41 protein-coding genes, 1 tRNA gene and 1 other RNA gene are annotated in these 44121 nt (G+C 67.9%); 18 read left to right on the top strand and 25 right to left on the bottom strand.

Annotation, left to right across the window (positions count from 1 at the left end; all coding sequences use genetic code 11):
* Positions 1-156: 156 nt before the first annotated feature.
* From V1Y59_RS22955 to ffs, 5 genes are all read right to left on the bottom strand, one after another.
* The gene (locus V1Y59_RS22955) at positions 157-2475 is read right to left on the bottom strand and encodes a DNA polymerase III subunit gamma and tau (RefSeq protein ID WP_330507346.1); all 2319 of its coding nucleotides are present in this window, start codon (positions 2473-2475) and stop codon (positions 157-159) included.
* Positions 2476-2526: 51 nt separating this feature from the next.
* Positions 2527-2976 carry a hypothetical protein gene (locus V1Y59_RS22950; protein ID WP_330507345.1) on the bottom strand — a complete coding sequence of 150 codons (450 nt, stop codon included), beginning with the start codon at positions 2974-2976 and terminating at the stop codon, positions 2527-2529.
* Positions 2977-3011: 35 nt separating this feature from the next.
* The gene (locus V1Y59_RS22945; RefSeq protein ID WP_330507344.1) at positions 3012-4310 is read right to left on the bottom strand and encodes a glycosyltransferase 87 family protein; all 1299 of its coding nucleotides are present in this window, start codon (positions 4308-4310) and stop codon (positions 3012-3014) included.
* A gap of 48 nt (positions 4311-4358) precedes the next feature.
* Positions 4359-5636 (bottom strand): aspartate aminotransferase type Ic, encoded by a 1278-nt coding sequence (locus V1Y59_RS22940; RefSeq protein WP_330507343.1) that lies wholly within the window; start codon positions 5634-5636, stop codon positions 4359-4361.
* 62 nt (positions 5637-5698) lie between these two features.
* Positions 5699-5793, bottom strand: an RNA gene (gene ffs / locus V1Y59_RS22935) — signal recognition particle sRNA small type.
* Positions 5794-5988: 195 nt separating this feature from the next.
* On the opposite strand from ffs, the gene V1Y59_RS22930 reads away from it, so the two are divergent.
* From V1Y59_RS22930 to V1Y59_RS22920, 3 genes are all read left to right on the top strand, one after another.
* A tRNA-Ser gene (locus tag V1Y59_RS22930) sits at positions 5989-6077 on the top strand.
* 69 nt (positions 6078-6146) lie between these two features.
* Positions 6147-6983 carry an NmrA/HSCARG family protein gene (locus tag V1Y59_RS22925; protein ID WP_330507342.1) on the top strand — a complete coding sequence of 279 codons (837 nt, stop codon included), beginning with the start codon at positions 6147-6149 and terminating at the stop codon, positions 6981-6983.
* A gap of 34 nt (positions 6984-7017) precedes the next feature.
* Positions 7018-7851, top strand: a complete 834-nt coding sequence (locus V1Y59_RS22920) for an alpha/beta fold hydrolase (RefSeq protein WP_330507341.1) — start codon at positions 7018-7020, stop codon at positions 7849-7851.
* Positions 7852-7869: 18 nt separating this feature from the next.
* Here V1Y59_RS22920 and V1Y59_RS22915 read toward each other — a convergent pair whose 3' ends face one another.
* The gene (locus tag V1Y59_RS22915; RefSeq protein WP_330507340.1) at positions 7870-8955 is read right to left on the bottom strand and encodes an HtaA domain-containing protein; all 1086 of its coding nucleotides are present in this window, start codon (positions 8953-8955) and stop codon (positions 7870-7872) included.
* A gap of 194 nt (positions 8956-9149) precedes the next feature.
* Between V1Y59_RS22915 and V1Y59_RS22910 the strand changes: the two genes are divergently transcribed.
* Positions 9150-10541 carry an acyl-CoA synthetase gene (locus V1Y59_RS22910; protein ID WP_330507339.1) on the top strand — a complete coding sequence of 464 codons (1392 nt, stop codon included), beginning with the start codon at positions 9150-9152 and terminating at the stop codon, positions 10539-10541.
* A 111-nt stretch (positions 10542-10652) separates the two neighbouring features.
* Here the strand turns inward: V1Y59_RS22910 and V1Y59_RS22905 are convergent, their stop codons facing one another.
* Positions 10653-11585, bottom strand: coding sequence for a hydroxymethylglutaryl-CoA lyase (locus V1Y59_RS22905; protein ID WP_330507338.1), 933 nt, complete (start codon positions 11583-11585; stop codon positions 10653-10655).
* 63 nt (positions 11586-11648) lie between these two features.
* Here V1Y59_RS22905 and V1Y59_RS22900 point away from each other — a divergent pair, with 63 nt between their 5' ends.
* The 3 genes from V1Y59_RS22900 (at position 11649) to V1Y59_RS22890 (ending at position 14153) form a co-directional block, all read left to right on the top strand.
* Positions 11649-12629 (top strand): GlxA family transcriptional regulator, encoded by a 981-nt coding sequence (locus V1Y59_RS22900; protein ID WP_330507337.1) that lies wholly within the window; start codon positions 11649-11651, stop codon positions 12627-12629.
* Between the two features lie 127 nt (positions 12630-12756).
* Positions 12757-13581 carry an alpha/beta fold hydrolase gene (locus V1Y59_RS22895; protein ID WP_330507336.1) on the top strand — a complete coding sequence of 275 codons (825 nt, stop codon included), beginning with the start codon at positions 12757-12759 and terminating at the stop codon, positions 13579-13581.
* A complete protein-coding gene (locus V1Y59_RS22890; RefSeq protein WP_330433385.1) occupies positions 13581-14153 on the top strand; it encodes a GNAT family N-acetyltransferase in 573 nt (190 codons plus the stop codon). Before V1Y59_RS22895 ends, V1Y59_RS22890 begins: the two co-directional genes overlap by 1 nt.
* Here the strand turns inward: V1Y59_RS22890 and V1Y59_RS22885 are convergent.
* A complete protein-coding gene (locus V1Y59_RS22885; RefSeq protein ID WP_330507335.1) occupies positions 14150-15073 on the bottom strand; it encodes an NAD(P)-dependent oxidoreductase in 924 nt (307 codons plus the stop codon). The genes V1Y59_RS22890 and V1Y59_RS22885 overlap by 4 nt on opposite strands.
* A 121-nt stretch (positions 15074-15194) precedes the next feature.
* On the opposite strand from V1Y59_RS22885, the gene V1Y59_RS22880 reads away from it, so the two are divergent.
* Entirely contained in the window at positions 15195-15524 is a 330-nt protein-coding gene (locus tag V1Y59_RS22880; RefSeq protein WP_330433387.1) for a winged helix-turn-helix transcriptional regulator, read from the top strand.
* 16 nt (positions 15525-15540) lie between these two features.
* Here V1Y59_RS22880 and V1Y59_RS22875 read toward each other — a convergent pair whose 3' ends face one another.
* The 8 genes from V1Y59_RS22875 to dinB form a co-directional block, all read right to left on the bottom strand.
* Entirely contained in the window at positions 15541-16269 is a 729-nt protein-coding gene (locus tag V1Y59_RS22875; protein ID WP_330507334.1) for a DUF429 domain-containing protein, read from the bottom strand.
* Between the two features lie 95 nt (positions 16270-16364).
* Positions 16365-17663 carry a TrpB-like pyridoxal phosphate-dependent enzyme gene (locus tag V1Y59_RS22870; protein ID WP_330507333.1) on the bottom strand — a complete coding sequence of 433 codons (1299 nt, stop codon included), beginning with the start codon at positions 17661-17663 and terminating at the stop codon, positions 16365-16367.
* A gap of 23 nt (positions 17664-17686) precedes the next feature.
* Positions 17687-19519 (bottom strand): Na+/H+ antiporter NhaA, encoded by a 1833-nt coding sequence (gene nhaA, locus V1Y59_RS22865; protein ID WP_330507332.1) that lies wholly within the window; start codon positions 19517-19519, stop codon positions 17687-17689.
* An 82-nt stretch (positions 19520-19601) separates the two neighbouring features.
* Positions 19602-21992, bottom strand: coding sequence for a phosphoketolase family protein (locus tag V1Y59_RS22860; protein WP_330507331.1), 2391 nt, complete (start codon positions 21990-21992; stop codon positions 19602-19604).
* A gap of 58 nt (positions 21993-22050) precedes the next feature.
* On the bottom strand, positions 22051-22734 hold the full coding sequence (locus tag V1Y59_RS22855; RefSeq protein WP_330507330.1) for a response regulator: 684 nt from the start codon (positions 22732-22734) through the stop codon (positions 22051-22053).
* Positions 22731-24383 carry a sensor histidine kinase gene (locus tag V1Y59_RS22850; protein ID WP_330507329.1) on the bottom strand — a complete coding sequence of 551 codons (1653 nt, stop codon included), beginning with the start codon at positions 24381-24383 and terminating at the stop codon, positions 22731-22733. The genes V1Y59_RS22855 and V1Y59_RS22850 overlap by 4 nt, the downstream gene beginning before the upstream one ends.
* A gap of 34 nt (positions 24384-24417) precedes the next feature.
* The gene (locus V1Y59_RS22845) at positions 24418-25896 is read right to left on the bottom strand and encodes a CitMHS family transporter (RefSeq protein ID WP_330507328.1); all 1479 of its coding nucleotides are present in this window, start codon (positions 25894-25896) and stop codon (positions 24418-24420) included.
* 418 nt (positions 25897-26314) lie between these two features.
* Positions 26315-27523, bottom strand: a complete 1209-nt coding sequence (gene dinB, locus V1Y59_RS22840; protein WP_330507327.1) for a DNA polymerase IV — start codon at positions 27521-27523, stop codon at positions 26315-26317.
* A 44-nt stretch (positions 27524-27567) separates the two neighbouring features.
* Here dinB and V1Y59_RS22835 point away from each other — a divergent pair, with 44 nt between their 5' ends.
* Positions 27568-28170, top strand: coding sequence for a class I SAM-dependent methyltransferase (locus tag V1Y59_RS22835; protein WP_330507326.1), 603 nt, complete (start codon positions 27568-27570; stop codon positions 28168-28170).
* A gap of 3 nt (positions 28171-28173) precedes the next feature.
* Here V1Y59_RS22835 and V1Y59_RS22830 read toward each other — a convergent pair whose 3' ends face one another.
* Complete coding sequence (locus V1Y59_RS22830) at positions 28174-29439, bottom strand: GAF domain-containing protein (protein ID WP_330507325.1); 1266 nt, start codon at positions 29437-29439, stop codon at positions 28174-28176.
* A gap of 108 nt (positions 29440-29547) precedes the next feature.
* The gene (locus V1Y59_RS22825) at positions 29548-30393 is read right to left on the bottom strand and encodes a helix-turn-helix domain-containing protein (RefSeq protein WP_330507324.1); all 846 of its coding nucleotides are present in this window, start codon (positions 30391-30393) and stop codon (positions 29548-29550) included.
* A 37-nt stretch (positions 30394-30430) separates the two neighbouring features.
* Here V1Y59_RS22825 and V1Y59_RS22820 point away from each other — a divergent pair, with 37 nt between their 5' ends.
* Complete coding sequence (locus V1Y59_RS22820; protein ID WP_330507323.1) at positions 30431-31009, top strand: TIGR03086 family metal-binding protein; 579 nt, start codon at positions 30431-30433, stop codon at positions 31007-31009.
* 21 nt (positions 31010-31030) lie between these two features.
* Here V1Y59_RS22820 and V1Y59_RS22815 read toward each other — a convergent pair whose 3' ends face one another.
* Positions 31031-31276 carry a hypothetical protein gene (locus V1Y59_RS22815; protein WP_330507322.1) on the bottom strand — a complete coding sequence of 82 codons (246 nt, stop codon included), beginning with the start codon at positions 31274-31276 and terminating at the stop codon, positions 31031-31033.
* Positions 31277-31338: 62 nt separating this feature from the next.
* Here V1Y59_RS22815 and V1Y59_RS22810 point away from each other — a divergent pair, with 62 nt between their 5' ends.
* From V1Y59_RS22810 to V1Y59_RS22780, 7 genes are all read left to right on the top strand, one after another.
* Complete coding sequence (locus tag V1Y59_RS22810) at positions 31339-31758, top strand: YccF domain-containing protein (protein WP_330433400.1); 420 nt, start codon at positions 31339-31341, stop codon at positions 31756-31758.
* A gap of 86 nt (positions 31759-31844) precedes the next feature.
* A complete protein-coding gene (locus V1Y59_RS22805; RefSeq protein WP_330507321.1) occupies positions 31845-33158 on the top strand; it encodes an NAD(P)/FAD-dependent oxidoreductase in 1314 nt (437 codons plus the stop codon).
* A gap of 29 nt (positions 33159-33187) precedes the next feature.
* Positions 33188-34015, top strand: a complete 828-nt coding sequence (locus tag V1Y59_RS22800; RefSeq protein ID WP_330507320.1) for a DUF1365 domain-containing protein — start codon at positions 33188-33190, stop codon at positions 34013-34015.
* The gene (locus tag V1Y59_RS22795; RefSeq protein ID WP_330507319.1) at positions 33996-35336 is read left to right on the top strand and encodes a class I SAM-dependent methyltransferase; all 1341 of its coding nucleotides are present in this window, start codon (positions 33996-33998) and stop codon (positions 35334-35336) included. The genes V1Y59_RS22800 and V1Y59_RS22795 overlap by 20 nt, the downstream gene beginning before the upstream one ends.
* A complete protein-coding gene (locus V1Y59_RS22790; RefSeq protein WP_330507350.1) occupies positions 35336-36157 on the top strand; it encodes a DUF1295 domain-containing protein in 822 nt (273 codons plus the stop codon). Before V1Y59_RS22795 ends, V1Y59_RS22790 begins: the two co-directional genes overlap by 1 nt.
* Entirely contained in the window at positions 36154-36825 is a 672-nt protein-coding gene (gene sigK, locus V1Y59_RS22785) for an ECF RNA polymerase sigma factor SigK (protein WP_431309279.1), read from the top strand. The genes V1Y59_RS22790 and sigK overlap by 4 nt, the downstream gene beginning before the upstream one ends.
* On the top strand, positions 36818-37588 hold the full coding sequence (locus V1Y59_RS22780) for an anti-sigma factor (protein ID WP_330507318.1): 771 nt from the start codon (positions 36818-36820) through the stop codon (positions 37586-37588). The genes sigK and V1Y59_RS22780 overlap by 8 nt, the downstream gene beginning before the upstream one ends.
* A gap of 128 nt (positions 37589-37716) precedes the next feature.
* On the opposite strand, the gene V1Y59_RS22775 is transcribed toward V1Y59_RS22780, so the two are convergent.
* From V1Y59_RS22775 to V1Y59_RS22750, 6 genes are all read right to left on the bottom strand, one after another.
* Positions 37717-39237, bottom strand: coding sequence for an ATP-dependent DNA ligase (locus tag V1Y59_RS22775; protein ID WP_330507317.1), 1521 nt, complete (start codon positions 39235-39237; stop codon positions 37717-37719).
* Positions 39238-39261: 24 nt separating this feature from the next.
* Complete coding sequence (locus V1Y59_RS22770; RefSeq protein WP_330507316.1) at positions 39262-39714, bottom strand: DoxX family protein; 453 nt, start codon at positions 39712-39714, stop codon at positions 39262-39264.
* Positions 39715-39782: 68 nt separating this feature from the next.
* Positions 39783-40409: an MBL fold metallo-hydrolase gene (locus V1Y59_RS22765; RefSeq protein WP_431309278.1), complete on the bottom strand. Its 627-nt coding sequence runs from the start codon at positions 40407-40409 to the stop codon at positions 39783-39785.
* Positions 40410-40411: 2 nt separating this feature from the next.
* The gene (locus V1Y59_RS22760; protein WP_330507315.1) at positions 40412-41500 is read right to left on the bottom strand and encodes an S-(hydroxymethyl)mycothiol dehydrogenase; all 1089 of its coding nucleotides are present in this window, start codon (positions 41498-41500) and stop codon (positions 40412-40414) included.
* Positions 41501-41671: 171 nt separating this feature from the next.
* Positions 41672-42910 (bottom strand): helix-turn-helix transcriptional regulator, encoded by a 1239-nt coding sequence (locus V1Y59_RS22755; protein WP_330507347.1) that lies wholly within the window; start codon positions 42908-42910, stop codon positions 41672-41674.
* 144 nt (positions 42911-43054) lie between these two features.
* A complete protein-coding gene (locus V1Y59_RS22750) occupies positions 43055-43507 on the bottom strand; it encodes a Rho termination factor N-terminal domain-containing protein (RefSeq protein ID WP_330507314.1) in 453 nt (150 codons plus the stop codon).
* A gap of 164 nt (positions 43508-43671) precedes the next feature.
* On the opposite strand from V1Y59_RS22750, the gene V1Y59_RS22745 reads away from it, so the two are divergent.
* Positions 43672-43941 carry a DUF7218 family protein gene (locus tag V1Y59_RS22745; RefSeq protein ID WP_330507313.1) on the top strand — a complete coding sequence of 90 codons (270 nt, stop codon included), beginning with the start codon at positions 43672-43674 and terminating at the stop codon, positions 43939-43941.
* Positions 43942-44121: the final 180 nt, after the last annotated feature.

The raw sequence follows: 44121 nt of genomic DNA, 5'->3' as shown, positions 1-44121 counted from the left end.
GACATCAAGAACTGGATCGCCGGATGGAACGCCAACCCCAAACCATTCATCTGGACCAAAACCGCCGAAGACATCCTCGGCTCCATCGGCAGACTTATTCAACGAATTAACGGCGCAGGACACTAGGCGAGGGCGTATCGAAACCACCCCGCGCCCTCACTCCAGCGGACGCGCCCCCAACTCCGACTTGAGCAATTCCAAAGCCACCTGGTCGGGGTCGAGGCGTCGTTCCGGCGGCCCGGACCGCGCGTCCTCGACCATCTCGTCCCGCTCGGCGTCGGTCAGTTCCTCATCCGCCCGCGGCGGCTCGGGCTCCTCGGGCTCCGGGACGGACTCCGGTGTCGGTGCGGGGGCGGCCGACTGATCTCGGCCTCGGCTCGGCCGCGCGTAGGTGGGGCGCTTCGGCGCCGGCTGCGACGTCGGTCGATCTGCTCGTTCCCGCGCCGCAGCAGGTTGTCCACCACCGGCAGGACCGGTGGAGTGCACGCACCGGGCGTCGGCCGATGGTCCGAACACCTCCTGCACGGCGGCGCGGAGGTTGCCGGCGTGCTCGTTGCTCAGTCGGCCCACCAGCATTTCGGTCGCGTGCCCGAAGACGATGGTGGTGCCGTCAACACCCGCGATCGACGCTCCGGAGAGCATCACCTCCAGCACCGGGGTGATGCCACGGGCCGCCGCTCGGATGTCCGACCATCGCGCCTCGACGTCCGCCACGGTCAGTCCGGAATCCTGTTGCGGAGCAGCATCTTTTGCGTCCGCGACGACCGGTTCGACGACGTCCGGAGGCGGCGGCATCTCCTCGTCGGCAGGTTCGTCGGGCAATGGGATATCGTCGTCCACCGGCGACGACGATGGCCGAGCGGGAGGCCGGGGGCTGGTGGGATTGGGCGGAATCGGTTGGGATGCAGCCGGTTGCGGCGCCGCGGGCGGTGGGGACACGGGCGCCGACGACGCAGGCTGCGGCGTGGCCGGCGGTCCTGCTGGTTCGACGGGCTGCGGCTCGTCGTTCTCCGTCGTTTCCGGAGGCGCGACAGGTGGTGGTGGTTCAACGGATTCGACCGGTGCGGGCGGTTCCGGAGTCGCGACGGGCGCGGCGACGGGTTCCGGTTCTGGCCGCCGGGTTTCGGTGGCGGACGTTTCGGTGGCAGACTTTTCGGTGGCGGCCGCATCAGGAGCGGCCGGCGCCGCCTGTTCAGCCCGCGCCGCCGCTTCTTCGGCCGCCTTGCGTTGCGACGGACGCACATACTTCGGGGCCGGCTCCGGTTCGGAGCCCCCGCCTGCCGGACCACCCGCGGTGGCCGGGCCGGAAGCCCCACCGGGGCCGGCGATTCCGGATTCGAGTCGCTCCACCCGCTGCAGCAGGGCGATGTCCTCGCCGGAGGCCGCGGGCAGCAACATCCGGGCACACATCACCTCGAGCAGCAACCGCGGCGACGTGGTGCCCCGCATCTCCCCCAGCGCAGCGTGCACCGTCTCGGCGAAGCGGGTCAGCGACGCCGGGCCGAGCATCTCGATCTGCCGCTGCATCCGGCCGAGCTGATCCCCCGGCGCCTCCACCAGGCCGCGGTCGGCAGCGTCCGGAACAGCTTGCAACAGAATGAGATCCCGGAGCCGTTCGAGCAGGTCCACGGCGAATCGGCGGGGATCGTGGCCGGCGTCGACGACCTTCTCCACCGTGCCGAACAGCTGCGAGCCGTCGGCCTCGGCGAGCGCGTCGATCGCCTCGTCGATCAGCGCGATGTCGGTGACACCGAGCAGGGCGAGGGCACGATCGTAGGTGACGCCGTCGGAGCCGGCACCGGCGAGCAGCTGGTCGAGGATACTCAGCGAGTCGCGGGGCGATCCGCCGCCTGCCCGGATCACCAGCGGGTAGACATCCTGCGCGACAACCACATTCTCGCGGGCGCAGATCCGCTCCAGCAGGCCACGCATCACCGGCGGTGCGAGCAGCCGGAACGGATAGTGGTGAGTCCGCGAACGGATCGTCGGCAGCACTTTCTCGGGTTCGGTGGTCGCGAACACGAAGATCAGGTGCTCGGGCGGTTCTTCGACGATCTTCAGCAGCGCGTTGAAGCCCGCATTGGTGACCATGTGCGCCTCGTCGACGATGAACACGCGATAGCGCGACTCGGACGGGGCGTAGAAGGCGCGGTCACGGAGTTCGCGGGTGTCGTCGACGCCGCCGTGGCTGGCCGCGTCGAGCTCGATCACGTCGAGGTTGCCCGGTCCGCCGGGAGCCAGCGCCACACAGGAGTCGCATTCGCCGCAGGGCGTCGACGTCGGGCCGTGCACACAGTTGAGCGACCGGGCCAGGATCCGCGCCGACGACGTCTTGCCGCACCCGCGCGGCCCGGAGAAGAGGTACGCGTGGTTGATGCGCCCGGCGTCGAGCGCCCGGCTCAACGGTTCGGTGACGTGCTCCTGACCCACGACTTCGGCGAAGGAGGCCGGGCGATAGGTGCGATACAGAGCCACGCGTCGAGAGTACCGGCGGTCGCCGACACCCGGGCGTGCTCCCCCACAGGCTCAGGCGACCGCAGTTCCGCTGCAGATCAGCGGTGGACGCGGGACCGGACCACGGGTCACCGAGCGCATCGTGACGCGGATCGGGCCGCTGGCACGAAGGTCGTCGATGCGGTAGCCGGGGAGATCGTCGAGGCTCGGCTGCCAGCGCCGATGGAAGGTCTCGGTGTGGCCGGTCGGGAAATGCAGCACGGTCACCCACGTGTCGGTGGTGTACGAGAAGAAGCTTTTGCCCACACCCCAGATACTGAACGATCCGGGTCGTCGCGGGTCGGTACGGACCGTCGCGCCCCCGTTGAGTGGGATGTCCACGAAGTGCGGACTGAGCCCCCAGCAGTTCTGGCCGACGGGCTGCGTCCGCACCGCGGCCTGGGCAGGCGCGGCCGCGCCGGTCGACACACCCACCGCGACAGCCGCCGTCGTCAGGGCCACCGCCACGCTGCGACGTCCCATGTGCGGTGCTCCTCACTCCCCCGCACGCCGTCCCCTCACCGAGTGTGCCGCGCCGATCCCGCTTCGGGCGACCCGCTCGATCCGCTTGTTTCTCGTTCGTGATCGCCTCGCAGCACAACGATCGTCGCGATCGACGTCCCCAGGAAGATCACGTTGTACGGGTAATAGGTGAACCATTGCAGCCACTCGATGCCGTGTTTGAAGAACAGCCCGACCAGATAGCCCTCGGTCACCGTCCGGTTCACGAACCAGAACGGATACGCCAGGTACGTGCGCCACGACAGCGCGATCAGGAACAACGCGATCAGACCGGCGGCGATGAGTCCGTATCGGAGGACGCCGCGGCCCGGCGTGCTCAGCAGATGGAGTCCGATCACGGCGAGGGGCACGAACCACACCCAGTGGTGTCCCCACGACATCGGCGAGACGGCGCACGCGGTCATCCCCACGATGGTGACCGCGAGGAGTTCCTGGCCGTGCCGGTGCGCCAGCACGGCGGCGTACATGCCGATGGCCACCGATCCGAGTGCGAGCGCCAGCCAGAGCAGTGTGTTCGGGTCGTCGGAGTTCAACAGGTTGGCGAGCAGCCCGCGTACCGACTGGTTACCGGGCGTCTGTGGGGCGCCGACCCGGTCGGAATCGAACAACGTGCCCGTCCAGTACGCCCACGACTCCCTCGGCAGCACCGCAAAGCCGATGATCATCGTCGCCAGGAACCCGCCGAGGACTCCGACGAAGGACCGCCATTGCCGCAGCAGCGCCAGGTAGACCAGGAAGATCAGTGGCGTCAGCTTGATGCCCGCGGTGATCCCGGTGCCCACCCCGCGCAGTCGAGCACCGTCGGGCCGGGTGAGGTCGGCGACGATGATCAGCATCAGGAACACGTTGATCTGCCCGTACCAGACGGTGGTGCGTACCGGTTCGAACAGCAGGACGACGGCGACCAGCGACAGCGCGATCACCCGCAGCGGCCACGACGCAACCCGACCGAGGCTCTTGAAGCTGAGCATGATGACCAGGTAGAGGGCGACGAAGATGCCCGCCGACCAGATGATCCGTGCGGTCTCGAACGACACCCAGGTGAAGGGCGTGAACAGCAGGATCGAGATCGGCGCGTAGGTGTAGTCCATCTGACCGAGCAGCTTGGCGTCGTAGAGGCTGTCGCCGTCGAGGACGGTCTGCGCACCCGACAGGTACACGTCGAGGTCGAGTTGGTTGTCGAACAGCCCCCAGAACGGGGTGCTGTACGGGACGATCACGTCCTGCAGCCACAGCGCGAGAAGACCGATGAGCACGGAGCCGACGGCGATCAATGTCGGCCGGTGGTGCTTCACTCCTCGCTGGTCTTCACGTGCATCGCGGTGCCGTCATGATCCGCCGGGTCAGGATTCGCGGGATCCGAGCAACGTCTCCGATGCGGCCAGCAGCACGCAGGTCGCGACCCCGTCCATGGCCGTGCGGAGGTCGTCGGTGGTCGGGAAGGTGGGAGCCAGCCGGATGTTGCGATCGAGCGGATCGTTCTTGTACGGGTAGGTGGACCCTGCGGCGGTCAGTGCGATGCCCGCTTCTTTCGCCAGCTCGATGACCCGCCGCGCGGTGCCGTCGATGACGTCGAGGCTGATGAAGTAGCCGCCTTCCGGCTGCGACCACGCGGCGACCTTGGAGTCGCCGAGCCGGTCGTCGAGGATGTCGAGGACCAGGCGGAACTTGGGGGCGAGGATCTCGCGGTGCTTGGCCATGTGCGCGCGCACGCCGTCGGCGTCGCCGAAGAACTTCACGTGGCGCAGCTGGTTGATCTTGTCGGGTCCGATGGTCTTGAACGAGAGGTGCCGTTTGAACCAGTCGAGGTTCTCCGTCGACGACCCGAAGAACGAGACGCCGGCACCGGCGAAGGTGATCTTCGACGTCGAGCCGAGCACGAACACCCGGTTCGGGTTGCCCGCGGCAGCCGCCATCTCCAGGACGGGCAGCGGGGTCGGCGCCTCGTCGACCAGCGTGTGCACCGCGTAAGCGTTGTCCCAGTAGATGCGGAAATCGTCGGCGGCGGGCATCTCCAGCAGACCGCGGGTGACCTCTTCGGTGAAGGTGACGCCGGTGGGGTTGGAGTAGGTCGGCACCGCCCACATGCCCTTGATGGACGGGTCCTTCGCGGTGAGCGCGGCGCACGCGTCCACGTCGGGCCCGGTGGGCAGCATCGGCACCGGGATCATCTCGATGCCATAGGTCTCGGTGATCGAGAAGTGGCGGTCGTAGCCGGGGGCCGGGCAGAGGAACTTGATGGGATCCGCGTTCCACGGCTTGGCCGAGTCGACGGTGCCGCTGAGCAGGGCGAACACCGTGAGGTCGTGCATCAGCTCGAGGCTGGAGTTGCCGAACGCGATGAGATTGGCCGGGTCGACGGCGAGCAGCTCGCCGAAGATCTGCCGGATCTCGGGCAGTCCGACGATGCCGCCGTAGTTGCGGGTGTCGGTGCCGGCCGAGTCGCGGTAGTCGTCGCCGGGCAGCGACAGGAGCGCGTTCGACAGGTCGAGTTGCTCGGGCGCCGGCTTGCCGCGGGTGAGGTCGAGTTGCAGTCCGGCCGCGCACAGGGCGTCGTACAGCTTTCGCAGGTCGGACTGGGTTTCGCGAAGTTGGTCGGCACTCATCGAGTGGTAATTCAACGCGGGGACCTCTCCGTGACACCGGCATCGATCGGGCGGCGCCTCAGGTGTTTGGTTGAGAAATCTGGGGACCCCGCGCACCCGAGAGAGCCCGTTGACCCTTGCTGCCTTCCGGCCCTGGGGGAGTTCACAGGATGCACGCCGCGCGGGATCCGCCGACCAGTGTAACCGCAGCGTCCCGTCACCCGACAAACCGGTCGGCGGCGGGCGCCACAGCACTGCCGATCGCAGAAACCTCACCCGTCGCCGCAGACCTCTGTCGCGCGGAGGGTCGCTGGACACAGGTGGGGTCGTTGTGGTCGACACCGCCCATTTTGGGTTGAGCGGCCCTCGACCGCTACCATCTCGAGTTGGAGGATTCGCCTAGTGGCCTATGGCGCTCGCCTGGAACGCGGGTTGGGTTAACAGCCCTCAGGGGTTCGAATCCCCTATCCTCCGCCACACGATCCGTGGATGCTCTCCCTCGAGAGCTCCACGGATTCGTCGTCAGTGGCCGAGTAGTTTGGGTTCATGACCTACGTAGTGCTGGGCGCGACCGGTGGTCAGGGCGGCGCCGTCGTCGCCGAACTCCTCGAGGCGGACCTTCCCGTCCGCGCCGTGGTGCGTGATCGGAACTCCAAACGCGCGGAAGAGCTCGCGACCCGAGGTGTCGAGCTGGTCGTCGCCGACATGGCTTCCGGTGAGGGATTGGTCGACGCATTCGTGCAGGCGTCGGGACTCTTCGCGTTCACGACGCCGTTCGAGACCGGCGTCGAGGCGGAACTGACCCAGGGCGCCGCGATCCTCGACGCCGCCCGTCTCGCACACGTCCCCTACCTGGTGTTCTCATCGGTGGCCAGCGCCGACCGCGGCACCGGCGTGCCTCATTTCGAGAGCAAGTACCGCGTCGAGCAGGCCCTGGCCGACAGCGGCATCCCGCACACCGTCGTCGGGCCGACGTACTTCTACGACAACCTGCTCGGCGGCGCCGACGCCCTGTCGGCGGGCGTGATGCCGATCGCGATGCCCGCCGACAAAACGCTGCAGCAGTTGTCGCGGCGAGATCTGGGGCGCTTTGTCGTCGAGCTGTTCAAGGACCCAGCCACATTCGCGGGCGAGCGGATCGACGTCGCATCCGACGCGGTGACCCCCGATCAGATGGCCGCCACCCTGTCGTCACTCCTCGCCAAGGACGTGCACGCCGAAAGCTTTGACCCCGAACGTATCTCGTCACCGGACATGAGTGCGATGTTCGGGTTCCTCGGCCGCGAGGGCTATAGCGTCGACATCCCGGCGTTGCACAGCCGCTTCCCCGACGTCCGATGGCAGTCGTTCGCCGAGTGGGCAGCGGTGCAGTTGGCGGCGTGAGCCGTCGGCCGTGCTCGACGAAACGTGGAGGACCGTGCGCACATTCACCTCGGACGGATTGACGTTCCCGGTCACCGTCCACGGCCCGGACACCGGCGAGCCGATCGTCCTCCTGCACGGCTTCCCCCAGGATTCGACATCGTGGGCCGCGACGGCCGGCCTCCTCGCCGAGGCCGGGCACCGCGTGCTCGTGCCGGACCTCCGCGGTTACTCGCCCGGCGCGTGCCCGCCCGAGCGGTCCGCATACGGGATTCACCGTCTCGTCGGGGATGTGATCGCTCTTCTGGATTCGGCGGCACTCGACGACGCGCACGTCGTCGGCCACGACTGGGGCGGATCTCTGGTCTGGACGATGCGGAGGACTCATCCGCACCGAATGCGGTCGGCGGTGGTCGTGTCGACGCCGCATCCGGCCGCACTGGCATGGGGATGGTTGCACAGCGGACAGCTCCTGCGCAGTTGGTACATGGGCGCGATAGCGCTGCCCGTGGTGCCGGAACTCGTCATGCGGCACGGCGTCGCACGCTTTCTGGCGAAGACGGGTCTTCCGGTCGACCGGGCGCGGCACTATCAGAACTTGATGAATACCGATGGCGTCGCAACCGGCGCCCTCAACTGGTACCGACAGATGCTGGTCGAGCAGGTTCGCCGGCCGGTCCGTCCCGCTCCTCCGGCTGACGCCTCGATGCCTCCCACCATGTACATCTGGGGACGGGAGGATCCGTTCTTCAGTCCGTCCGTCACCGAGCGCACGTCGCGCGTCGTCGACGACGTCGAACTCGCGGAGTTGGACGGCGGCCATTGGCTGCCCGAGACCCACCCGACGGAGCTGGCGGAGCTGATCGGCCGGCGGGTGCGCGACACGTAAGTGTGTGCGAGCTCGCCGTCAGTTCACCGGAAACCGCAGGTCCATCGGCGCAGCCGGCCCGAGGGACAGCACCGCGAGCGCTTCGGGACCAATACCGGGCCGGAACCTGACCTGTGCGCCCAGAACGTCGCGGCCGCTGCCGATCTGCCGTAGGTCGACGTCGGCGATGTCGACACGGCGCATCGCGTCGGTGCCGTTCATGTTCGTGGTGGACGTTCGCATACTCAGCACGCCCTGCCCGTCGACGACGCGGATCACCGGGTCGGCGAGCGCGATCTCGGCGAGGTGGAAGCGGCTGAATGCGACGACGGTTCCGCGGTACCGCAACACACCGCTGCCAGCGGTGACCGACTCGTCGACGAGATCGAACGTCATCCGCCCGGCGTCGTCGATGTCGGCACCGTCGGTGCCGTAGATGCCGCCCTGCACATCGTCGGTGATCGTCCGATGGAAGCCGGGCGAGTAGCCCCAGAGCAGGTTGCGGGGCGCGGGCACGGGAGTGTTCGGGCCGGGCTCGGCCGAATAGTCGACCGGTACCGACAGTTCCTGTGCGGCGTTGGTAGCCCCGGCGGCGCCGTAGGTGTAGACGCCGTAGCGCGCACCCGCCGGGATGTCGGCAGGGGTGCCGGCCTGTAGGCGAGCGGTGAAGGCGCCGTCGCGTTCGAGCGGCACCCACTGCTGACGGATGGTGCGTCGCATGTCGAATGGCACGTCGGGCACCTGCGCCAACGCGTCCGCCGACAATGCCCACTGGACACCGAGTCGATCGGTGGCACGCGCGGATTCCGGGGCACCGGCCGACGGTTTCCAGTCCGGGGCGAACGCGCCGAAGGCGATGAACGTCCCGTGCGGCACACCGGGCGGGACCGGCAGCGGCAGTCCATCCCGATTCGCGTTCGGATCGAATCCTCGGCCCCTGACCACGAGTTCGTCACCCGGGTGGACGGTCGTGTCGCCGAGCGGCGTGACGCCGTCGGCGAGAAAGACGTCGATATGCGGCCGGAATGTCGGCGCCGCGGAAGCCGACGCCGACAGTGTCGCCGATGCCACGACTGCCGTGCAGGCAGCCATGAGCAGGACCAGGAACCGAAACGAGCGAGCCATGTAGGGCACCCTAACTGCGCACGATTCCGAGCGGGAGGGACTTTCGGCCTGAATGTTTTGGACAAGACCGGGGGGTTTCTGTAATCGCCCCGGCCTCTGGTTCAACTAGCGAGTTACAGCATCGCGTGAACGTGGCCACCAGATTATCAGCCGGGCACGCTCGGGCACGAATCGATCAATGGGAAGGTAGTGGAGTGCTGTTCCCGACGCTGACCCCCGCCGCACCCGACCTCGCCGACGCCATCACCATCGGCGACGACCGACTCTCCCGCGAAGATCTCGTCGGCGCGGCGACGGCGGTGGCCGAGCGGATCGGGGGTGCGCACACTCTCGCCGTCCTCGCGCGGCCGAGCACCGACACGGTGCTGGCACTGGTGGGATGCCTCATCGCCGGTGTTGCCGCCGTGCCCGTTCCGCCGGATTCCGGGGCCCGCGAACTCGAGCACATCCTGTCCGACTCTGGGGCACAGGCGTGGCTCGGCGCCGCGCCGGACGAGCCGACGCTGCCGGTGATCCCGGTGCGCCGCTACGCCCGCTCGTGGCATCGGCATCCGGAGCCGCCGGAGTCATCGACCGCGTTGATCCTCTACACATCCGGTACCACCGGCCTGCCCAAGGGGGTACCGATCACGCGGCGGGCCATCGCCGCCGGGCTCGACGCACTCGCCGACGCGTGGCAATGGACTGCCGACGACACTCTGGCACATGGCCTTCCGCTGTTCCATGTACACGGACTGATCCTCGGGGTGTTGGGGCCGCTGCGTCGCGGGGGTCGCCTGGTTCACACGGTGCGGCCGACTCCGGAGAACTATGCCGCCGCAATGGATCGTGGTGCGACAATGTATTTCGGTGTTCCGACGGTGTGGACGCGGATGGCCGCCGATTCCGCGTCCGCGCAACGCCTGTCATCGGCACGGCTGCTGGTGTCCGGTAGCGCGCCGCTACCGGTTCCGGTCTTCGAGAGCATCCGTTCCCTGACCGGCCACGAGATCGTCGAACGCTATGGCATGACCGAGACGATGATCACGGTCAGCACCCGCGCCGACGGTGAGCGTCGGCCGGGTTGGGTCGGCCTCCCGCTGCGCGGCGTCGAAACCCGTATCCGCGAGGGCGACACCGACCTCCCGCACGACGGCGAGACGGTCGGCGATCTGCACGTGCGTGGCCCGATGATGGCGTCGGGTTACCTGAACCAACCCGAGAAGTCGGCTGAATCATGGCTCACCGACGGATTTTTCGCCACCGGCGACGTCGCCGTCATCGATCCCGACGGGATGCACCGCATCGTCGGACGTCGCGCGACCGACCTGATCAAGTCCGGCGGCTACCGCATCGGCGCGGGCGAGATCGAGACCGTCCTCCTCGGCCATCCGGCCGTCGACGAGGTCGCGGTGATCGGCGTGCCCGACGACGACCTCGGCCAACGGATCGTCGCCTACGTCGTCGGCGGCAGCACGTCCGAGACCGAATTGATCGAACACGTCACCACCGAACTGTCACACCACAAGCGCCCCCGGGAGATCCGCTTCGTCGACGCCCTCCCCCGCAATGCGATGGGCAAGGTACAGAAGAAGCTGCTCCACTGAGCATTCTGTACCCCAACGTAGTTCGTCCCCCAGGTCTCGCTTCATCCGCCGGCTGCAGCAGGGGGAGGAAGCGAGACCCGGGGGAGGAACGGGGACGGGGCGGGTCGGGGCTCAGCCGACGACCGACGGCTCCGGAAAACCACCCGCGTGCAACACCGACGACGGCAACCGCCGGCCGAAAAGGTCCTCGAGCCAGTGGCCCGCCTCGCGGAGCCGGTCGGTGTCCAACCCGTGCCCGACACCGGTGCGATCGAGGGCATAGGCAAGGTCGTCGGTGGCGATGTTTCCGGTCGCGTTCGGGGCGAACGGGCAGCCGCCGATGCCGCCGAGGCTGGCGTCGAGCACGGTGACTCCCGACTCGACCGCGGCCAGGGCGTTGCCGATCCCACACGCACGCGTGTCGTGGAAGTGCGCGCGCAGCGCAACTCCCGACGGAATCAGCGCGGCCGCGACGGCGAAGCGTTCGCGGACGTCGGCCGGAACCGCGACACCGATGGTGTCGGCGAGGGACAGCTCGGTGGGCGGCTCCACCATGACCCCTTCGAGCACAGACCGCAGCCGGTCGACGGACACCTCGCCCTCGAACGGGCAGCCGAACGCCACCGCGATCGTCAGGTTCGCGGTCACGCCGGCGTCGCGCGCCGTCCGCGCGATCCGATGCCAGATGGCCACGCCACCGTCGACGTCGGTGCCCTGATTGCGGTTGCTGAAGGTGTCGGTGCAGTGAACCACGGCGTTGATCTCGCTGACCCCGGCCGACAGTGCGCGGTCGAGCCCACGTTCGTTGAGCACCAGGGCGCTGTAGGTGACGCCGTCGACGTCCGGCAGCCCGCGCACCACGTCCTCGGCGTCGGCCATAGCCGGCACCTTCTTGGGGTGGACGAAGCTGGTGACCTCGACGTTGCGTGCGCCGAACCCCACCGCGCGACCCACGAGTTCGAGCTTCTGGTCGGTCGACAACGACACCTTTTCGTTCTGCAGACCGTCGCGCGGCGCGACCTCGACGATCGTGACCTGCCGATCGGCCATGGTGTCGACACTCATGACCTCACCCTAGCGAGTCGGTTCTCTCCCGCACCGCCATCGGTGAGGGCATAAATTGTGGACATGCAGATCGTGCGCTCCGGCGCCCGCCGCCGGATCGGGATCGTCGTGTTCGACGGCGTGAAGATGCTCGACTTCACCGGGCCCGCGGAGGTGTTCGTCGAGGCCAACCAGTTCGGCGGCGACTACGAGGTCGTCATCATGTCTCCCTCGGGCGGTGATGTGGCGACGTCGGTGGGGGTGCGGGTCAGCACCGATCCGGTGAACGGCTCGGGCCGGTTCGACACCGTGATGATCGCCGGCAGCGAGATCGCGCCGCCGTTGTTCGTGACACCGGAGTTGATCGCCGCCGTATCCGACCTCGCCGGACGCACCCGCCGCCTCGCGTCGGTGTGCACCGGTTCGTTTGTGCTCGCCCAGGCCGGGCTACTGGACGGCCGGTCGGCGACGACGCATTGGAAGTTCACCGCCGACCTGGCGCACCGCTTCCCCGCGGTCCGGGTGGACTCCGACGCGATCTACGTTCGCGACGGTGACGTCTACAGTTCGGCCGGCGTGGTGGCCGGGATCGACCTGAGCCTGTCGCTCGTCGAAGAGGACTACGGCGCCGAGGTGGCACGGCGGACCGCTCAAGGGCTCCTCGTCTACATGCAGCGCGGCGGCGGTCAGTCGCAGTTCTCGTCGTCGCTCAGCGGGCCGCCGCCACGCACCAGCCTGGTCCGCCGGGCAACCGATCATGTTCACGCGAATCTCCATCTGCCGCACACGGTTGCGAGCATCGCGGAGCATGTGAACGTCAGTGCGAGGCAACTGACCAGACTTTTCCGAGACGAACTCGGCACCACTCCGGCCGGCTTCGTCGCCGAGGCCCGGTTCGCGATGGCCCGCGACAAACTGCACGCCGGTTTCACCGTGACCGCCGCCGCCCACGCGGCCGGCTACGGCAGCGCGGAGGTGATGCGCCGGGCGTTCGTCACCCGGATCGGCATCTCCCCCCGCAAGTACCAGCGCCGGTTCTCCTCCACCCGGGCTGCCGCCGGATGAGGTGAGCACCAGCAGAGATGTCGCAAATGGGGGTGTTTGTGGCGCATCAAGTGGGACCGCAGAGCGAGCACGGCGCGCAGACTGACAGTGCTGGTCACCTCGTCATCACTCTGCGAAGGAGCACCCCATGCCCACCATCACCACCTCCGACGGCGTCGACATCTTCTACAAGGACTGGGGTTCCGGTCAGCCGATCGTGTTCAGCCACGGATGGCCGCTGTCGTCCGACGACTGGGACGCGCAGATGATGTTCTTCCTGGAGCACGGTTATCGAGTGGTGGCCCATGACCGTCGCGGTCACGGGCGGTCCGCTCAGGTCGCCGACGGTCACGACATGGACCACTACGCCGACGACATGCGTGCGGTCGTCGAGCATCTGGATCTGACCGACGCCATCCACGTCGGCCATTCCACCGGCGGTGGCGAGATCGCCCGCTACCTCGCCCGGCACGGCGTCGACCGCGCCGCCAAGGCGGTCCTCATCAGCGCGGTGCCGCCCATCATGGTCAAGACCGACAGCAACCCCGACGGACTGCCCAAGGAGGTCTTCGACGACATCCAGACGCAGGTCGCGCAGCGTCGAGCGGACTTCTTCTGGGAGTTCGCCGCCGGACCGTTCTACGGCTACAACCGCGACGGCGCCGAGCCGTCGCAGGGTGTCATCGCCAACTGGTGGCGCCAGGGAATGATGGGCGGCGCCAAGGCGCACTACGACGGTGTGGTCGCGTTCTCGCAGACCGACTTCACCCCCGACCTGGAGAAGATCGAGATCCCGGTCCTGGTGCTGCACGGCGAGGACGATCAGGTGGTGCCCTACCAAGACGCCGGAGTCCGCTCGGCCGAGTTCTTGCCGAACGGCACACTCAAGACCTACCCCGGCTACCCTCACGGTATGCCGACCACCGAGGCCGCAACCATCAACGCGGACATCCTCGAGTTCATCAAGGGCTGATGGCCATCGAGGTTCGCCCGGCGACCCGCTTCGCCGACGTCCGCGCGGTCGTCGGGCCCAAGAGTCCCGACGCCAACGTCTGCTGGTGCCTGAGTTATCGGATTCCGAACAAGCTCAATCAGCAGCTCGCCCGCCAGGAACGCGGCGAGTATGTGCGGAAGTTGGTGCGGCGCAAGCCCGCGCCGGGCGTCCTCGCCTACGACGGTGACGAGGTGGTCGGTTGGGCGGCGGTGGCACCGCGCGCCGACACCTCGTTCGCCGGCAACCGCAAGATCCCCCACGTCGACGATCTCGATGTCTGGTCCGTGTGGTGTATCAGGGTCCGTCCCGGCCACCGCAAACAGGGCATCTCCCACGCCCTGCTGGCCGGCGCTGTCGACTTCGCCCGCGACCACGGCGCCCCCGCGATCGAGGGCTACCCGGTCGACAACAAAGGCGAGAAGGTCGACCTGACGATGGCCTACGTCGGCACGCGGAAGTTGTTCGAGGACGGCGGCTTCGAGTGGGCTGCCGACACGACGTCGGTGCTCAACCGGTTTCCGCGGGTGCTGATGCGGCGCGATCTCGGTTAGCCGGCGAGCGCGGTGGTCGTCGGAGTGCCCGCTGGCCGGCGAAGTAGGTCCACGATCCGGGACCAACTGTCGTCGCCGTGTTCGCGTGCGACTGCCGTGCTCGCCAGGTCGTACATGAGCGCGGGAAGACGTTCGTCGAGCCCGGCGTCCCGCGTGGCGGCGACGATGTGTCCGAGCGCAGCGGCCTCCATGGCGATGCTGTCCTCGATGCCCGGATGCTGTCCGGCATCGACGTCGGCGGCCAGTCCCTCGAAGGTCGCCGGGAGGATGTCCAGCATCTCCTTGGCCTTCGGCACGAAATCGGTTGCGCTGGTGCCGGTTGCGGTGACCATCGCAGCCGCGTGCAGGAAAGCCGTCATCGCGGTGAAGAAGATCTCCAGCATGGCGGTGTCGAAAGTCGATGCCAGGCCGGGATCGTCACCGACGTACTCCGAACGCGGCGCAAAGGTCTGCAGCACCGCGCGGTGACGGTCGACGAGGTGTCGGGGGCCGCTGTAGAGCACCAGCGCACCCGGCGTCCCGATCACCGGCGTGGGCACCATGATCGCGCCCGGAAGCACGTCGATCCCCTGCTGCTCGGCCCATCGGGCGGTCTCCCGAGCGTCGTCCGGCGTCGACGAGGCGAGGACGACGACCGTGGTGTCGGCGAACGCCGACGCCGGGATGGTCTGCAGGAGGTCTCGCGTGGACTGGTGATCACGAAGACACGTGATGACCAGTCGCGCTTCTCGCACAACGGTTTTCAGGTCGTCTCCGACGGCGGCACCGTCGTCGGCGAGGGGCTCCGCTTTGGCGCGGGTACGGTTCCACACCGTGAGCGGAACGGACGCGGCGAGCATGGCACCGGCGAGGGCCGTCCCCATCGGGCCGAGCCCTATCAATGCGGTCTGATCGAGCTGAGCTGGTGTCGATGTCGTCATGTTTCCATGGTCGACGCGTACCGCCGCGACGACAAGTACCCACTATATTGTGGGGTACTTACCTTGAGGTGGGTGTCACGACCAGGACGGGTCACCCGCGAAGAGGACGTAAGGAGGACACATGCCGGAGTTCATCTGTGGTCTCGATGCGGCGGTGGCGGTGATCGGCGGCAAGTGGAAGCCTCTGATCCTGTGGGCCCTGAGCGTGGAGCCGCGCCGCACCGGCGAACTGCGGCGTGAGCTCGAGGGAATCTCGGAAAAGGTTCTCACTCAGCAGCTCCGGGAACTGGAACGGGATGGCATCATCAACCGGGAGGTGCATCAGGAGGTGCCCCCGAAGGTGGTGTACAGCCTCACGCCGATGGGGGTGACCCTGGACCGGGCGATGGCGTCGCTCGGCGATTGGGGCGAACAGCACATGGCGGCGATCAGCGCGGCGCGGAGGACGTAGTCGGCGGTATGTCGACTCAGACGAGTTCCGACAGTGCACAGGCGGGCACGTGAATCCAGCCCTCACGCAACGCGATCGGCCGATCCCCGTCGTCGGGGAGAGTGGTGCGCCCCAGCGCCGCGGCGCGCGCGATGAACGCGGTGACGACGGCGTCGAATGCGTTGTCGTCGGTGACGAGCAGCTCGCGGTGTCCGGCGACGTCGAACCAGGGTGCACGCTCGGCGAGGTCCCGATACGACGCCGCGAGCACGGACCGTCGTGCCGGACCCTTGTAGCCGCGGTGGGTGAGGTCCCAGTGTCGAAGTGCCGCAGCCGGGTACGCCTCCACGGCCCGGCCGTCGACGCGATCCGACACACCGAGGTCGGCCAGCAGGCCGACACACCGGAACGCGACGTGCGCGATCTGATCTGCGGACACGCTCAGCGGGTTCCCCAGCTTCGCAGACATGACGTGGCGGTCGGTCCGGCGGTAGGCCAGTGGTCGGCGCTGCTCGATGTCGTCGAGGTGGCGTCCCGGTCGGAGCTGTCCGCGATGTTGGGCGACGACGAGGTCGACGAAGTCGTCGGGCCAGCCGAACGGTGCGTCGATCCCGATCCGGTCGGCCCCTGCGGTCAGGTCGAGGATCCGCGCGTCGTCGGCGGGCATCACGAGATCCGTCAGCCGCGCTGCACCGGTCGACCAGTCGACCACGGCAACGGCTGTCCGCGCCGGGGACGCCGCGAGATCGATTCCGACAGTGCGCATTTCACCTGCCCTTCCCCGGCCCTGAGGAGCGAGCTTGCGAGCGTCCCCCGGCCCCTGAGGAGCGAGCTTGCGAGCGTCACGAAGGGAGCAGGTGGTCAGAACTTCCCGTCGAGGAACTCGGCGTAGGCCGGCAGGTCGAGCTGACCGTGTCCGGACAACCCGATCACCACGACCTCCTCTTTGTCACTGTTCGCGACGTGTGCGGCGCACGCGGCGATCGCATGCGTCGACTCCGGGGCCGGCACGATGCCCTGGGTCCGCGCGAACTGCACACCCGCGCTGAACGCGTCGTGCTGGCTGATGGCGACTCCCTCGACCAGTCCGAGTTCGACGGTGTGGCTGAGCGCCGGCGCCATGCCGTGATAGCGCAGTCCGCCCGCGTGGATCGGGTCGGGCACGAAATCCATTCCCAGCGTGTGCATCTTGAGCAGTGGCGTCAGGCCGGCGACGTCGCCGTGATCGTAGCGGTATTCGCCCTGGGTGATCGACGGGCACGCGGCGGGTTCGGCCGCGACGATTCGCGGGTTCGACCGGCCGTGGATCTTCTCCCGCAGGAATGGGAAGGACAGCCCGGCGAGGTTGGAACCACCTCCGGCGCAACCGAACACCACGTCAGCGCCACTCTCGACCTCGTTGAGCTGGGCGACCGCCTCCTGCCCGATCACGCTCTGGTGCAACACCACGTGGTTGAGGACACTGCCGAGGGCATAGCGCGCCTCGGGGTCGGCCGCCGCCACCTCGACGGCCTCGCTGACCGCCATGCCCAGACTGCCGGTGGTGTTCGGGTCCTTGGCGAGCATCGCACGTCCCGACTCCGTCAGGTCCGACGGCGACGGATGCAGCGTGCCGCCGTAGGTGCGGATCAGGTGGCCGCGGTAGGGCTTGGAGTCGTAGGACGCCCGGACCTGCCACACCTCGATGTCGATGCCGAACTGGGCGCCGGCGAATGCCAGCGCACTGCCCCATTGGCCGGCGCCGGTCTCGGTGGTCAGCTTCCGCACGCCGTCGACGCTGTTGTAGTAGGCCTGCGCGACGGCGGAGTTGGTCTTGTGGCTGCCGACCGGGCTGACACCCTCGTACTTGACGTAGATGTGCGCCTTGGTGTTGAGCGCCTCCTCGAACCGGCGGGCGCGGATCAGCGGCGACGGCCGCCACATGCGGTAGATCTCGCGGACCGGTTCGGGGATCTCGATGTAGGGCTCGGTCGACACCTCCTGGGCGATGAGCCCGCCCGGGAACAGCGCGACCAGGTCGTCCGGACCGACCGGTTCCTTGGTTCCCGAGTGCAGATGGGGCGGGATCGGGGTCTCGAGTTCGGCCGCGAGGTTGTACCAGTGCGTGGGCACCCCCACGGTGACCAGCTCGGGGTTGGTGGCGTCCACGTTCATCGTCATGGGGCCACGATAGCGGCCGCCCCCTACGACCTCCGCCGCGCCGCCGACGTAGCTTCCTCCGCTTGTTCGAGCTCGTCGATCAGGGTTCGGGCGTCGTGGGGTCCGCGATGGCGGTGTCCGTTGAGGAAGAAGGTCGGGGTGCCGCGGGCGCCACTGGCGAACGCGCTCTGTTCGTCGGCGGCGATGACCGTCGCGATCTCCTCGCTCTCCAGGTCCGCGACGAACTGGTTCACGTCCAATTCGAGGCGTTCGGCGTAGACGATCAGGTGCTCGGCCTCGAGTTCGGCCTGGTTGGCGAACAGCACGTCGTGCATCTCCCAGAACTTGCCCTGCCGGGCCGCCGCCTCTGCCGCGGTCGCGGCGAGCATCGCGTGCGGGTGGTAGTCGAGCAGCGGTAGGTGACGCACGATGTAGCGGACGCGGTCCCCGAAGTGCGCGTGCACGTCGTTCCACATGCCGGTGGTGCGGGCGCAGAACGGGCATTCGAAATCCAGGAACTCCACCACGGTCAGCGGCGCGTCGACCGGGCCGCGGATGTGGTCGACGACGAGGTCCACCGGCGGATCCAGCGTCACCGGCAGGTCGGCCGACGTCTCACCCCATTTCACCCGGGCACGGGTGAAGATCAGCCAGCCCAACAACGTCGCGCCCACCATGGCGGTGAGCACACCGACGGTCGCCTTGGCGGCGTCGTCGCCGTCGGTGAATGCCAGCCCGACGATGAGCAGGGAGACGGTGAAGCCGATTCCGGACAGCGCCGCGCCGCCGAGGATGCTGCCCGGCCCGACGCCGTCGGGCAGCTTGCCCAGGCCGGCTCGGATCGCCAGCCACGTTCCCAAGGCGATGCCGACGAGCTTGCCGAAGACCAGCCCGATCACCACACCCCAGGTGATCGATGACGTGAACGCCTCCGCCAGCACACCGCCGCCCAGGTCGATCCCGGCGTTGGCCAGCGCGAACACGGGCACGACGAACAGCGACACCGGGGCGCGCAGCACATCGTGCAGGCGTTCGTTGACCGAGATCGACCGGGCGAGGCCGCGGCGCGCAGTCCGTGCGACGGTGGCCTCCGGCGACTGCCAGTAGGCGCGGAACAGGGTTTTGGCCCGTTCCACGTGACCGCGTTCGGTCGGTCGCGCGGGTACCAGCAGGCCCGCGGCCATGCCGGCCAGCGACGGGTGGACGCCGGAGTCGAGGGTGGCCACCCAGACGATGATGACGAGCAGCACGTACGGGGTGCTGCGCCATTCGGACGTTCTCGAGAGCAGCCACAATCCGATCAGTCCGGCGAGGGCGACGAGCAACGGAACGATCTTGAGGTCCTCGGTGTAGACGACGCCGATGATCGAGACGGCGAGGAAGTCGTCGACGACGGTGAGCGTCAGCAGGAAGATCCGCAACTGATTGGACATCCGCGGGCCGACGATCGCGAGGGCGCCGAGCAGGAAGGCGGTGTCGGTGCCGACCACCACACCCCATCCGTCGACGGCATCGCGGCCGGCGATCGCGAGGTAGACGAGCGCGGGCACGATCACCCCGGCCACGCCGGCGGCCATCGGCACCATCGCGCGACGTCGGTCGCGCAGGGACCCGACGGCGAATTCCTGCCGCACCTCGAGTCCGATGACGAAGAAGAACAGGACCATCAGGCCGTCGTTGACCCAGTGATGCAGTTCCATCTCGTAGTCGTGCTCGCCGAACACCACACCGAGGTGGGTGTGCCACAACTCTTCGTACGAGTCACCCATCGGCGAGTTCGCCCAGAGCAGCGCGACCATCGTCACGGCGACCAACAGCGCGGCGCTCCCGGATTCGGTGCGCAGCCACTCGCCCATCCGTCGGGCCTTCACCACCACCTCGGCCGCTCCTCTCGAGTGCGACCGACCGGCGGTCACATCCGAGATAGAACGTTAAACCGTCGGCGGGGGCGGTGCGCTGCTACGACCAGGTCCAGTCCTGTATCTCCGGCAGGTCCTCGAAATGCTCACGCACATACTCGCGGTGGCGCGCGAGTTGCTCACGGCAGTACGCCGTGAGGTCGTCGCTGCGCTCGGGTACCCGCCGCGCTCGACGCAACGCTTCGAGCACCAGGTGGTAGCGGCTCATCTTGTTCAGCACGACCATGTCGAACGGCGTGGTGGTGGTGCCCTGCTCGGAGAACCCGCGGACATGGAACCGGCCGGCGTCGGGCCGGCCGTGCAGCAGCTGGTGCACGGCTCGTGGGTAGCCGTGGAACGCGAACACCACGTCGCCGTCGCCAGTGAACAGGTCGGCGAAGTCGTCGTCGGTCATGCCGTGCGGGTGGTCGGTCTGCGGGAGCAACGCCATCAGGTCCATCACGTTGACGACCCGGACACGCAGGTAGGGCACCCACTCCCGCAACAACTGGGCTGCGGCGAGGATCTCCTGGGTCGGCACGTCACCGGCGCCGACGAGCACGATGTCCGGATCGTCGGCCGAGTCCCCCTCCGTACCGGCCCATTCCCAGATCGATGCCCCGGCCGCCGCCTGTTCACCCGCTTCGTCCAGCGAGAGGTACTGCAGGTGCGGCTGTTTGTCGACGACGATCAGGTTCACGTGGTCGCGGCTACGGAAGCAGTGCTCAGCGATGGACAGCAACGAATTGGAATCCGCCGGCAACCAGATCCGCACCACGTCGGACGCCAGCGGCATCACCGCATCGATCAGCCCCGGTCCCTGATGGGAGAAGCCGTTGTGGTCGTTGCGCCAGCAGGTGGAGGTCAGCAGGATGTTCAGCGACGCCACCGGTGCACGCCAGTCCAGTGGTCCGGCATGCTGCAGCCACTTCGTGTGCTGGACGACCATCGACGCGCTGATCATCGCGAACGCCTCGTAACTCGCGAAGAGGCCGTGACGCCCGGTCAGCAGGTAGCCCTCCAGCCAGCCCTGGCAGAGATGTTCGCTGAGTACCTCCATGACGCGGCCGGACGCCGAGAGGTTGTCGTCGAACTCCGTCGTCGGCAGCTGCCAGCAGCGGTCCGTGGTGTCGAACACGGCGTCCAGTTTGTTGCTGGCCGTCTCGTCGGGGCTGAACAGCCGGAAAGTACCGCCGTAGTCCGGGCTGGAATTCTCGGAGTAGATGTCGCGCATGTAGTCACCGAGCACCGTGGTGGTGGGATGCACTGTCGCGCCGGGCTTGTCGACGTCGACGGCGTACCGGGACAGCGGTGGAAGATGCAGGGGCGCGAGCAGTCGGCCGCCGTTGGCGTAGGGGGTGGCACCGAGCCGTCGATCACCCTCCGGCGCCAGTCTGGTGACGTCGTCGATGATCGCACCGGCGTCGTCGAACAGCTCCTCGGGACGGTAGGATCGCAGCCACGTCTCCAGCTGCCACAGATGCTCGGCATTGTCGCGCACCCCCGAGAGCGGAACCTGGTGCGCCCGATGGGTGCCCTCGATACGTTGACCGTCGACCTCGTGCGGGCCGGTCCATCCCTTGGGTGTGCGCAACACGATGGCGGGCCAGCGTGTCCCGGCAGTGGACTCGCCACCGCGGGCGGCTGTCTGGATCTCGCGAATCGTGCTGTGCGAGTGGTCGAGTGCCGCTTTCAGGTCCGCGAACACCTCGCGTGGATCGTCGCCTTCGACGAACACCGGCTCCCAGCCCTGTCCACCGAGGTAGTCCGTGATGTCGTCGTCGGAGCTCCGTCCGAATACGGTGGGACCTGCGATCTTGGCTTCGTTGAGATGCAGTATCGGTAGCACGGCACCGTCGCGGACGGCATTGAGGAAGGCCGGGAGCTTCCATGACCCGGCGAGCGGCCCGGTTTCGGCCTCCCCGTCCCCGATGACGCAGGCGACCACCAGGTCGGGATGGTCGAACGCGGCGCCCGCGGCGTGCGCCAGGGCGTAGCCGAGTTCGCCGCCCTCGTGGATGCTGCCCGGTGTCTGCACGCTGACGTGACTGGGAATGCCTCCCGGGGTGGAGAACTGGCGGCAGAGGCGACGCACACCGCGGGCATCTCGAGTCACGTGCGGGTAGATCTCGGTGTAGGTGCCTTCCAGGTAGACGTTGGCGACCAGAGCCGGACCGCCGTGCCCCGGGCCGGTGATGTAGAGCCAGTCCGAGTCGGTTTCGCGGATCACCCGGTTGAGCACGGTGTAGATCGCGGACAGTCCCGGACCTGTTCCCCAATGTCCGAGCAGGCGGGGTTTGATGTGGTCCGGGGTCAGTGGTTCACGCAGTAAGACGTTGTCCTGCAGATAGATCTGAGCTGCGGTGAGATAGTTGGCGGCGTCCCACCAGCGCAGATCCTCGGACACCTCGGCGTCGGTGTAGGTGGTGTCGGCGGTTCGGGCTCCGGTCATGGCGTTCCCTTCGGTGGCGTTGCGGGCGTCGTCGTCTGATCGACGCGGGCATCGGGTGTCACCCCGATAGTCGGTACTCCTGCCTCGGTCGTCCCGTGGTGCCGTACTGCAACGACATGGCGAGCCGTCCCGTCGACACGAGGTGTGCGAGGTGCCGACGCGCGGTGGCGGGTGACACCCCGACCGCCGACGACACCTGATCGGCGAACAGCGGCCCCTCGGATTCGGAGAACAGCTCCAGGATGCGCTGCTCGGTGTGCGAGCCGGTCTCCGCCCGATCCGATCCCCGCCCACCGAATCGCAACGCCGACAACGCCGAATCGACGGCATGCTGGTCGACGACGTCGGCGGCGAGCACACGCCGGTACTGCGCATATCCGGCGAGCCTGCGGGCGAGTTCGGTGTCGTCGAACGGTTTGATCATGTAGGCCAGCGCACCGGCACGCATCGCGGCCCGCACGGCACCGGCGTCGGTTTCGGCGCCGACGATGAAAGTGTCACACGGCAGTTCACCGACCAGATCGATGCCGGATCCGTCCGGCAGGTACACGTCGAGCAGGACGAGGTCGATGTCGCTGCCGTGATTGGCCAGCGCCGAACGAGCCGCCGCGATGCTGCCGGCCCGGTCGAGGACTCGAAAGCCCCGCACGGCGTCGACGATGCCGGCGTGCAGTGCGGCGACCCGGAAGTCGTCGTCGACGATCAGGACACCCAACTCGTCGGTCCCCGACTCGACGATCACGGTGCCTCACCTTCCGATACATCCATCACCCCGGGCAGGCGTGCCACCAGCACCGCGCCCGCGTCGTCGCCTCCCGGGTCGGCGACCCAGATGTCCCCACCGATGCGTCGGGCGAGTTGTCGCGACAGCGCCAGACCCATACCCCGTCCGCCGGGCACGGTGGGATCGGACTTGGTGGTGACGCCCTCATCGAAGATCTGGTCCGGATCGTCGAACGCGATTCCCGGTCCCGAGTCGGCGACGCTGATCAGCAGGTCGTCACCGTCGGTGATCACTTCGACCTCGACGGACGCGGGTCGATCGGGACCGGCGTGGTCGGTCCGGTCGGCGGCGACGGGGGCACATGCGTCGATGGCATTGTCGACGAGGTTACCCACAACGGTGGTCGCCATAACCGGGTCGCGCAGGCTGCCCTGCACCCAGGTCTGGTCCCCGAGTGTCAGTGTTGTGGCGCGTTCGCGCGCGTGTGCGGCCTTGGCGTCGAGGAACGACTGCAGATGCGGCTCACCGATGTTGTCGAGCCCGTCGAGCAGCGCACCCTTCGGCCCGCCGCCGCCCAGTTCGTCCAGGTACTCGAGGGCTTCGCCGGTGTGGCCGCGCCGCAGCAGACCTGCGAGAACGTGCATGCGGTTGGCGGTCTCGTGGCGGTGTGCGCGCAGCGCGGTACTCATCGCCCGGATCGAGTCGACCTCACGGGTCAGGCGCTCCACGTCGGTGCGGTCGACCACCGAGAGCACCATGCCGAGGTCGCGGCCGTCGGCTTCGACGGTGTGCGAGCTGACCAATACCACCCGCTCTCCGATGCCCGCGGCGATCGGATCGGCGGTCGGCCGGGCGAGGACACCGCGGATACGCGGGCTGAGATCGAGGTCGTCGACGCGGGCGCCGATCGGGTCGGAGAGGTCGAGGAGGCGGCGGGCGGTGTCGTTGGCGACCCGCACGACACCGTCGCTGTCGACCGCGAGCACACCGTCGGCGATCGAGTGCAGCACCGCGCCCTGCTCACGCACCAGTTCGGTGAGCTCGTCGGGTTCCAGACCAAGCGTCAGCCGCCGCCAGCGGCGGGCAAGCAGCACCGAGCCGAGCGCACCGACCCCCAGTGCGGCTGCCGCGATGATGCCCGTCGCGACGACGTCGCGGCGTGTCTCGGTGGCCAGACGTTCGGTGGATACCCCGACGCTGACGAATCCGACGACCTGCCCGTCGTCGACCACCGGGACCTTGGCCCGCACCGATTCCCCCAGCGTGCCGCGGTCGGTGGTGACCTCCTCCGCGCCGGCCAACGCGGCGGACGGATCGGTCGACACCGGGTCGCCTAGCTGGTCGTCTTCGGGATGCGCCAGGCGGAGTCCGGCCGTGTCGCCGATGACCACGAACAAGGCGCCGGTGCGGTCGCGGACCGCGTTCGCCTCGGCCTGGAGTGGCCCGGCCACGAGCTCGGCCGGATCGAGGCCACTGCCCTGCCGGGCCGCCACCTCGTCGACGACCGTCGCGTCCGCGGCCACGGATTGTGCGATGGCGAGCGCACGCTGCGCGTATTCGTCGCGGACGCGGTCGTCGGCGCCGGAGATCACCAGCCCGAATCCGACGGCGAGGCTGACCGCGATGACCGCGAGTTGCAGGAGGAGTACCTGCGTTCGCAAGCGCATACGGTCAGCCTATTCGCCGGTGCGGTGCGTCAGATCAGAACGGGATCGCGCCGATCAGACAGCCGACACCCAGCATCACCAGCGAGACGGCGGCCGCCCGCCACAGCACCTTCTTGTGGTGATCGGCCAGTCCGACCCCGGCCAGCGCGACGAGCAGCAGGATCGCCGGGACCAGCGGGCTCTGCATGTGGAACGGCTGTCCGGTGATGGATGCCCGGGCCATCTCGGCGGGATCGATGCCGTAGCGGGTCGCGGTCTCCGACAGCACCGGCAGCACACCGAAGTAGAAGGCGTCGTTGCTCATCAGGAAGGTCAGCGGGATCGACAGGACTCCGATGACCACGGCCATGTGCGGGCCCATCCAGTCGGGGATGCCGGAGGCCAGCCATTGGGCGATGGCGTCGACCATGCCGGTGCCGCTGAACACGCCGGTCAGGACCGCCGCCGCGAGCACCATCGCCACCACGGAGACGATGCTCGACGAGTGCCGGGTGATGGCCTCCTGCTGATCCTTGAGGTGCGGGAAGTTGACGGCCAACGCGATTCCGGCGGCGATCATGAACAGCACCGGGATGGAGACGATGTCGAGGCCGAGGACGGCCAGCAGGCCGATGGTCAGGCCGGCGTTCACCCAGAACAGTTTGGGCCGCAGTGTTTTCCGATTCGGGTCGAGGATGCCGGTGAATGCGGAGGTGGCCGGGTCGTCGTCGTTGGCGTCGCCGGCGGCCGGGAGGTCGCGCGTGGACGGACCGGAGTTATCGGGCCCGTCGGCGGAACCGCCTGTGGCCGAGGAGCTCCCGCCGAAGCGGCGGCTGCGGGGCGGGACGTCGGTGCCCGATCCGCCGGCCGCCACCAACACCTCGTCGCGGGGCATCAGCAACGATTCCTTGATCTCGATCTGTCCGATGCGGCGACGTTCCAGCACACCGAGGTGGAAGGCGAACAGCAGGACCACCACCAGGCCCGCGGCGAGCGCCGGAACCATCGGCAGGAAGACCGAGTTGGTGTCGAGGCCGAGTGCGCTGGCCGCGCGGGCGGTGGGGCCGCCCCACGGCAGGATGTTCATGGTGCCGTTGGCGAGGCCGGCGACGACGGTCAGGACAACCGGGCTCACACCGAGTTTCAGGTACAGCGGCAGCATCGCGGCGGTGGTGACGATGAACGTCGTCGAGCCGTCGCCGTCGAGGGAGATCAGCATCGCGAGCACTGCGGTACCGACGACCAGCCGGGCCGGGTCCTTGCCCACCGCGCGCACGATGACCCGGATGATCGGGTCGAAGAGGCCGACGTCGATCATGATCCCGAAGAAGATGATCGCGAAGAACAGCATCGCCGCGGTCGGGGCGAGGTCTTCGACGCCGTCGATGATCATGTCGCTGATGTCGAGACCGGCGCCCGCGAACAGACCGAACGCCACCGGCACTAGGATGAGGGCGACCACCGGTGTCGCCCGTTTCGTGATGATCAGGAACATGAAGGTGGCCACCATTCCGAGGCCGAGTGCTACCAACATTGCCGTGCTCTTTCTGCGTGGGGGACGGCCCGGGGTGCGCCGCAGTCGGGGCGTATCGGCCGTTACAGAGGCAGTCTTCGGGTAACCGGCGTCACAGTCACTGTTGTGCTCATAAGTCGCCTTTTGCGCGTTTTGCGCAGGGGGTGTCCCCCACGTGATCTCGATACGGCTCCTCGCTGCCGCTCGTCACCTACTCGATCACCGAAAAGGGAAAGCCCGCACCCATAACCGCTGATCGAGTAGCGGGCGAGCGCCAGCGAGAACGCGTATCGAGATCCCCTACACCGCACCAGATCTCGATACGGCTCCTCGCTGCCGCTCGTCACCTACTCGATCACCGAAAGAGGAAGCCCGGACCCATTTCCGCGTATCGAGATCCCCTGCACCGTGCGAGATCTCGATCAGCGGTTGGGGCGGGTCAGTCCGGCAGCATCGGCGCGTCGTCTCCATGGTGGCGGCCGACGAGGACCGCCCTGGTCACCGCGTCGCGACCGAAACGGTTGCGCAGTGCGTCCATCGCGATGTCGAGGTCGGCGGCGTGGTCGGATTCGAACGGCAGGCTCAGCTGCACGCTGTCGCGGTCGTCGAGGTTGGTGAGCGACAACCCGATGAGCGTGCACCCCTGGTCCCGGATCAGCGGCATCGCGTCGTCGAGCAGACCGCGGGCCACGGCCATGACGATGTCGGTGCGGTCGGTCGGTTCGAGGAACGACCGCGACCGGGTGGCACGGCTGAAGTCGTCGAACCTCAGCCGCAGAACCACGGTCCGGCACACGCGTTCGGCGCCACGCAAACGCTTGCCGAGACGTTCGACGATCGCGACCAGCGTCGCCTCGATGTCGGCCTCGTTCTTCGGACGACGGCCCAGGGCACGCTGCGATCCGATCGATCGACGCCGACGTCCGGTCTCCACCCGCCGCGGGTCACGGGCCATCGACAGCGCGTACAGATGGCGGCCGGAACCGCCGCCGAGCAGGCCGCACAGGGAGTGTTCACCGAACGACGCGAGGTCCCCGACCGTGCGGATGCCCGCGTCGGCGAGCTTGGCCTCCGTGACGGCGCCGACTCCCCACAGCCGCCGCACCGGCAACGGATGCAGGAAGTCGATCTCGGTACCGGGCGCCACTTCCAGCAGCCCGTCGGGCTTGGCGACCGCACTGGCGACCTTGGCGAGGAACTTGGTGCGGGCGATGCCGACCGTGATGGGCAACCCCACCTCGGTGGCGACCCGCTGCCGCAGGCGTGCGCCTATCTGGACCGGCGACCCACTGATCCGGCCGAGCCCGCCGACGTCCATGAATGCCTCGTCGACGGAGATGCCCTCGACGACGGGCGTGATGTCGTCGAAGATCTCGAACACCGCCCGGCTGGCCTCCATGTAGGCGTCGAAACGGGGCCGCACCTCGATGGCATCGGGGCACAACGCCCGAGCTTCCCGGCCGGGCATCGGAGTGCGCACGCCGCGCGCCTTCGCTTCGTAGCTGGCCGCGAGCACCACTCCGCCGCCGACGATGACCGGCCGACCGCGCAGCCGGGGATCGTCGCGCTGCTCCACCGACGCATAGAAGGAGTCCAGGTCGGCATGCAGGATCGTCGCCTCCGACCTCTCCTTACGCTCGATGCGCATAGAACATATGTTCGCATGGACCTCCGACAAGTACGGTCGAAGGCATGGGTGAGCACACAGATTTTGACGGCGCGGCCGAGTGGGACGAGCGCTACAGCAGTTCCGATCGTCTGTGGACCGCGGACGTCAACCCGGCGTTGATCGCAGAGATCTCCGACGTCGCGCCCGGCACCGCCCTCGACGTCGGCTCCGGCGAAGGCGCCGACGCCCGCTGGCTCGCCGACCGCGGATGGCAGGTGCTCGCGATCGACATCTCGCAGGTGGCCATCGACCGCGCCCGTGAGATGGACCCGCGCGAGTCGACCACCTGGCTACAGGCCGACCTCACCACCGACGCGATCCCGGGCCGCGACTTCGGGCTGGTGTCGTTGCAGTACTTCCCGGTGCCTCGGTCCGACGAGGCCACGATGCGCCGCATCCTCGACGCGGTCGGGCCGGGCGGACGGCTGCTCGTCGTGTCCCATGAGGCCGAGGGCATCCGGGCACATGGTCGCAACCCGGACGACTACTTCCAGCCCGCCGACGTCGCGGCGCTGCTCGGCGGCGGCTGGACGGTGCTCACCGACGAGACCCGCGAACGCGGTGTGGCCGCGGGCGGCGGCGCCCACACACACGACGTGGTGCTGCACGCCCAGCGCGACGCCTGAGCGCTATACCCCGTACCGCTTGTCCAGCAGGCGAATACGGCCGCCGACTACGGCCCGGTCCGGATCGCCGGACGGCAGCCGGTGTTCGAGCCGGCGCCACGCGACCAGGTCGTCTCGGCCATGCGCCGACGACGTCCACTTGCGCAGCGCCGCGACGTCACCGTCGGCGATGATGCGCGACCGGAGATCCTCCCGGATCTCCTCGAACAACTCCACCACCCCCGGCGCCGACGACTCGGCCAGCAACCCGCCGCGCCCCAGAACGTCGACAGCAGCCGTCAACTCGGACCCCGCCCCCACCTGCTTCCGCAGTTCGGACACATCGGAAGACATCTGCACGGTCAGCCGATACGGACGAGACGCAACCACGTCGGTACCCAGGTCCCTTCGCAGCCGGGAGATCTCGGCTCGCACGGTGACCGGGTCGATCCCGTCTTCGGCGAGCAGCAGGGCCAGTTGTTCGGTGTTGAGACCCTCGGGATAGGCCTCCAGGAGCAGCAGGATCTCGGCGTGACGTCGCGAGAGACCACGAGCCGAGTCGCCCGCCCGACGCCAGGTGTACGACGAGCCACCCAGCACGGACAGCTGCGCGTCCACGGACCTGGAGAACGTCAACGGATCACTCAGATCAACTGCACGAGAACGCAATTCCCGCTCCACTGCGGCCACCACCGACCGGACCGCGGCCAGCGCGAACGGAGCGGCGACCTCACGCCCACCGGTCACATCGACCACGCCGATGACGTGGCCGGTCGTCGGATCGTGCACCGGGGCCGCGGCACAACTCCACTGCTGCACCGGTCCGGCGAAATGCTCCGGCCCCACCACCTGCACGCCGCGGTCGACGGCGAGCGCCAGCCCCGGAGCGTTCGTCCCGACGACGTCCTCGCTCCACATCGAGCCCTCGACGAAGTTGATGTCGGCGGCCTTGTCGCGCGCCGCGGTGGCCCCCTCCACCCAGAGCAGCCGACCCACCTGATCGGTGAGCGCGACCACCACACCGGTGTCCGCGATGTCGTCGAGCATGAGCGACTGCACCAGCGGGCGGACGGCGGTGATGGGATGCGCGGCGCGGTACTCGGCGAACTCGGTCGCGGTCATCGACACGGCGTCGGGCACCGCGACACCGGGGTCGACGCCTCGTTCGAGCGACCGTGCCCAGGAGTCCCGCACCAGCGACCGGACGGAATCCCCCGGCGGGGTGACGCCGGACAGGAAATCCTCATAGGCCTGCCGAACACGCGAGGACGACGACACGATATCGCTCATCGGTCCTCCGTCGTGTGACTCATGTGCCCGGTACGTGTGCGTGCCGCGCCTGGTGTGATCGGAGCAACACGACCCCCGTCCAGCAACCCTAGCGCGCCGCTTCTACCGCTACGCGAATCGCGCCGCGAACTGGCCAGGGGTCATCCCGGTGACCGTCCGGAAGTCGCGCACCAGATGTGCCTCGTCGGCGTAGCCCAGTTCGGCGGCGATCAGCGCGAGCGTGGTGTCGGCCGACCGCAGACGCCCGGCGGCCTCCTGCAGCCGCCGCCGCTGGATCAGCCACTTCGGGGTGAGGCCGAGACGCCGGTGGGTGAGGCGCTGCAGGGTTCGTTCGGTGACGTGGAATCGATCGCAGATCTGCGTCACCGACGTCACCGACGGGTCGCTCTCGACGAACTCGACGATGCCGTTGACCAGCCTTCCGTCGTCATCGACGGGCAGGTATCCGCGCATCCACGTCTCCACCAGGTCGGTCGCCGCGCGCTGATTCGACTCGTCGAGCGGATCGGCCGACATGACCGCCCGGATGTGCTCGGTGAGTACGGCACCCGCGGTACCCGCCACCTCCGGCAAGGTCCCGAAACGGTCGGTCCAGTCGGCGACCGGGCCGCCGGTGATCAGACCGCCTGCCGCCGGCGCGAGCATGGTGCCGATCGCCCAGCCCCGCCCCGTCAAGATCGTCTCCGACAGCCCGGTGACCACACCGTAGAACCGCGCATAGTCGGCGGTCACCACCACGAGACACACCGGGTACTGCAGCACCCGCTGGGGAGCCTCGGCACCCGCCGGAACCGACCACACCGGCACCCAGAACCGCCGGATCAGGTCGGTCAGGTCGGGGGTCGGCGCCCACCGGCCGATGGCGAACGACGTGTCGGCCGGATCGACGAGGTGGGCCCGTTCCACGTCGTCGAGCCGGTCGCCTGCTTGCCCGGTTGATCTGTCGGATTTCATCAATCCCCGCTCCGGTCGGTCTCGCTACGTTTCCATCATGACCACTTCATCTGACACCGCACCCGCTATGAACACCGACGTGAACGATCGGTACCGCTCGTTGGCCGGCGGCTTCGGCACCGTCCTCGACGCAGCACCGGCCGACCGCTGGTCGGCGCCATCCCCGTGTGACGGCTGGACCGCACGCGACGTCGTCGCCCACGTCATCGACACCCAGCGCGAATTCTTCACGACACACGGGGTAGACCTCGGTCCCCGACCCGGTCTCGACGACCCGGCCGCCGCGTGGCGGACACACGCCGACGTCGTCACCGACCGACTCGCCGATCCCGCGGTCGTCGCCACGCCCTTCGACGGCCACTTCGGACCCACCACCGTCGGCGAGACCCTCATGCGGTTCTACGGCTTCGACATGGTGGCGCACCGGTGGGATGTGGCGACCGCCGTCGGCAACGACGTCCGGTTCACCGACGACGAACTGTCGCTGATGGAGACCGCCGCCGACGGATTCGGCCCGGCGCTCTACGGAGAAGGCGTGTGCAAGTCCGGCGTCGAGGTCCCCGCCGATGCGGACCGGCAGACGCGACTGCTGGCCAAGCTCGGCCGGTCGGCGTGACCGGCAGCTGGTCGTGAATCCCTAGGGAATCCACCCGTTGCGCCGCGGATAGCGGGCCCGCAACAGGCTGTACAGGGAGGTGCTCACCAGCAGCACCGCACCGGTGATCAGTGCCGGCCACAGGAAGTCGTTGTCCATCGAGTCACGGACGGAGACGACCGCCCAACCGATCGCGAGCAGCACGAGGGCGATCGTCGCCAACATGCGGACCACGAGGACGAGGGTGGTCAGCACCGCCCACACCACTTCGCGTCCCCGGTCGGCCATGGCGACAGGGTAACGGCTGCGGAGTGCTCGACGCCGTGCCGACAGTGGCGGACAATGGCGGAATGAAAACGATCCTGAACGTGATCTGGCTGTTGCTGTGTGGGTTGTGGATGGCGATCGGCTACGTGGTGGCCGGGATCATCTGCTGCATTCTGATCATCACCATCCCGTTCGGGATCGCCTCGTTCCGGATGGCGAACTACGCGCTGTGGCCGTTCGGCCGCACCGTTGTCCGCAAGCCGACGGCGGGCGCGATGTCCCTGATCGGCAACGTCATCTGGCTGATCGTCGCCGGGATCTGGCTCGCCATCGGACACATCGTCACCGGACTTGCGATGTGCATCACCATCATCGGCATCCCGCTCGGAATCGCCAGCTTCAAGATGGTGCCGGTGTCGTTGCTCCCGCTCGGCGCGAAGATCGTGTCCACCGATCAGGACATCGTGTCCGGCGGTGCGCCGGTCCAGCGCGCCACCTATTGACGACACCATGAACAGACCGGTCGGTTCTGCGTCACATCACAGCCGCGCCGACCCATCCGAACGGGGTGCGGTACCGAACACCGGTCATGAGCCACACTTCGCCCCGTTCGATCGCGGTGATCGGCAGCGGTGTCGCCGGACTGACCGCCGCGCACCTGCTCTCCGCCGAGAACACGGTGACCCTGTTCGAGGCCGACGACCGTCTCGGCGGCCACGCCCACACCCACGACGTGACGATGCCCGACGGGCAGGTGATCGGCGTGGACACCGGCTTCATCGTCCACAACGACCGCACCTATCCCACGCTGCTGCGCATCTTCGACGAACTGGATGTCGCGACCCAGGACACCGACATGTCGATGTCGGTGCGTTCGGAGGTCAACGGACTGGAGTACGCAGGCGCGCTCGGAGTCGGCGGACTGTTCCCCACCGCCCGCAATCTCACCCGCGGCCGCTACCTCTGGATGCTGCGCGAGGTGACCCGCTTCCACCGCAGCGCCCGCCGACTGCTCGACACCCCCGACTCCGACGAACCGTTGTCGGAGTTCGTCGCCCGGGAACGTTTCTCCCGGTATTTCGTCGACAACTTCCTCCTGCCGCTGGTGGCCGCCGTGTGGTCCTGTGACGCCGACCGCGCCGCCGACTATCCGGCGCGATACCTCTTCACCTTCCTCGAGCACCACGGGATGCTGTCGGTGTTCGGTTCGCCGACCTGGCGGACGGTGGTGGGCGGTTCGGCCCGCTACGTGGAGAAGATCGCCGACCGCGTGGTCGGCTCCGGCGGATCGATCCGCCGCGCCTCCCCGGTGCGGGCCGTCACCCCCGGCGACGCAGGCGTGCAGATCACGACCGGCACTGCGGGCAGCGAAACCTTCGACGCGGCCGTCATCGCGACCCACCCGCACCAGGCGCTCACCATGCTCACCGATCCCACCCCCGCACAATCGCGCGCACTGTCAGACATTTCGTACTCGGCGAAACACGCGGTGCTACACACCGACACCTCCCTGCTGCCGCGCGCACGGCGCGCCCGGGCATCGTGGAACTACCAGATCCGTACCGACGGTTCCGATGTCGCCGTCACCTACGACCTCACCCGGCTGATGCGACTGTCCACCGAGCACCCTCGGATGCTCGTGACCATGGGCCGCACCGACCTGGTCGACCCGAGTTCCATCATCGACGAGATGACCTACGAGCATCCCGTATACACCACTGAATCCGTTGCGGCACAGGCACTACTACCGGACGCCAACACCGACCGGATCGTCTTCGCCGGCGCCTACCACGGTTGGGGATTCCACGAGGACGGCGCACTCGCCGGGGCTCGGGCCGCGCAGCACCTGGGTGTCGCGTGGCCGGCCACCGAACCGGCCGTCCCACACGAGGTGGCGGTATGACCGGCACACCGTCCACCACTCTTCGGCGCATGACCACGCCGACCGGCCGCGACGACGTCGCCGTCCCGGCAGTGGTGCACACCCGCATCCGGCATGTCCGCACCTCGCCCGTCCGGCACGCCTTCACCCACCGCAGCGCATCCTGGCTGATCGACGTCGACCACCCGGCGCGGGTGCCGCTGCCACTGCGACCGTTCGCGAGGTTCCGTGCGGCCGACCACTTTCCACAGGCGGTACACCCTCATGACACGCTGCGCAGTCGGCTCGACGACCAGCTCGCGGCCGCCGGGGTCGACGCACCATCCGGCCGCGTCGTCGCACTCCTGTCGCCGCGTGTCGCGGGCCATGTGTTCAACCCGCTCAGCGTGTTCTGGTGCCACGACTCGGGCGGGTCGCTGTCCTGCGTGGTCGCCGAGGTGCACAACACCTACGGCGAACGCCACTGCTACGTGGTGATCCCGGATGCCCGCGGTGATGCGGTGGTGCCCAAGGAGTTCTACGTGTCGCCGTTCAACGAGGTGGACGGCACCTACCGTCTCCACGTGCCGCCACCTTCGGCCGACGGCGCGGTGGCCGTGTCGGTCACTCTCGAACGTGACGGCCAGGACCCGTTCACCGCATCGGTCTCCGGCCGCGCTCGACCGGCCACCACGGCTGCGATCATCCGCACCCAGCTCGCCGCTCCCCTCGCCCCGCTGGTCGTGTCCGCGCGCATTCGGATGCACGGAATCCGGTTGTGGTTCAAGCGACTTCCGGTCGTCACCCGACCCGAGCACCGTAATTCCCTCACCATCGCCGGATGCTCGGCATCCGCCACAGACTCCCGGAAGGACGACGATGAACGTTCCGCTTCGTGACATCTCCGGCCATCCCGCCGACGACCACGACGACACCACCCCGGTCCTGACACCCGCGGAGGCCGAGCGCTGGCCTGACGTCGCGCAGCCGCCACGCGGCCGGTCCGCCGCCATCCGCAGTGCTGCAGCGGCCCGCCTGTTCCGTCACGCCCTCCGCGGTGTCGATGTCCGGGTCGAGTTCCCGGACGGAAAGGTGGTCGGCCATCATGGCGACCGTGTGCTGCCACGCATGATCGTCCGGCACCCGGAAGATTTCGCGCGCCGGATCGGCGCAGGCGGCCTCATCGGGTTCGGTGAGTCCTACATGGCCGGCGACTGGACCACGGACGACCTGGTCGGCGTACTGACCCCGTTCGCCACCCGGGTCGCCCGACTGGTGCCCCGCCCGCTGCAGGCACTACGCCATGTTGCTCTGCCGAAACACCCGTCGTCGGAGGACAACTCGACGTCGAATACGCGACGCAACATCGCTCGGCACTACGACCTGTCGAATGACCTGTTCGCGGTGTTCCTCGACGAGACGATGACCTACTCGAGCGCGCTCTTCGCCGACCTCCAGCCCGGCACGCGGGCGCCCTGGTCGGATCTGGCGGACGCGCAGCGCCGCAAGGTCGACCGCCTGCTCGATGCCGCAGGCGTCGGTCCTGGCACGCGACTACTCGAGATCGGTACCGGCTGGGGCGAGTTGTGCCTGCGCGCCGCGGCACGCGGTGCGACGGTCCGGTCGGTCACCCTGTCGTCGGAGCAGCAGACGCTGGCCCGTGAGCGGGTGGCGCAGGCTGGTTTCGCCGACCGGGTGCAGATCGATCTGTGCGACTACCGCCAGGTCGAGGGAACCTACGACGCGGTCGTGTCGGTGGAGATGATCGAGGCCGTCGGCGAGAAGTACTGGCCGGTGTACTTCCAGACCATCGATCGCGTGCTGGCACCCGGCGGGCGGGTCGCCATCCAGGCGATCACGATGCCCCATGACCGGATGGTCGCCTCGCGCAGCACCTACACCTGGGTGCACAAGTACATCTTCCCCGGCGGCCAGCTGACGTCCTTGAAGGCGCTCGATGCGGTGACCCGCCGCCGGACATCGCTGCGGATGACCGAACGGCGGGCGATGGGTGCGCACTACGCCGAGACGCTGCGGTTGTGGCGCGAACGGTTCACCGCACGCCGCGACGACGTCGCCGCGCTGGGATTCGACAACACCTTCCGCCGGATGTGGGAGTTCTACCTCGCCTACTCCGAGGCGGGTTTCCGGGCTGGGTATCTGGACGTCCACCAGTTGGTCTTCACCCGCGACGACCTCGAGGACGGTGACCGGCGATGATGTCCGGCACGTCTGCGTGGGCGGCGTTCGCGGTCATCGCGGTTTCCTCCCTGCTGTTCCTCGTCGTACTGCACGGCGTGACGATGGCGATCGGGCATCGCATCGGCCGCTACAACGTGGTCGACGTGGCGTGGGGACTCGGGTTCGTCGGGATCGCCTGGCTCGCACTGATCCTGGGTCCCGGTGATGCCACTCGCCGGTGGCTGTTCGCCGTCATCGTCACCGTGTGGGGATTGCGGTTGAGCTGGCATATGTACCAGAAGTCGGCAGGCAAGGGCGAGGACCCCCGCTACACGGAGTTGCTGGAACGGTCCGGCGGGTCCGATCTGGTCACCGTGGCACGCAAGATCTTTGGTACCCAGGGCATCTCGCAGTGGTTCGTGTCGCTGCCGATTCAGGTGTCGGCGGTGTCCGACGCCACCACCGGTCTCTGGTGGATCGTTCTGGTCGCCGGGATCGCGCTGTGGGTGCTGGGATTCGCCTTCGAAGCGATCGGGGACGCCCAGTTGCGTCGGTTCAAGGCGGACCCCGCCAACAAGGGGAAGATCATGGACCGCGGCTTGTGGTCGTGGACGAGGCATCCGAACTACTTCGGTGACTCCAGCATCTGGTGGGGCATCTGGCTCATCGCGGCCAGCAGCTGGCCCGGGGTGCTGACCGTGTTGTCGCCCGTCGCGATGACGTACTTCCTCGTCTACGCCACCGGCGCCCGCCTGCTCGAGGAGTCCATGAGCAAGCGGCCCGGTTACCCCGAGTATCAGCAACGCACCTCCTACTTCCTGCCGCTGCCCCCGCGGTCGAAGAAGGCGTCGACGCCATGATGCTGCTCGCGCCGGGACGCGTGCGCGAGCCCAAGTCGTTGAGGGCCGGGCGCCCGCCGGTTAGGCTGATCGACGATGACGACCGAGTGCTCGCGGTGACCGCAGATCCCGCATCCGAGGTGGCCGCGCTGCCGGCTCTGCTCGATCGGATCGCGACCGGCGACTCCGAGGCCTTTGCACGCTTCTACGACCTGACCAGCGACCGTGTCTACGGGATGGTGCTGCGGGTCTTGCGTGATCCCGGCTTCAGCGAAGAGACCACGCAGGAGGTGTTCCTGCAGGTCTGGCGCTCGGCGCAGGCGTTCGATCCGAAGGCCGGCAGTGCGCTGTCGTGGCTGATCACGCTGGCCCATCGCCGCGCGGTGGACCGGGTCCGCTCAGAATCGGCCGCATCCCGCCGCGACGTCACCTACGGACTCGAGAGCATGCGGTCGACATTCGACGAGGTGACCGAGGCGGTGGAATCTCGCGAGGTCACCCGTGAGGTCGTCGGCTGCCTCGACACGCTCAGCGAGGTGCAACGTCAGTCGGTGGACCTCGCCTACTATCACGGCCTGTCCTACCGGGAGGTCGCCGAACGTCTCACGGTGGCGTTGCCGACCGTGAAGTCGCGTATCCGTGACGGATTGAAGCGGCTACGTCAGTGTCTGGGGGATCGTCATGTCTGACGACGAACTCCTCGATCTCGCGCCGGCCGTCGGACTCGACGCCGTGCACGGCACCGAGCTCGACGAGGTGACCCAGCGGCTCGACTCCGCCTCCCTCGAGGTTCGGGACGCTTTCCACCGCGAGGTGACGGCAACCCGCGAGGCGATGGCGAATGTCAGCCATGTGACCGCGATGGCACCGCCGCAGACGCTGCGTGACCGCGTACTCGCCGCGGCGCGCGCCGAGGCCGCAGCACCCACCGACGAGACACCGGTCCCTCCCGCACCCGAGTCACCTGCCGAGTCGCCGTCGGCGACTGTGATCCCACTCCAGCGTCGGCGTCGCATCCTCTACGCGGCGGCCGCCGCCGTCGTCGCGGTGGCGATCGGTGCGATCGGCTGGGTCATCGGAGTCGCGTCCAGCTCCGACGACGCCCCGACCCCGACCGCCGAGCAGGTGTTCGCCGCCGGCGACGTGCGCTCGACGTCCGGCGATGTGGCAACCGGACGTGCGACGGTGACGTACTCGCCGTCCGCCGACGCCGGGGTTCTCGTCATGAACGACGTCCCACCGCCGCAGCCCGGAACCGTGTATCAGATGTGGCTCGTGGGGCCGACCGGCGAGACGTCGGCCGGCACCATGACCGACGAGGACGTCGCCCCGTCGACCACCGCCGTCATCGAGGGGCTCGGGGATGCGACCGCCCTCGCGTTCACAGTGGAGCCCCCCGGCGGATCCACCGCACCCACCGGCCCGTTCGTCGCCGAACTCCCATTCAGCTGACAACCCGGTCCCTCCGAGCCGGCTCCCCTACCGCTGATCGAGTAGCCCGAGCCGCTAGGCGAGGGCGTATCGAGATCCCCGGTCCCTGAGGAGCTCGCGAGGAACGAGCGAGCGTCACGAAGGGCCCTCTACGGCAACAACCCTCGAATCGTCTCGATCGAATCCGCCTCGCCAGCCGTCTTGTCGGGCCGGTATCGCACCACCCGTGCGAACCGCAGCGCCACCCCGCCGGGATAGCGGGAACTGCGTTGTACCCCATCGAGTTCGATCTCCACCACGATCCTGGGGTGCAGGTACACCGTGTACGAGTCACGGTGGCTCTCGTGTCGGGGGAACTCGTCGGTCTGCCACTGCAGCAACTTGTCGGTGAGGCCTTTGAACGTCTTGCCCACCATGATCGGCGGTCCGCCGTCGGGGTCACGGGCGCCGAGGTGCAGGTTGGACAGGAAACCGGTGCGGCGACCCGAGCCCCACTCCGCGCCGAGCACCACAAGGTCGAAGGTGTGCACGGGTTTGACCTTCTGCCACGCCTTTCCGCGACGGCCGGCCGCATACGGTCCGTCGAGCGACTTGACCATGACGCCTTCGTGACCGGCGGCGAGCGCCGCGTCGAGGTGCTGTTCGGCTTGTTCGACGGTCGGGTTGACGACCGACGGTATCCGCAATTCTGGCGCCAACGACGTCAACGCATTCAACCGCTCGCGCAATGGCCGGTCGATGAGGTCGACGCCGTCGAGATGCAGGCAGTCGAAGAAGAAGGGACGCAGCAGACCCGACGGATCGTCGTCGAGCTCACCCGCGGATCCGAAGCGACTCATGGTGTCCTGAAACGGACGCGGCCGCCCGTCAGCGTCGAGGGTGAGGGTCTCGCCGTCGAGGATGACGGTCCGACAGGGTAATTCGCGGACCACCGCGACGAGGTCGGGTACCGCTGAGGTGATGTCGCGGAGACTGCGCGTGTAGACCGATACGTCATCGTCGCGGCGATGCACCTGCACCCGCGCGCCGTCGAGTTTGAAGTCCACCACCAGATCCGGCCCCAATGTCGTCACCGCGTCAGCGAGCGACTCGGCCGGTGTCGCCAACATCGGAGCCACGGCCCGGCCCACTCGGAGTCCGACGTCGGCGAGCGCATCGGCACCGCCATGGACCGCGAGTGAGGCCGTCTCCGGTAGCGACCCGGTGAGCATGTGCGCGCGACGGACGAGGTCGAGGGGCTGCCCGGAGGCCGAGGCGATGGCGTCGACCATCACCCCGGCCAATGCGCCTTGCCGCAGTTCACCCGTCATCAGCCGACGCAGGAAACCCTGCTCGGATTCGGTGGCGGCACCGAACAGATCACCGAGCAGTTGCTGCCGTAGCGTCACCGAACCCGGACCATGCGCACCGGCGAGTCCCGTGAAGGCCTCGTCGACGGCGTCGACGGTCAACGAGGCCTCGCCGGCCGGCGTCGGCGCCAGGGCGGACAGGGACCGCCATCCGATACCGAGACGTCCCTGCGGGATCACACCGCTGAGCCACGCGACCACCGTCGGGATCTCCTCGGCCGCAGCGGCATCGAGCAGCGACCGGAGTTCGGCGGTCTTCGCCTTACGCGACCGGGTGGCGGCGACGGCCGTCGATGTGTCGACGACGCGGGACAGTTCCATCTCCCCCGACGTTACCCGCGACTGTCACGAAACGGGTTCGGCCACCCGATCTTCCGTCCGAGTCGACTGTGCCGACCGAGCCTTGCCGATCACCGAATCGAGCGCGAACTTCCCGGAGCCGATGAACACCAGCAGAAGCAGCGACCAGCAGAACAGGGCAGCAGCGTCGCCGTCGTTCTGTATGGGCGTCAGTCCATCCGGCTGATGCTTCCAGAAGTACGCCACCGCCATCGACCCCGACCCGATGAAGGCCGCGATCCTGGTCTGGAGTCCGATCATGATCATCAAGCCGCCGATGAACTGGATCGCGCCGGCCCACCAGGATGGCCACGCCGCGAAGTCGGCGGTGGCCCCGCTGTACGGGGCCACCGGCCAGGCGAACAGAGTCGACGTGCCATGGCAGAAGAACAGAAAGCCCACGACGATCCGGAAGGCACCGATGGCATACGGCGATTTACTTTCGAGGAAGGTAAGCATTACCTAACTCAATCAGCTGACCCACTTCGCGTCCATACTCACCCGCATGTTGTGATCCATGCCATAGGTCAACTGCCCCGCTTGATCCACTCCTCCAGATGAGGCGATTCGGTACCCACCGTGGTGCCGTCCCCGTGGCCGGTGTACACCTTCGTCTCCGGATCGAGCGAGAAGATCTTCTCCTGGATCGACGCGATGATCGTCGGGAAACTCGAGTATGAACGGCCCGTCGCACCCGGCCCACCCTGGAACAGGGTGTCACCGGAGAACAGGACTTTCGCCTCCGGGGCGTGGATCACCGACGACCCGGGCGAGTGACCGGGTGTGTTGATGATGGTGAGTGCGGTTCCCGCGACGTCGATCTGCTGACCGTCCTCGAGATCGGCGTGCGCGACGTCGGGATGGGTGTCGTTCCACAGCATGTCGTCACCGGGGTGCAGGAGGATCGGTGCACCCGTGGCCTCCGACAGCTCCGGTGCGACGGTGACGTGGTCGTTGTGCCCGTGGGTGAGCACGATCGCCTTCACCGTGCGGTCACCGACCGCATCGAGGATGGGCTTCGCCGAGTGGGCGGCATCGATGATGACGACCTCGGAATCGTCGCCGACGATCCAGATGTTGTTGTCGACGTCCCACGTTCCGCCGTCGAGGGAGAATTGTCCGGACGTGACGACGTTGTCGATGTTCAGCGCCATGATTACAGCTCCACCACCGAACGCAGCACCTTGCCGGCCTCCATCGCAGAGAACGCCGCCTCGACATCGGTGATGCCGACCCGTTCGGTGACGAACTTGTCCAGCGGGAGTCGGCCCTGTTCGAACAGATCGATGAGCATCGGGAAGTCACGTTCCGGCAGGCAGTCGCCGTACCACGACGATTTGAGCGCCCCGCCGCGCGAGAAGAAGTCCAGCAGCGGCATCTCCAACCGCATCTCCGGCGTCGGCACACCGACGAGGACCACCACTCCGGCGAGGTCGCGGGCGTAGAAGGCCTGCTCGTAGGTCTCCGGCCGGCCCACCGCGTCGACGACGACATCGGCGCCGTTGCCGTCGGTCAGGTCCTGCACCGCGGTGACGACGTCGTCGACCTCGGCCCCGTTGATGGTGTGGGTGGCGCCGAGATCCTTGGCCCACTCCAGTTTTGCCGGGTCACGGTCGATCGCGATGATCGTCGTCGCGCCCGCGAGCTTGGCACCCGCGATCGCCGCATCGCCGACACCGCCGCAACCGATCACCGCCACCGAGTCACCGCGCCCGACGTCGCCGGTGTTCATCGCGGCACCGATGCCGGCCATCACGCCGCAGCCCAGCAGACCCGCGACCGCGGGATCGGTCTCGGGATTGACCTTGGTGCACTGCAATTCGTGGATGAGCGTCTTCTCCGCGAACGCGCCGATGCCCAGCGCCGGGGTCAGCTCGGTGCCGTCATCGAGGGTCATCGGGACACTCGCGTTGAACGTGTCGAAGCAGTACCACGGCCGCCCCCGCTTACAGGCACGACACTGGCCGCACACCGCGCGCCAGTTCAGCACCACGAAGTCGCCGACCTCGACATGGGTGACGTCGGAGCCCACCGACTCGACCGTCCCGGCGGCCTCGTGGCCCAGCAGGAACGGATACTCGTCGTTGATGCCGCCCTGTTTGTAGGCGAGGTCGGTGTGGCACACGCCGCAGGCCTTGATCGACACCACCACATCCCGGGGCCCGGGATCGGGAATCACCACGTCGACCAATTCGGTCGGCGCGCCCTTGCTCCGTGAGATGACTCCCTTGACTGTCTGCGACATATCGGTTTTCTCGATCCTCTCGGTGATTGCTGGTGGATCTGACGACGTTGCGCAGCTGACACCGTGCGGACGTCGACAGTCCGATACCCGTCTCAGTCTTGTGCCGTCCGACAACACATGCATCCATCCGAATGGATGGTTCTACCTAGCCGAAGGTACAGGTCGGTCGGTTCACTCTGCGGCGATCCCCGCGCGGGCGGCCAACAGGCCCGCCTCGCCACGGTTGGACACCTGCAGCTTCTGCAAAATCGCCGTCACATGGAACTTGACGGTGCTCTCGCTGACACCGAGTTCGGTCGCGATCGACTTGTTCCGCCGACCGAGCGCCAGATGCCCCAGCACTTCGAGTTCCCGGGGATTGAGCGTGGACAGAACGTCCTCGGCCGGGCGTTCCGACGACACCTCGAGCGGAATCCGCGCCGACACGCGACACCCCCATCCCGGAACTGTTTCCACGTCGAGCTCACCACCAAGTGTCCGGAGTCGCCCGGTGAGCTGCCGGACGAGTGCATCGCCGTCGAGTTCGCCCGGCCCCTGGTCGCGTACGTCGACGACGAGGTCGTTCGTGACGCACTCCCAGGCGACGCGCATCCGCGAGACGCCGCGGGGCGATCCGAACGCGACCACGGCCGCACGCACAATCGCCCGAGCCGCATGCGCGATCTCGCCGGGCAGGGTGCGGCCACGTCCCGCGGGTCCCACGTACTCGACATCGGCGTGCAGCTGTTCGACGACGGGAGTCAATTCGGCCTGCAGCCGCTCGAACGCGACGCCGAGTTCTTCGGTGGCCAGTCGGCGATCCGCGTCGCCGACAGTGCGCAGCGCGATGAGTGCCGCCGACGCGGTCTCCGCCGCCCGGGCACGCGCTGTCCGATCGTCGAGGTCGCGGGCTCGCAGCGCACCGAGAATCGAGGTGAGCGAGTCCTCGTGACTCTGGGTGAGCTGGGCGATCGTGCGGGCACGCTCGCTGGACGCCGCGCGGGATTCGGCGAGGTAGTCCGGGCTGGCCTGCGCGACCTGCTGGCGGATCGATGTCGCGACGATGGCGAACCATGCCCGGAGCAGCTCACCCGCCGCCGGCGCCGGCGCGGTCGGCACGCTTCGGACCGGCTTCGCGATGATCACCAGGAGGGTGTCGGTCGCGTCGCGCACCGTGTGGATGGGCCGCACCTCGCCACCGACGACCGCCGAGGTGCTGAGGACGTCGCCGGACGAGACCTCTTCCTTGATCGCGTCGAGTTCGTCGATGGTGACGCGGTCGACGATCGCGGGGTCCCCGGCCACTTTGCGCGGCCTTCCGGTGCATTCGCGGGTGAAGACGATCAGCGCCTGGTGGGGCCAATCCGCAGCGAGGAAACGGGAGAAACGCTGCGCGATCTCCGGTAGCGGTCCGTCGATCACCGCACGCAGCTGCTGCCACCGTGCAGCATCGCCGGTCCCGGCGGCGACACCGCTCCCGGCTGTCCCCGGCACGGTCGGATGATCGATCACAGCCCAAGCCTATCGATCGCCGCGGAACCGACCGGCTCACCTGCGGACGGCAGGCCACACGGATCAGCTCAGGGCATGGACCAGCTGCGCCTTGTTCATCGTCGAGTAACCCTTGATGCCTTTCGCCTTGGCCTCGGACCGTAGCTGCACCACCGTCTTCGATGCGGTGACGCTGGTGCCGGCCGCCTTCTGGGGAGTCGACTTCTGGGGCGCCTTCTTCGCGGGCGACTTCTTCGCCGGTGCAGTTTTCCGCGCAGTCGATGTCGATGAGCTCGCCGCACGCGTCGACGATGTTGTGGCGGAAGTCGATCCGCCCGCAGCGCTCGATGGTTTCTCGTCTGGTACCCGCTTCGCGTCGCGCTGCTTGATCAGCTCCACGACCCTGTCCTGCAGTGCGGCAGCGTTCTTCTCGACCTTTTTGAGCTTCTTCTTCGCGCTGGTCTCGGTCTTGTCGAGTTCAGCCTTCAGGCGGTCGACCTCTTTCTCGAGGCGCTTGATCGTCTTCTTCTTGCCCATCTCACTCTCCTCTGCGTCGTTGCCGGTCCTTAAGCAAACCCTAACGGGGAAGTTGCACTTTAGGGCTGGTCTCCGCCGCGGGTCGGCATAGGGTCAAGTGAAAGTGGGTACCCGCCGTTCGCGACATCGAAACAGTTCGCCACATCGAAACAGGAGGTACACCGATGCCAGAACGTGATCCCGGCCCGTCGGTCAAGGACGACGAGCTCTACGAAAAGCTCCGCGACGAAGGCAATTCGAAGGAGAAGTCGGCCCGCATCGCGAACGCCGCGGCAAACGAGTCGCGCTCCGAAGTCGGTTCCAAGGGCGGGAGTTCACCGTCGTACGAGGACTGGACCGTCGACGAATTACAGGACCGCGCAAAGGAGCTCGACATCACCGGATACTCGGACATGAACAAGGACGAGCTGATCGAGAAATTGCGCAACCACTGATCAGCGGTGACCACCCCGCTCCGTGGGCAACCCCCGGCCCCTGAGGAGCGAGGCGCTAGTGTCCTGTCAGGTAGATTCGTCGTTTAATTGTTGTTCTCGTTGATCGCGGCGCAGTAGCCGGCGAGGCGTTGCAGGATTTCGTCTGCGGTTTTGTGCCAGATGAAGGGCGTGGGGTTGGTG

Origin of the sequence: Gordonia prachuapensis (assembly GCF_036350515.1) — a bacterium.
Taxonomy (GTDB): domain Bacteria; phylum Actinomycetota; class Actinomycetes; order Mycobacteriales; family Mycobacteriaceae; genus Gordonia; species Gordonia prachuapensis.
This window is presented reverse-complemented; position numbering and strand designations above follow the sequence as displayed.

What these genes read in the sequence shown, in the direction of transcription:
- V1Y59_RS22870 (WP_330507333.1), bottom strand. Translation starts at nt 17,663, where the DNA reads ATGACGATGAACGTGGACGCCACCAACCCCGAGCTGGTCACCGTGGGG.
- V1Y59_RS22775 (WP_330507317.1), bottom strand. Translation starts at nt 39,237, where the DNA reads ATGGAACTGTCCCGCGTCGTCGACACATCGACGGCCGTCGCCGCCACC.
- V1Y59_RS22875 (WP_330507334.1), bottom strand. Translation starts at nt 16,269, where the DNA reads ATGCGCACTGTCGGAATCGATCTCGCGGCGTCCCCGGCGCGGACAGCC.
- V1Y59_RS22880 (WP_330433387.1), top strand. Translation starts at nt 15,195, where the DNA reads ATGCCGGAGTTCATCTGTGGTCTCGATGCGGCGGTGGCGGTGATCGGC.
- V1Y59_RS22805 (WP_330507321.1), top strand. Translation starts at nt 31,845, where the DNA reads ATGAGCCACACTTCGCCCCGTTCGATCGCGGTGATCGGCAGCGGTGTC.
- V1Y59_RS22750 (WP_330507314.1), bottom strand. Translation starts at nt 43,507, where the DNA reads ATGGGCAAGAAGAAGACGATCAAGCGCCTCGAGAAAGAGGTCGACCGC.
- dinB (WP_330507327.1), bottom strand. Translation starts at nt 27,523, where the DNA reads ATGCGCATCGAGCGTAAGGAGAGGTCGGAGGCGACGATCCTGCATGCC.
- V1Y59_RS22925 (WP_330507342.1), top strand. Translation starts at nt 6,147, where the DNA reads ATGACCTACGTAGTGCTGGGCGCGACCGGTGGTCAGGGCGGCGCCGTC.
- V1Y59_RS22915 (WP_330507340.1), bottom strand. Translation starts at nt 8,955, where the DNA reads ATGGCTCGCTCGTTTCGGTTCCTGGTCCTGCTCATGGCTGCCTGCACG.
- V1Y59_RS22790 (WP_330507350.1), top strand. Translation starts at nt 35,336, where the DNA reads ATGTCCGGCACGTCTGCGTGGGCGGCGTTCGCGGTCATCGCGGTTTCC.
- V1Y59_RS22845 (WP_330507328.1), bottom strand. Translation starts at nt 25,896, where the DNA reads ATGTTGGTAGCACTCGGCCTCGGAATGGTGGCCACCTTCATGTTCCTG.
- V1Y59_RS22795 (WP_330507319.1), top strand. Translation starts at nt 33,996, where the DNA reads ATGAACGTTCCGCTTCGTGACATCTCCGGCCATCCCGCCGACGACCAC.
- V1Y59_RS22745 (WP_330507313.1), top strand. Translation starts at nt 43,672, where the DNA reads ATGCCAGAACGTGATCCCGGCCCGTCGGTCAAGGACGACGAGCTCTAC.
- V1Y59_RS22860 (WP_330507331.1), bottom strand. Translation starts at nt 21,992, where the DNA reads ATGACCGGAGCCCGAACCGCCGACACCACCTACACCGACGCCGAGGTG.
- sigK (WP_431309279.1), top strand. Translation starts at nt 36,154, where the DNA reads ATGATGCTGCTCGCGCCGGGACGCGTGCGCGAGCCCAAGTCGTTGAGG.
- V1Y59_RS22885 (WP_330507335.1), bottom strand. Translation starts at nt 15,073, where the DNA reads ATGACGACATCGACACCAGCTCAGCTCGATCAGACCGCATTGATAGGG.
- V1Y59_RS22810 (WP_330433400.1), top strand. Translation starts at nt 31,339, where the DNA reads ATGAAAACGATCCTGAACGTGATCTGGCTGTTGCTGTGTGGGTTGTGG.
- V1Y59_RS22895 (WP_330507336.1), top strand. Translation starts at nt 12,757, where the DNA reads ATGCCCACCATCACCACCTCCGACGGCGTCGACATCTTCTACAAGGAC.
- V1Y59_RS22950 (WP_330507345.1), bottom strand. Translation starts at nt 2,976, where the DNA reads ATGGGACGTCGCAGCGTGGCGGTGGCCCTGACGACGGCGGCTGTCGCG.
- V1Y59_RS22800 (WP_330507320.1), top strand. Translation starts at nt 33,188, where the DNA reads ATGACCACGCCGACCGGCCGCGACGACGTCGCCGTCCCGGCAGTGGTG.
- V1Y59_RS22765 (WP_431309278.1), bottom strand. Translation starts at nt 40,409, where the DNA reads ATGGCGCTGAACATCGACAACGTCGTCACGTCCGGACAATTCTCCCTC.
- V1Y59_RS22905 (WP_330507338.1), bottom strand. Translation starts at nt 11,585, where the DNA reads ATGAGTGTCGACACCATGGCCGATCGGCAGGTCACGATCGTCGAGGTC.
- V1Y59_RS22850 (WP_330507329.1), bottom strand. Translation starts at nt 24,383, where the DNA reads ATGCGCTTGCGAACGCAGGTACTCCTCCTGCAACTCGCGGTCATCGCG.
- V1Y59_RS22770 (WP_330507316.1), bottom strand. Translation starts at nt 39,714, where the DNA reads ATGCTTACCTTCCTCGAAAGTAAATCGCCGTATGCCATCGGTGCCTTC.
- V1Y59_RS22820 (WP_330507323.1), top strand. Translation starts at nt 30,431, where the DNA reads ATGACCACTTCATCTGACACCGCACCCGCTATGAACACCGACGTGAAC.
- V1Y59_RS22900 (WP_330507337.1), top strand. Translation starts at nt 11,649, where the DNA reads ATGCAGATCGTGCGCTCCGGCGCCCGCCGCCGGATCGGGATCGTCGTG.
- V1Y59_RS22825 (WP_330507324.1), bottom strand. Translation starts at nt 30,393, where the DNA reads ATGAAATCCGACAGATCAACCGGGCAAGCAGGCGACCGGCTCGACGAC.
- V1Y59_RS22830 (WP_330507325.1), bottom strand. Translation starts at nt 29,439, where the DNA reads ATGAGCGATATCGTGTCGTCGTCCTCGCGTGTTCGGCAGGCCTATGAG.
- V1Y59_RS22780 (WP_330507318.1), top strand. Translation starts at nt 36,818, where the DNA reads ATGTCTGACGACGAACTCCTCGATCTCGCGCCGGCCGTCGGACTCGAC.
- V1Y59_RS22890 (WP_330433385.1), top strand. Translation starts at nt 13,581, where the DNA reads ATGGCCATCGAGGTTCGCCCGGCGACCCGCTTCGCCGACGTCCGCGCG.
- V1Y59_RS22815 (WP_330507322.1), bottom strand. Translation starts at nt 31,276, where the DNA reads ATGGCCGACCGGGGACGCGAAGTGGTGTGGGCGGTGCTGACCACCCTC.
- V1Y59_RS22760 (WP_330507315.1), bottom strand. Translation starts at nt 41,500, where the DNA reads ATGTCGCAGACAGTCAAGGGAGTCATCTCACGGAGCAAGGGCGCGCCG.
- V1Y59_RS22835 (WP_330507326.1), top strand. Translation starts at nt 27,568, where the DNA reads ATGGGTGAGCACACAGATTTTGACGGCGCGGCCGAGTGGGACGAGCGC.